A 53,861-nucleotide genomic window follows, 5' to 3' on the forward strand; every position below is an offset into this window, starting at 1 on the left:
CCGCCGGAATCCGATCTCCCGCCGCCCTCGAACAAGTACCAAAACTTACGATCGGCTCAGTAGCGGCAACGCAACCAGGCTGCCGTCAAGTGATAGACGACGAGCGAGCTTCCCGTGCCAGATGCGTGCCAGAACAGGCGGGGAACCACGGTCACTCAGGGGGACTCACGGGGACTCGACCCGCCCTGACCTGCACCCCTGTTTTCCCAGCTCAGCACAGCAAGATCAGTAGCCGGTTCCCAAGCTGACAGCGCGGATTCAATTCGGATCAGGCTTCAGAAGCGCCGGAAGATTTCGCCTTCCGTTTTCAGTATGGCCGGATCATGCTGTGAGGCAGGCCATACCTGAAGATAGTGATCATCCGTCCAGCATCGTTCCTCTTCCATTCCTCTGAGGTGGTACCGCAAGCGGTAAGTACCGGGGCCAGGAAGAAGCGGAGAAAGGTTGTGTACCTTTTCGTCGTCCCAGTCCATGAGCCATCCCACCAGGAAGACCTCGCCCGACGGGGATTCGAAACTGATCTCCACGACGTCCTCATAGCCGTCAAGGTCAGCGCCTGGATCCCGGTCGGAGACAGTCACTGTGAAGGGAATCGTCCCCCACTGTGGGCCTATTCTCAGGCTGGCGGTTCCTCTCCCCTCAATTTCAATGAGTCCGACGGAGTGGGCTGGTGATTCCTCCTTCCTGTCGGCGGCCCCGTAGTCCCCCCGATCCAGGAGATATACCCGACCGCAGTCCTCCACTTCCACGTCCATTCGCATGGTGTGCATGACAGGAGTCTCATCTGTGCTCATGGGAGGGAAGCATAGACTCCGCCAGCGACAAGATCTGCTTCCATGCGCTCCCTGGTGTTTGAGATCGGATTCCTTTTCGGGTTGCTCCGGCTTCTGCTTCGCGGACCACGGAGGGACAACTGCATCTTCGCACGCCGATGGCGGATGAAACCGCGGGCACGGCCTGATCACCGGACCATTAGAGGCCATCTATAGGAGTCAGTCTCGGTCACTCCCAGGGAGCCCTCCCCCCAGTTCACGGCCCGTACGGCCCGAGATCGGACCGATTCGCAAGCAGGTGATCCGCTGGATTTCTGGGAGCCATGTTGGGAGCCACCCGAACGGACGATCATGAACTGGGCCGTACGGATCTGAACGGCAGGAGCCCCGGCGGGCAGCAGGACGAACGGCTCTGAACGATCCTGGACGTCGTTCGGGGACCTACGGATCAGAAGGCTGGGCCGTGCCACTCGCGTGCCAGTACGGACGGGCGACCAAGGGGAATAACGGGGACCGGCGGGGAGAGCGCTGTCCACTCTGACCTGGAGCGCAGCACGTCAGCAGAGCGCGCACCGCAGTCTTCCAAACTGATGATCACATAGACGCCGCATCGCCGAAGATCAACGCTCCGGTGGAGTCCCGCCGACCGCGTGGAGGGCATCGAGGTACCCGCCACCGACGTCGAACCGGGTGATGTCCGCCGTCTTGTTCGTGGAATAGGTACGTGCCCAGTCCGCCGCCGGCCCGATCTCCTGGAGACGCAACCGCTTCCTCCGGGTGATCCCGCGAGCACGACCGATGTAACAGACATGGGGATCGATCTTCTCGATGTAGACGGCCAGGAGAGGAAACGCTTCGGTCAGCGTCTCGATCAGACCCGCGGTGGAATCAAGGTCGACCCCGGCCGGAGCCTGGACGCACTCCCCGCGCAGGGCGAGGGCACGATGGGTCATGGACGCCCCCTTCCAGCCCGCACGTGTCGCACACGTGATGTCGCGGAGCCGTACGGCCGAGTGGCCGTCGAGATGAAGTTCGTCGGAGATGGTGTGCAGCAGTACCCACTTGCGGCCGATGCCGACCACGTAGGCATCGAGTCGATCCGCACCGTCGATCTCGCGGCTGACTCTCACGGGTTTGCCGGAACGTCGTGCTCTCTTCAGGTCCTGGAGGATCGTCCCTTTAGTCATGATCCGGATCGTCCCGCTTCGTGGAGCCGGCACTCATCCGGTTTTCGGGTCGTCGTGGACCGTCGCGGGGTCATGGAACAAAGTCATTTCCTCGACCGTCCGACCACTCCTCCCAGCTATGAGCCGGTTCCATCGCTTTCAGCAATGTGAACGCAGATCGAGCACACGTTCTCCAGCGTGGACAGGAACGGCGGTGACCACGAGCCGACCAGCACCGGCCGCACCATGGCCCCGCACAGGCCCTCCCGTCGTCCGGACGGCCACGCATGACGCACGACCCCGCGACCGGCACCGGACAGGCCGACACCGTACGGATTGTGATCCTCGCGTGGATGTTCGACAGCATCAACAAGCAGGTCATCCAGGTACACATGCCAGCGCCGTGCCCCGCCCAGGAACCGGGAGGGCTCGTCGTCGAGTTCGATCAGCGCGAAGGCTCCACCTCGCAGCAGACGCACGATGGTGCCGTGCCGGCCGAGCAGCCAGGAGGCATACGCCCGGGTACGGGCGTGACTGTGCAGGAGTTGGACGATCACCGCCCGGTCCCCCGCCCGTGGTGGTCGCCATCGCGCCCGATGCACCGCATCCGGCGAGGGCCGCGTCTTCAATTGCTCAGCGCGCGCCATCACCGACCACCACCGCAGGGTCAGCGAGCACTGGCCGCGAAGAGTCCGCACGCAGCGCCGCGTACCGGAACGCGATCCTCCGAGCAGCCCGGACCGGATCGACCGCCGGATGCCACGCGTAGGTGAAGCGCTGCCGCCGGTCGTCCCAGCCGGTACGCCACCAGAACCGTTCCCCGTCGCACCAGACGATCAGGCCCACCCAGACCGAGACCAGCGCCAGTCCGTAACCGTCGTGGACGTCGGCGACGATCCCGTGGGCTTCCAGCGCGCGACGGAGTTCGTGTCCCGCCCCCTCCGGAGTGGGAACAGGAGCGATCTTGGTTGAATCCGGCCAGCTCATGGGCTCAGTGGACCGCCCGCGATCGGATCGGCGTAAGCGCGTGATCGGCCATGGGCGTGGGAGCCGTTTCACACCCCGTGTGAAAGCGATCCAGTCGTGACCACGGCCGCCGTCAGATGATCTGTCCGAGCCCGACGAGCCTGCTTACACTCCGAACAGGAGCGACACCCCACGGAAGGCGGGTCGATGGGCGAGCCGAACATGCTGCTTGACTCCCTGCTCGCCGAAGCGGGCATCTCCCATGCCGGACTCGCCGCGCGCATCAACAAGGCCACTTCCACGGCCCGGCGTCCGACCCGCTACGACCACACCGCCGTCGCCCGATGGATCAGGGACCGGGCGATCCCCCGAGGTGACGTTCCGGAGATCATCTGCGAGATCGTCGGGAGCAAGGTCGGGCGGACTCTCTCGCTCGCGGACATCGGCATGATGCGCAACGAGGCGGCACAGGACGAGCCGGAGCTGTCCCGAGCCCTTGATCAAGCCGTCGCGCTGTGGCGGGGGGATCTCAACGACAAGGTCTTCCTGGCGGGTGCCTCGATGATCGACGGACCGGCGGCGGTCGCGCCCGTCTTCGAGTGGGAGAACCCTCCCCACGAAATGGACGTCTCCCATCGAGGCATCCGCCCGGTGACCGCGCATGACGTGCAGATGCTCAAAGACGCGCGCAACCGCTACGAGCAGATGTACCGCCGGGTCGGCGGCATACCGGTACGGCCGCGCATCGTGGCCTTCCTCAACACCAGCGTGACGCCTCTGCTGAAAGGCAGCCGCGACGACCGCACGGGGCGGGAACTGTTCCGGGCCGCGGGCGGCCTGGTCGCGTTGGCCGGCGTGTGCGCCTACGACTCCGACCGCCAGGCCCTCTCCCAGCGCTACCTGTTCCACGCCCTGCGCATGGCCAAGGCGTCCGGCAACCTGGCGTTCGGCGGCTACGTGGTCGCTCTACTGGCGAACCAGGCCATGGCGAGGGCCAGACACCGCTACGTCATCCAGTACGCCGAGACCGCGTTGCGCGGTGCCCGGGGCCACCTGAGCCCCGCCCTGGTCACCGACCTGCACACCCTCCAGGCGAAGGCGTACGCGCGGATGGGAGACCGGGCGAGCTGCCACGCGCATCTGCGCCGGTCGGAGAGCGCCGCCGCGCAGATCCACCACGATGACGAGCCGCCCGAGACCGGATACGTGCAGCCGGGATTGCTGGAGTGCCAGCACGCCGAAGCACTGAGGCGGCTCGGTGATCTCATGGCCGCCCAGGTCTACGCCGAGGAGGCGCTCCGCGCCGCCGACACCTGCCACCTACGCGGCCAGACCCACCGGCTTGCGACCTTGGCCCTCGTCCTGGCCGAACGCGGTGAGCCGGAGCAGGCCGTCACCACCGCCGAGACGATGCTGAACCGCGCACAGGGCATGGAGTCCGGGCGCATCGCCGAACGGGTCGCCACCGTGGCCGATGCTCTGCGTCCCTTCGACGCCCGCGTGGTCAAGGAGTTCCTGACGCGTGCTCATCAGCAGGCGCGCGTGCCCTTGTAGCGTGGGGCCGAGATCAGGTCACCACACCGGGAGCACGCCGCATGCGCTGGCAGGTCAACTCCGAAGAACCCCTCTACACCGATCCGTGGCTCGATGTCCGGGTGGCGGATGTGGAGCTTCCCGACGGCAGGCACCTCGACCACCGTCTCATCCGGACCGCCCCGGGAGCCGGAGCCGTCGTCACCGACTCTCAGCGCCGGGTCCTGCTGATCTGGCGGCACCGCTTCATCACCGACTCGTGGGGATGGGAGATCCCCATCGGGAAGATCGACGACGGTGAGGAGCCGATGGCGGCGGCGGCACGCGAGGTCGAGGAGGAGACCGGCTGGCGGCCCGGGTCACTGCGCCCGCTGCTGCGCGTCCAGCCGACCAACGGCATCTCCGACTCCGTCCACCACATCTTCCGCGCTGACAGCGCCATCCACATCGGCCCGCCGACCGAGGCGTGGGAAGCCGAGCGCATCGAATGGGTCCCGCTCGCCGACATCCGCGATCTGGTCGGCAAAGGCGACATCGTCAGCGGCACCAGCATGGCCGCCCTGCTATACGTGCTCACCGAGCCGTAGAACGCGAACCTCCTCGATCACCGGTAGGAGACTGATCCTGGTTCCGCCTCTCGCGGGCGATCCGGCGCGCGGTGGCGACGCGCTGGCGGGCGAGTTCGGCCCAGAAGGCTTCGCCGTGCCGGTGGCCGCTCCCGGCGTACCGCCATTCCCCGATCGTGACCGTCTCGGGTCCCTCCGCAGGGTCGGGCAGCCCGAGCGCCTGCCGTGCCTCTTCGGCCCGGTGGTCGGCCCGTACCCGGCGGAGATCGCCGAGGGTGACCGAGTAGCGGCGTGACTTGGTCGAGAAGTGCCCGCCGTAGCCGAGCGTGTGAGCCCACTTCCGCAGCGGGACGTCCCGGTACTCCGGAAGGTCACCGAGGCTGAAACAGGCGTAGATCATGCGCCGTACGTGCTCGGTCACGTCGAGGCGGGCGACCTCCCATGCCTGCCGGATCGGCCGGTCCACGCCTCCGCCCGACTCCGCTCCCTTGGTCGCGTACTTGGCGATGTAGCCCGCCACCCGCTTGTCGGACACGCCGTCGAGGTCGGCCGAGACGTAGACCGGTTCCACGTCGAGCTGTCTGCCCCAGCGCAGCACGAGCGGGGCAGCCCCTTCCGCGTTCTCCTCCGCCTCCCCACCGGCCGAAGCCGGGGAGGGGACGGGAACGGCGACCTCTCCCGCAGCCTGCCGGATCGCCTGATCCAGCATCGGGACCGTGGCCCAGTCCGGCGGAGGCGACTCCGGACCGTCCGGACCGTCGAGGCGGATCACGGCGTGGAAGTGGACTAAGCCCCGCGCCTGGTACTCGGCGACCTTGGCATACGACAGCCGCAGCCGCCGCCGCAGTTCGGTACGGCTGACGCCGAGCAGCCGGGCGAAGACCGCCGGAAGCCCGAGGGTGAAGCGCCGCCAGAGTTCGCCCGCGTGGGCGTTCCACAGCACCGCGCCCGCGTAGTCGTAGCAGTCCGCGCAGAGCGGTTGCCCGACCTGGGGGTCATCGCGGTCGTGACGCGCGCCGCAGCCTGCCTGGAGCCCGTGCGGGCAGACGGGATCATCCCGCCGGGGACGGCAGGGCAGGACCTTGCCGCCCTTCTCCCGGTGCGCGTGGACCGCGCCGAAGGACGGGGCCGTGAAGGTGGCGAACACGCGGGGATGCGCGCTCACCTCCTCCGGGACGCCCTTGCCGCCCCGCAGGCCGGACAGGATCAAATGGAACGTGTCGTCACGGTAGGTCTGTGAGCAGGCCGGGCAGACCGAGGCCCGCCGGTTGCCGCACGCGGTGAGCAGGAACCCGGTGGGTTCGTCGGCCGTTCGGTAGACGTCCAGGACCTCACCCGTTCCGGCGTCCACGGTCAGCCGTTCACCGCGGAGCCGGATCGGATGAGCGCAGCCGCCGGTTGCTCGCACCATCTGTTGCCACCGGGCGAAGTCGGGCATGGCCGCCCGCTGCATGGCGGCCATCAGATCAGGGGACAGGGAAGGGACGTTGCTCACGCGGCATCCCTCCCGTCCTCGCGGGACGGGGATTCGGCACGAGTCGGCCCGTCGGCCAGCTCTATGCCGTGAATGGCAGCGATGCGCCGCCATTTCTCAGGCGACCACCGAGGCGACTCGGCAATCTTGCGCTTGGACCACTCCCGTACAAGCGCGGCATGGGGTACCAGTTCCGGAGGTACCAACAGGCTCCTTTCCTCGCAGGGAGCCGCCGCCTGATTCGGAAAAGGGTGCGCGCCGTCACCAGACATGCCGACGTTGCATGCCTGCGGTTGTGTTGGCGCTGATCAGCGAGGGGTATGGAGTGTCTTCATGCGACGGTGAACCAGTGAGCGCTGCCAGTCGTGCGGCCTACCGCTGGCCGGGTCCCCCAGCGGAACGGCTTTCTCTCTTTTTCATGCCCGGCGGCTTTGTGCGCTCGAATCTGTCGCTGCTGGTTTCTCGCTGTCTTCCCGAATGACGAAGGCTTTTCGGTACCTACGTTTCTACCACCGACCAACGGAATTACGCAGGTGCGAGTTCCGCAGGATGCCGTTCCCCGCGAGTCCCCGTGAGCGTCCGTGGATGTCCACAGGCGTCCGGGAGAGTCCCATGTCGTCCCGTCCAGTACGGCCTTCACGGGCAACAAGTAAGGGAGCTGTCACCTGAAGGTCAGGCACTCAGCTCCCTTGGTAGATCGAGGACGTCTTGAGACGCCCTCGACGAGTCTTCCTAATCGGCCGTGGCCGAGGCACCCTTGCGTTCGTGGCCGACCAAAGGGTCTCCGACCGGCTCTCTGGTGATCAGGTCCCACACCCGCACCGTGTGGTCTTCACCGCCGGAGACGATGACCGACCGACCGTTCACCTGAGTGACCGCGACCGAATAGACGGCCCGGTCGTGGCCGGTCAGGGAATCTCCGGCCTGTTTCATGGTGGTCAGGTCCCACACCCGCACCGTGTGGTCCACCCCGCCGGAGACGACGACCGGCCGGCCACTCACCTGGCCGAACGTGACCGGCCCGCCGGCCATTTCATGGCCGACCAGGGGATTCCCGATCTGCTTCATGGTGGTCAGGTCCCACACCCGCACCGTGCCCTCCCAGCCGCCCGAGACGGCCACCGGACGGCCGTCCACCTCGCCGACCGCGACCGAGACGACGTTGCGCTCATGACCGGTAAGCGGCTCTCCCACCTGCTTCCTCGTGGCCAGATCCCACACCCGCACCGTCCCCTCCCAGCCGCCCGAGACGATCACCGGACGGCCGCCCACCTCACCGACCGTGACCACAATGCCGTTGGCCACATGACCGGTCAGCGGCTCCCCGACCTGCTCTTTGCTGATCAAGTCCCACACCCGGATCGTGCCGTCCTTGCTGGCAGAGACGGCGACCGGACGACCGTCCACCTCGCCGACCGCGACCGAGCCGACGTTGCTCTCATGACCGGTAAGCGGCTCCCCGACCTGCTTCCTCGTAGCCAGGTCCCATACCCGCACCGTGGCGTCTCCGCCGCCCGAGACGACGACCGGCCGACCGCCCACCTCACCGACCGCGACCGCGATGATGCGTTCATGGCCGGTCAACGGTTCCCCGGCCTTCTCTTCTATGGTCAAGTCCCCGACTTGCTGCTTCGTGGTCAGGTCCCATATCTGCACCGTGGCGTCTCTGCCTGCAGAGACGGCGACCGGACGACCGTTCACCTGGCCGACCGCGATGGATGTGACAGCGTCGGTGTGGCTGGTCGGTTCTGGAGCATCGTTGACGAACCAGAACACCACGGCAAGGGCGACGAGCAACGCACCGACCACCAGCACACCGCGACGGCGTGAGCGCATCGCTGAACGTGCCGTCGGTGGCGAAGTCGAAGCAGCTGATGCCGCAGGAACCCAAAGTTTCTGCTCCGATGTAACTAGGGACGGCCGGGCAGCATCAGTCACCGTTCGTTTCCCTTCGCCTCACGCCATACCCGCCACCTTGAGGGGACGATCGGCGTTGGAGGCGGCGGAGGCTTTAATGATCAGCCTGTCATATCCAGCCGTTGCATGCCATCAGGGAGCTTTCGGCTTTTCCGCAGCTCATCATCAAAGGACGACGGCCAGCTCATTCCACCCACACCGGTTCGAGGAGGTCAGGGTTGAAGGCGGCCCGCCCTCTTCCCGCCGGGTGGACGATCACCGCGTGCAGCATCTCCCGGACGTGCGCCCGCTTCCGGGAGAGCGGCAACCCGCCCTCCTCCTCCGTCAGGTACCAGCGCCGCCGGACCTCCTTGATGTCGGTGGCCCGGCTCACCCGCTGGCGCTCAGCCCTACCCGTGATCCTGTTCTTCTCCGCCCGCAGCCGGGCGATGTCGCCTTCCAGCGCCGCAGCGTTGCCGAAGTAGAGGCTGTTGGAGATCTTGCGTGCCCGCCACTGCCGGGTCAGCTCCTCCAACTGCTCCTCCGTGTCGGTGAGCTCCTGTTCCTTCGTCCACTCGGGAGCGTCATCCGCGTCCATGTACTGGGCGAGTTCCATCTGATCGAGCATCAGTTCCGAGATGGCGAAGTCCACCAGGTCCCCGCGCCGGCCGACGCCGCCGCAGCCGCCCACGTCCCTGCCGGGGCAGAAGTAGATGTGCCGCTTGCCGTCCTTGGTCTTCTTGGTCCTCAGCAGCGCGTTGCAGACGCCTCCGCCCTCCACGGGACGGCCGCAGCGCAGCACGCCCGTCAGGAGATAGCGGTGCTCCCGGTAGTCCTGGGGAAGTGGAGCCCCCACGGCACCGCCCCGCTTCACCGTGTGCCCCTTCCGGCCGTCCACGACCTCGCACACGGCCAGCCATTCGGCCGGGGTCAGGACCGGTTGCCACTCCCCGATGACCGGGTCTCCGTCCGCGGCGCGCACCAGTTCCCCCCGCAACTCCCGGTACCCGCACATGCGCGGCTTGACCAGCGCCGCCCGGAGCGTGCGCGCCTGCCAGTCGTTGCCCCGAGGGGTCTTGATCCCCCGCCGCTTCCAGTCCATGACGATGCCGTAGAGCGACGTGCCCGCCGCGAAGTCCCGCGCCGCCTGCCGCAGGAGAGCCGCCTCCTCCTGGTCCAGGGTGATCCGGTCCTCCTTCCAGCCGAACGGCCGGGGCCCGCCCACCGCCTTTCCCTGGAGTGCCCGCGCCTGGTGGGAGCTGCGCATGCGGCGCTGCATCTTGCGGACTTCCATCCTGGAGATGACCGCACCGAACAGGCCCATGCTCTCCACGTCCTCGCTGTAGAGGTCGGAGCGCTGCTTGGCGTCGGCGAACACGCAGCCGTCGTTGTAGGTGAACGCCTCCACGAAGCGCTCGTAGTCACCGGGCCGCCGGGCGAGCCGGTCGTTGGCGACGACGACCACACCGCGCACCGGCCGCACCGTCCGGGAGCTTTCCGGCCTTGAGGGCTTTGAGCACGTTCTCGAACTCGTCGCGGTAGACGTCGGCCTTGGCCGCCGACTTGTCGTTGTCGGTGAACTCGTGGACCACGGTCCAGCCGTGCCGCGCGGCCGTCTCGCGGTTCACCCGGTGCTGATCCTGCACACCGTGTTCGTCACCCCGGATGTCGGCCGAGATGCGAGCGTAGGAGACGACGGGGACCGGCTCCGTTCCCTCGGTCACCGTGGCGAGCTTGAGCACGGGCACCTCCCGGGCTAATAGGGCCTCTGTGCATGTTCTAGCGCTACATCGTCCCGGAGATCGGTCCGGGCACCGCCTTCGGGCTCTCCGCCGCCAAGCCCGTCTCGGAGGTACGGCAGACGCGCGCCCTGGGTCTGGAGACGCGGCCCGTGGTGATCGGCCCGGTGACGTTCCTGCTGCTGGCGGAGGCGGCTCCCGGCGCTCCCGCCGGGTTCGCCCCGCTGGACCGGCTGACCGACGTGCTCGGCGTGTACGAGCGGCTGCTCGCGACGCTCGCCGCCGAGGGCGTCGGCTGGGTGCAGCTGGACGAACCCGCGCTCGTGACCGACCTCGGCGCGGTGGAGCTCGCCGCCGTCCGGGCCGCCTACGAGCGGCTCGGATGCCTGACCGACCGGCCTTCCCTGCTGGTCGCCTCGTACTTCGGAGGGCTCGGCGAGGCGCTGCCGGTCCTCGCGGGCACCCCGGTCGAGGCGGTCGGCGTGGACCTGGCGCACGGGGACCCCGCCGGCCTCGGCGCCCTCGCCGGGAAGACCGTCGTCGCGGGGGTGGTGTCCGGGCGCGACGTGTGGCGCACCGACCGGGAGCGGGCGCTGGGCGCGCTGCTGGCCGTACGGGAGCACGCCGGGCGGGTGGTGGTGAGCACCTCGTGCTCGCTGCTGCACGTCCCGTACGACCTGGACGCGGAGACGGGGCTCGACCCCGCGCTGCGGCGGCGCCTGGCCTTCGCGGACCAGAAGGTGGCCGAGGTCGTGGAACTGGCGGACCTGCTGGCCTCGGCCTCCGCTCCGGGTTCCCCGGCGGTTCCGGTCTCCGCCCCTGCCCCGGTCACCGTTCCCGCTCCGGCCTCGGCCTCGGATCCGGTCGCCGTTCCCGCTTCGGCTTCGGCTTCGGCTCCGGTCGCCGTTCCTGCTCCGGCCCCGGCTCCGATGGGAGAGCGGACGGGCCGGAGCCCGTACCCGGTGCGGGCGGCGGCGCAGGCCGCGCATCTGCGGCTGCCTCCCCTCCCGGTCACCACGATCGGTTCGTTCCCGCAGACCGGGGAGCTGCGGGCGGCCCGCGCGGCGCTGGCCGCGGGGGAACTGGACGAGGCGGCGTACGAGGAGCGGGTCCGGGCCGAGATCAGAGAGGTCGTCGCCCTGCAGGAGCGGCTCGGGCTGGACGTGCTCGTGCACGGTGAACCGGAGCGCAACGACATGGTGCAGTACTTCGCCGAACACCTCGACGGCTTCGCGGTGACCCGCCACGGCTGGGTTCAGTCGTACGGCTCGCGCTGCACCCGCCCGCCGATCCTGCACGGCGACGTCCGCCGGCCGGAGCCGATCACGGTGCGGTGGGCCTCCTACGCGCAGTCGCTGACCGCGAGGCCGGTCAAGGGCATGCTCACCGGGCCGGTCACCATCGTCGCGTGGTCGTTCGTCCGCGACGACCTGCCCCTGCGCGACGTCGTGTTCCAGGTCGCCGACGCCGTCCGGGCCGAGGTGCGCGACCTGGAGGCCACCGGGCTGTCCGTCGTGCAGGTGGACGAGCCCGCGCTGCGCGAGCTGCTGCCGCTGCGCCGAGCCGGGCAGGACGCCTATCTGGAATGGGCCGTGGCCGCCTACCGGTGGGCCACCTCCGGAGCGGGCGACCGTACCCAGATCCGCACCCACCTGTGCTACTCGGACGCCGATCAGATCCTCGCCGCGGTCGACGCGCTCGACGCCGACGTGACGAGCGTGGAATCGGCCCGGTCGGGAGCGCGGCTCCTCGGCGAACCTGCGGTGAAGGGGTTCGGGCGAGGGCTCGGTCCCGGCGTCTACGACATCCACTCCCCACGCGTGCCCACAGCGGACGAGGTCGGGGAACTGCTGGAGGCGGCGCTGCGGGTGCTGCCCGCCGACCGGGTGTGGGTCAACCCCGACTGCGGGCTGAAGACCCGGACCTACGGGCAGGTCGAGGCGGCGCTCACCAACCTGGTCGAGGCGGCGCGACGCCTGCGGGGCGCCGTCGAGTCCCGGCCCTGACCTGCTCTGGCCAGGCCACCAGATCGGGTCGGGTCAGGTCAGGTCGGATCAGACCCTCCGCGGCCTACCCGGTCCGTCCCGCCACTTCCGCATCGGTCGTGTCGGCCATGCCTGCCGTATCAGCCGCGTCGGTCGTGTCGGTCGTGTCGGCGGCCAGCATGCGCTTGAGGAGGTCTCTCAGCTGGGTGCGCTCCGGAGCGGTCAGCGCGCCCAGCGGAGCGGCCGCGAACCCGAGGGAGCCGCGGAGCTCCTCCACGATCCAGCGGCCCTCCTCGGTCAGCGCGATGTGCCTCACCCTCCGGTCGGTGGGGACCGGATCGCGGCGGACGAGACCGCGCTTCTCCAGGCGGTCCACGATGCCGGTGATGTTGGACGGGTCGCAGTTGAACAGGCCCGCGATCCGCCGCATGGGCAGCGGCTCGGCGGCGACCAGCATGAGCGCCTTGGCCTGGAGGGCCGTCAACCGGTGCCGGACCGCGGCCTCCTCGTATCTCCGGTTGTAGCGGAGCGCGATCTCGCCCATCAGGGACACCACTTCGCTGGTCACGTTCACGGGTGCAAGTATAGTTGATGAACATCAACCTTTTAGGGGGTTCATCTTGTCTCGTCAGATCAATCTCGCCTCGCGCCCGTCGGGCTGGCCCACCCCGGACGACTTCGACCTGGTGGAGGTGGATCTGCCCGCCCTCCAGGAGGGACAGGTCCTGGTCCGCAACAGGTTCATGTCCGTCGACCCGTACATGCGGGGCAGGATGAACGACGTCGAGTCCTATGTACCGCCGTTCCGTCTCGGCGAACCCCTGGAGGGCGGGGCGGTCGGCGAGGTCGTCGAGTCCCGCGCGCCCGGCCTGGAGGCCGGCGACCTCGTTCTGCACGGCTTCGGCTGGCGCGAGCAGGTCGTCACCGAGGCCGCCCGGGTCCGCAGGGTCGACCCGATCGAGGGCGTCTCCCCCTCCGCCTACCTCGGCGTGCTGGGCATGCCCGGCCTCACGGCCTACGTGGGCCTGCTCGACATCGCCTCCTTCAAGGATGGCGACGCCGTCTTCGTCTCGGGCGCCGCCGGCGCGGTGGGCGCGCTCGTCGGCCAGATCGCCAGGCTCAAGGGGGCGTCCCGGGTCGTCGGCAGCGCGGGTTCCGACGCGAAGGTCGCCCGCCTGCGCGAGCTCGGCTTCGACGCCGCCTTCAACTACCGCAACGGCCCGGTCGCCGAGCGGCTCCGCGAGGCGGCCCCGGAGGGCATCGACGTCTACTTCGACAACGTCGGTGCCGACCACCTCGAAGCCGCGATCGAGCGGCTCAACAACGGTGGCCGGATCGCCATGTGCGGGTCGATCGCGGCCTACAACGCCACCGAGCCCCCGTGCGCCCCGCGCAACCTCTTCCTGGCCGTCGGCAAGCGGCTCACCATGCGCGGCTTCATCGTCGGCGACCACTCCTCCCGGATGCGCGACATGATCGCGGAGGTCGGCGGCTGGCTGCGAGAGGGCCGGATCACGGCCGACGAGACCGTGGTCGACGGGCTGGAGAACGCCCCGGCCGCGTTCATCGGCCTGCTCCGGGGGGAGAACACGGGAAAGATGATCGTCCGCCTCTGACGCGCCCGCGGCACGGGACGGCCCCCGCCTCCCCGCCCGCCGGAAACCGCGGGAACCGCAGAAACCACAGGAACCGCGCAGGTCAGCCGATGCGGAGCACTTCCAGCAGCCGGCCCAGCGCGGCCCTGGTGGAGGCCAGGTCGCCGGGACCCGACGAAGCGGACGCCAGCCAGAGCGCCGCCTCGTTCATCGCCCCCGACAGCAGGTGGACCAGCGGCGCGACCGGTTGCGGGGCGATGATTCCCGCATCGACGAGGGCGGCCAGCGCGTCGGCGAGGTGACGGGTCGAGTTGGCCTCGTCCATCGCCCGCCACTGGCTCCACCCCAGTACGGCGGGGCCCTCCACGAGCATGATCCGCTGGATCTCCGGATCGGCCGTCGCGGTGAGGAACTCCTGGCAACCTGCGGTCAGCCGGGTCCAGGGATCATCGTGGGCGTCGGCGGCCGCGGCCACGCGCCGACCCACCTCCTGCTGCGACTCCTCCAGAACGGCGCGGAACAGCTCGGCCTTGCCGGTGAAGTGGTGGTAGAGCGCACCCTTGGTCACCCCGGCCGCCTGGACGATCTCAGCCAGACCCACCTCACCGTAACCGCGCTCCGCGAACAGCCGCCTGCCCTCCCGCAGCAGCGCCTGCCGGGTCCGCTCCCGCCGCTGCGCGCGGACGCCGTCCTCCCGCATCACATCTCCTCCCATTGACATACCGATGGTACGCGAATACATTCTCACATACCGATGGTATGTGAAAGGGAGTCCAGGCATGAGGCTGACCGGCTTCTACCCGGTGATCTGCACGACGAGGCTGCAGGAGTCCCGTGACTTCTACACCCGGTTGCTGGGGTTCGAGACGACGTTCGAGGCGGAGTGGTACGTCAGCCTGCGGCGATCGGAGGCCCCCGGATACGAGCTCGCCCTCCTCGACCCCGCCCACCCGACGGTTCCGGAGGGCTACGGCGTCTCTGCCCGGGGACTGCTGCTCAACTTCGAGGTGGAGGACGTGGACGCGGAGTGGGACCGGCTCGTCGCCGGTGAGGGGCTGCGCCCGGTCCTCGGACTGCGCAGCGAGGACTTCGGGCAGCGGCACTTCATCGTGGCCGATCCCGGCGGCGTCCTGATCGACGTCATCACCCCCATCACCCCCACCGCGGAGTACGCCGGGCAGTACGTCGATCAACCGGCCTGACCGCCGAGCCCGGAAGAACCCGTCCGGCACCGGCCCGCCGGCCGAGCCCGGCGCCGGGCCAGGCTTCTTCAGCCGGATCGGCACCGTGCACGAGATGCGGCACGCCCAGGTCCTGCACACCGCGTGACCTCGCACTCCCCGGGAGCATGATGCCGCCGGCGGGGCCATGCCGCTCCGGCGGCGCACCCTAGTCGCGGGGGATGGCCTCGATGGTCTCCATGTGCTTCTCACCCCAGTCACCCAGGGGGATGAGCGCCGCGTTGAGCGACTGGCCGAACTCGGTCAGGGAGTATTCCACCTTCGGCGGGACCTGGTGGTAGACCTCCCGGTGCACCAGGCCGTAGGCCTCCATCTCCCGGAGCTGCTGGATGAGCATCTTCTCGCTGATGCCCGAGATCGACCGCTTCAGCTCGCCGAACCGGAGGGCCTCCCGGTGCAGCGCCCACAGGATCAGCGCCTTCCACTTGCCGCCCACGACGTCGACGGCGGCGTCGAGCCCGCAGTTGTAGGTCCGCTTCTTCATCGCCGCGCCCTCCATGCTTACGAAAAGGTGAGTACCTGAAAAAATAGTAGGTACTTGAGGAAATCTCACCGGGGAACCAGCATCGGAGGCGATCGGATCGGGGCCGCTCACGCGTCCCGGCCCGGTCGCTCATCCGTTGACGCTGACGAACCGGAGAACGAGATGACCGACGACAAGCAGACCCCGGTGACGGTCATCGGTCTGGGTGACATGGGAAGTGCCCTGGCCGGGGCGTTCCTGGACGCCGGCCACCCCACGACCGTGTGGAACCGTACGGCCTCCCGGGCCGAGGCCCTCGCCGCGCGCGGCGCGACCGCCGCCACGACCGCCGCCGAGGCCGTCGCCGCGAGCCCGCTCATCGTGGTCTGCCTGCTGGACCAGGGCACCGTGCGGGAGGTCCTCGGCCCCGTGGCCGGCGCGCTGCGGGGCAGGACCCTGGTGAACCTCACCAACGGCACTCCCCGCCAGGCCCGGGAGGACGCCGAATGGGCGGCGGAGCACGGCGCGGACTACGTGGACGGCGGCATCATGGCGGTGCCGCCGATGATCGGACGGCCCGAGGCGGTCGTCCTCTACAGCGGGTCGCCCGCCGCCTTCGCCGCGCACGAGCGGACCCTCGGCGTGCTGGGCGGCGCCACGCACCTGGGCGCGGACCCCGGCCTGGCCGCGCTGTACGACCTGGCGCTGCTCAGCGCTATGTACGGCATGTTCGGCGGGTTCCTCCACGCCCTCGCCCTGACCGGTTCCGAGAAGATCCCGGCGGCGGAGTTCACCCCGCTGGCGGTCTCGTGGCTCAACGCCATGATGACGAGCCTGCCCGCGATGGCCCAGGCGGTCGACTCGGGCGACCACTCGGCCATCGGATCGAACCTGGGGATGCAGGCGACGGCCTACGTCAACCTGCTGGACGCCGGCAGGGAGCAGGGCGTCGCCACCGGACTGATGGAGCCCATGCAGAACCTCCTCCACCGGGCCGTCGCCGCGGGACACGGCGGCGACGACCTCTCCCGCCTGGTCGAACTGCTGCGCACGAACCCGTGACGGGACCCGTCCCGCGCGCCGACACCGCGGAGCCGGCCCGGCCGGCTCCGGAAGGAGAACGAAGATGACCGACGACCGCCCACCGGTGACCGTCCTGGGCCTGGGCCCGATGGGAAGGGCCCTCGCAGCGGCGTTCCTGGACCGCGGCCACCCCACGACCGTGTGGAACCGTACGGCCTCCCGGGCCGAGGCGCTCGCCGCCCGGGGCGCGACCGCCGCCGCGACCGCCGCCGAGGCCGTCGCCGCGAGCCCGCTCACCGTGGTCTGCGTGCTCGACTACGACGCCGTGGAGGCGATCACCGGTCCCGCGGCCGGTGAGTTGAAGGGCCGGACCCTGGTGAACCTCACCGCCGACACGCCGGAACGCGCCCGCCGTACGGCCTCCTGGGCCGCCGCGCACGGCATCGACTACCTCGACGGCGCGATCATGACCCCGACGGCGACCATCGGCGGGCCCGAGGCGGTCGTCCTGTACAGCGGCCCGGAGGAGGTCTACCGGGCCCACCTGCCGACGCTGTCGGGCCTGGGCGGCACGGCCGCGTATCTGGGCGCGGATCCCGGCCGGGCGGCGGCGCACGACGTGGCGCTGCTCGACCTCTTCTGGACGTCCATGAGCGGACTCGTCCACGCCTTCGCCCTGGCCTCGGCCGAGGGGGTCCGGGCCGCGGACCTGGCTCCGTTCGCCAAGGGGATAGGCTCCCTGCTGCCCGGGATCGTGGACGAGTTCGCGGGTCACGTCGACAGCGGCCGCCACCCGGGTGACGAGTCCACCATCCTGTCCGCGGCGGCGAGCATGGAGCACATCGTCCACACCGCCCGGGCGCGCGGCCTGGACACCGGCGTGCTGGACGCCGCGCTGGCCGTCGCACGGCGGGCCGTCGACGCGGGGCACGGCTCCGCCTCCTTCTCCCGGCTGGCCGAGGTGCTCGGGACGCGGGCTCCGGCCCGGTGACGGCTCCGGCGGAGCGTCCGGCCGACCCGGACCCCCGCCGCCCGCCGCCCAGGTGGGGCCTCCGAGACGATCGGAGCGTCCCGGATGACCGGAACGCCTCCCGGGCGGCCGGCGCGTGCCGGATGACCGGGCGCCTCCCCGCCGGGTAGCTTTCAGCCGCTCGCCCCGCCGAGTCCGGTGAGCCGGGTGAGCCGGGTGAGCTCACCGGCTCGGGCCCGCTCCATGGCCGCGGCGAACGCCCTGGTCTCCCGGTCGGCTCCCGATCCCTGCTCTCCCCGTGCCACCTGGACGGACTGCCGGAGGTACTCGCCGACGTGCTCGGTGAAGAGCCGGTCGAACGCGGCGCCCTCCGCCCGGTTCACCGCCGCGAGCTCGGCGGGGGTGACCATGCCGGGCATGTCGTGCCCCTCGTGCACGTTGACCGGGGGCGTCCCGGACCTCTTCAGCAGGCCGCGCAGCGTCCGCAGCTGGGCACGGTGACCGGCGTCCAGCTCCGCGGCGAGCCGGGCGACCTCCGGGTCCGCCGCCCGCTCCGGGGCCGAGACCAGCAGGTCCAGCGTCTGCTCCGTCATCGGGATCATCAGTTGCAGCCAGGCGACGTCGGTGGCGTTGAAGGCGCCCGGCACCGTACCGGCCGAGACGGACCCCGGAGCCGGAGCGGACCCGGACCCGGACCCCGGAGCCGGAGCGGACCCGGACCCCGGCCCGGACGCCGGAGCCGGGACGGGGTCCACCGCCGACCCCGGGTCCACCACGGCCGGATGCGCCGCCGATCCCGAGCCCGCCGCGACCGGGTACCCCGCCGAATGCGCGGCCGGATGCGGCGGGTCCGCGGTGGCACACCTCGCTACCAGCAGCAAGGCGACCACCGCGAGCACCGGCGCGCCGACGGTGCTCGTCCTCATCTCCATCCCTCTCCTCCGGGCCGTTCCAGGTGGCGGCGGGGTCCGGTGCGCACCGAACCCCGCCTCGGCTCCGAGTGCGGTACGGCGGCCGCCCCGTGGCGGCCGCCGACCGCCTCGGGGACGCCTCAGGGAGTCCCGTCGGCGCCGCACTTGACGATCGGGCGGATGCAGTCGCGCACGCGCCGCTCCATCTCCTCCTCCGGCCAGGCGTTGAAGAAGTCGCCGTGCATCGTGAAACCGGGGCCGGACGCCAGGCGGAACCTCGCCGGGTCGCCGTTGACCGGGTAGCGCAGGACCTGGCGGAGCTTCGGCACGATCACCGGGTGCGACGCGGGGCAGGCCCCCGCCACCGGGTAGGACATGTGGCTCTTGTGGTCGGGCGAGTCGAGGTCCTTGCCGTTCCAGCAGTGCGGGAAGTCCAGGTACGACTCCAGCATCGTGCCCGCGGGGCAGTTCACGAAGTTCTTCGACGACCCGACGTGCCCGGCGTGCAGGCACGACCAGCGCGCGTTGCTGGTCTCGTCGGGCTGCGTCGCCCTGGCGTTGCCCGCCACGATCCTCAGCCCCAGGGGGAGCGGACGCGTCTGGTCCATCAGTTCGTCCCGCACCCCCTCACCCAGGTAGTAGAACGTGGTCCCGGTGGGCTCCACGGGGGTGCCGCCGTCGTACAGGGTCGGCACCCAGTAGGACGACAGATCGGTCTTCGGGCTGCAGGTGGTCCCGCCCTTCCGCAGGCTGCCGAGGTCGGAGTGGGCGTCGGTGGAGGTGTTGCCGAAGAAGCTGTGCATGTGCGACCCGCCCGGGAGGCCGGGGAACACGATCGGGTCGTCGGGCCGCCGGTGCGTGAACGGGCACTCGGCGACGAACTCCGCCACCCGCACGGCGCCGGGCGGGACCGGCCCCTTGGGCAGCCTGGCCGGGGTCGTGCCGGAGGACGGCCTCGGCGCGGCGCTCGAAGACGGCCTCGAGGTGGAGCCCGCCGTCGGCCTCGGCGTGGGCGCGGCCGAGGTCGCACCCGGGACCGGGGCCGCGGACCCGTCTCCGTAGACCTGGAACTCCCAGAGCGAGACCCCGTACCGGGAGGAGCGCTTGGTGGTGTCGAGGCGGACGTAGCGGGCGGTGCCCGTCACGTTCACGGTCTGCCTGCCGCCGGTGCCCGCGGTCGTGGTGTGGACCGTCGTCCACCGGCCGCCGCCGTTGGAGACCCTGATCGTGAAGGCGGTGGCGTACGCGTGCTCCCAGTCCAGCACGACCTTGCCGATCCGCCTGGGCGCGCCCAGGTCCACCTGGAGCCACTGCCGGTCGCTGAAGGCGCTGGCCCAGCGGGTGCCGCCCTTGCCGTCGACGGCGGCCGCGGCCGACAGATCACCCCGCTCCGTCGAGGAGGCGCTGGCCGGGCGGCCCTGGGACAGCGGGATCTCGGCCGCTCCGGCCGGGCCGGCGGTGCTCACCAGGCAGGCGCCCAGGACGGCCGTGAGGGCGCTCGCGAGCGCGAGGCGACGGGTTCGCCGGGTCGTACGGCCCGCGGCGGTGTCGCGCGGCATGGTCTCACTCATGCAGACGGTGTCCTTTCGTCGCGTCCGGTGCCGGACGCATTCGCTTCTGTACCGGAGACCGGCGGGCGGATACCGGACAACAGAAATCTGGAAAAATCCACCGCGGATTTCTCGTTTTTCTCGTTGCCCACCGGACCCCGACGGCGTCTCCCCTTCGAAGGGACGGAGAGCCGGACGGACGGGGAAGCCGGACGGACGGAGAGCCGGACGGACGGAGAGCCGGACGGACGGAGAACGGAGTGCGATGCGCGCAACCGGTAGGAGCGGACCGGACACGGCGCTGGTCTCCGCCGCGTGCGACGGAGACCGGCGGGCGCTGGACGCGCTGGTGGCCGATTCCCTCCCGCTCGTCTACAACATCGTCGGGCGGGCCCTGAACGGGCATCCCGACGTCGACGACGTGGTCCAGGAGACGCTGTTCCGGGTGGTCCGGGGCCTGTCCGGCCTGCGCGATCCAGAGGCGTACCGGTCCTGGCTGGTGGCCATCGCCGTCCGTCAGGTCCGCGACCACGAGCAGGACCGCCGGGCGGCGCAGCACCGCAGGACCGACCTCGACACCGCCGAGGAGGTGCCGGATCCCGCCTCCGACTTCGCCGCCGTGACCATCCTCCGGCTCGGCCTCACCGACCAGCGCCGCGAGGTCGCCGAGGCCACCCGCTGGCTGGACCGGGACGACCGGGCGCTGCTGGCCCTGTGGTGGCTGGAGGAGACGGGCGAGCTGGGCCGCGCCGAGCTCGCCGCCGCCCTCGGCCTGTCCGCCCGCCACGCCTCCGTGCGCGTGCAGCGCATGAAGGAGCAGGTCCAGACCGCACACACCATCGTGCGGGCGCTGCGGGCGGAACCCGGCTGCGCCGAGTTGCGCGCCCTCACCTGGAACTGGGACGGCGTGCCCGGCCCGCTCTGGCGCAAGCGTTTCGCCCGGCACATCCGCGGCTGCGACGCCTGTGAGCGGCGTGCCGCCGGTGCCCTGCCCCTCGACCGCCTGCTCGGCGGCCTGCCGCTGCTGCCTCTCCCCTTGGGCTTCACCCTGGACCGCTTCTCCGCCCCGCCTCTCGCCGAGGCCGGGCACACCACCGCCCGCCTCTCCGTGGACCCCTCTCCGGATCTCCCCCCGACGCCGTCGCGCGGCCTTCTCTCCTCTCTGCCGAACGGCGCGGGCGCCGTCGCCGCGGCCGTCGCCACCGCGGTGGCCGTCCTGGCCGGTGTCCTGGTGACCGGACGGCCCGCCGCCCTGCCCCCTATCCCGTCCTCCGCGCCGGCGGCCGCTCTCGGCACGGCGGCCCGTACGGTCTCCGCGACGTCCCCGCCGGAGTCGCCCGCGTCCGAGCGGTCCCCGGCCCCGACCCGCCGCAGTGCCTCCCGCACGCCCGAACCGACCCGAAGCCCCCGGATTCCCCCGACCGCCTCCGCGAAGAAGGGCGTGGGCGTGTGGCGGGCGCCGGGCGTCAGCACGGCGCTGGCCAGGTCCGGCGCGAGCTGGTACTACACCTGGGCCACCCACCACGACGGCATCACCGCCCCCGCCTCGGCCCGCTTCGTCCCGATGGTGCGCGCGGCCTCCGACGTCAACGCCACGGCCCTCGCCCAGGCTGAGGCCGCCGGGCCGTACCTGCTCGGATTCAACGAGCCGGACCTGGCCGAGCAGGCGAACATGAGCGTGGAGGAAGCCTTGGCGCTGTGGCCGAGGCTCATGGACGCCGGCCGGATCCTCGGCAGCCCCGCCGTCGCCTACGGCGGCGACACCCCCGGAGGCTGGCTGGACCGCTTCATGACCGGCGCGGCCGAGCGCGGCTACCGCGTCGACTTCATCGCGTTGCACTGGTACGGCGGCGATTTCCGCACCGAGGCCGCGGTCGCCCGGCTCAAGTCCTACCTGCAGGCCGTTCACAGGCGCTACCGCAAGCCGATCTGGCTCACCGAGTACGCCTTGATCGACTTCTCCCGGGGCACGCGCTTCCCCAGCGACGAGCAGCAGGCGGCGTTCGTCACCGCCGCCAACCGGATGCTCGCCTCCCTGCCCTACGTGCGGCGCCACGCCTGGTTCGGGCTGCCCGCCACCGAGAACGGTCCCGGCAGCGGGCTGTTCCGCGCCGACGGCACCCCCACCCCGGCCGGCCGCGCCTTCCAGAAGGCCCGCTGACCGGCCGCACATTCCAGGCGGTCCACCGACCGTCCGGACGGTCCGCACCGTGTTCCGGGCTCGCGCGGCCGATTCATCCGGTCACGGACGCCCCCCCCGCGCCCTCACCGTGGAGCGCGCCGGCGGTGCTCTCCACGGGATCGCCGCGCCGCACGTTCTCCGGTCCCGCCGGACGGGCGCTCCACCGCCTGCCGAGGCGCTGGGCCGGGGCCTCGACCAGGCGGTGGGTCAGGTACGCGAGCGGCACCAGGACGAGGAAGTACAGCGGGAGGTTCGGACTCATCCGCAGCAGGAGCGGATGGAGCAGGTAGAGGGAGAAGCTGATCACGCCGAGGTGGGTGAGCCAGCGGGGGAACCACCGGTTCCGCAGCGCGAACGCGCCCCCGAAGAACGCGGCGGCCAGCACGATCGCCGGCGCCCAGCCGGGGTCGTCCTTGGCGAAGGCCCCGCAGGCCAGGACCGCCGCCACCGCGGCGACGGCGGTCCGCCACCGGATCACGCCCCGCTCCGCGCGGTGCACGGCCGTACCCGCGAACATCGCGGCCAGGACGGTCAGCCCCTGCCACGCGCCGATCCGGCTGCCCAGGACCACCAGCGCCAGGCCGAGGAGGCCGCCCGTCACCGCGGCGGCCGTACGCACCCGGCCGCCTGCCCGCGCCGACACGGCGACCGCCGCGAGCACCGCGACGCCGAGGAGCGCGGCGGCCAGGTCGGCGCGGCCCCTGACCACCGGCCCCGGCAGCAGGAGCCCGAGGGGCACGGCCGACGCCGCCAGGCCGATCGCGACCGCGGCCGACCGGTGCGCCTGCCGTACGGTGAACAGCCCGGCGGCGATCAGGTAGAACGCCATCTCGTAGGAGAGCGTCCACATCACGCCGATGACGGCGGGAACGCCGAGCAGTTCCTGCAGCATCGTCACGTTGCCGAGGACGACGAGGGGCAGGGGCCGGTGCCCCAGGCCCGGATGGAGGGCGAACGCCCCGCCGTACGCGAGCAGGAGCGCCAGGCCGAGCGCGACCAGCAGCAGGGGAAGGAGGCGGAAGGCCCGGCCGGCCCAGAAGGCCCGCAGGTCGCCGCGCCGTTCCAGGGAGGCGGGGATGATGTAGCCGCTGACCATGAAGAACACGAAGACGCCCCAGGTGCCGACGTCGATCCTGCGGTCCACCTCGGCCCAGGCCTCCGGGATGAAGGTCCAGGCGGCGTGGTGCAGCGCGACGGCCAGTGCGGCGGGGCCCCGGAGGGCGTCCAGCCAGGCCAGCCGGGGAGGAGTGGGGGCCATTCGCCCGACTTTAGTAACGAATGTCAGCGATCGTGCCGACATACGGCCGACCGCACCCCGACGATCACGTCACCCGAGCGGACGAGCCGAACGGTCACGTCACCCCGGTCTGGAGCAGGGGCAGCAGGACCTCGTCCACCGTGCGGGCGACGAAATCCTCGTCGAGGGGCTCGCCGGTCAGCAGCAGCCGGTGCCAGAGCAGGGCCTTGGTGACCTCGACGAGCGTCGTCACGCGCGCCCCGGGCCCGACCTCCCCCCGCGCCCGGGCGCGGTCCAGCAACTCGGCCGCCTCGTCCGCGCCGGACCGCAGCATGTGCCCGTGGAGCAGCCGCCCGAGCTCCGGGTCGTCGCGGATCGCCGGGAGCAGGCCGAGCACGATGGCGTGCTTGCGCTCGTAGATCCGGCAGAACACCGGCAGTCCGGCGGCCAGGTCTCCGCGCAGGGTCCCGGTGTCGGGCAGCGGCCGGTGCTCCACCGTCAGCCCGTGCATGGCCGCGGCGACCATCTCGGCCTTCCCCGACCAGCGGCGGTAGATGGTCGCCTTGCTGGCCCTGGCCCGGCGGGCCACCTGGTCGATGGACATGCGGTCGTAGCCGACCTCCGACAGCAGCTCCAGGACGGCGTCCAGGATCGCCCGCTCCCGCTCGGGGTTGAGATTGCGCACGGCGCCCCGGCTGTCCGGCGCCCGGTCCGGTTCCCGTGCCGTCATCCCTGGGTCCCCCTCGCTTGATCCGCCCGTCCACGGCCCACCCGCGTCCGATCCGCCCCGGCCTACCGGGACGCGGATCCCGTACGAACCGGTGTGCTGATCCCGTACGGCCCCGCGGACGGAGCCACGGGCGGCCCCGCGGACGGAGCCGTGGGCGGGGTCACGGACGGACCCCGCCCCGGTCGAACGCCGAGAAGCGTACTCCGGTCAGCTCCTCGGACGCCTCCCAGAGCCGGCGGGCCGCGTCCCGGTCGAGCGCCCGGACTGCCGGACGCACCTTGGTGGGATGCCCGCGCCGCTCGGCGAACCCGTCCGGGCCGAAGAAGTCCCCGCCGCCGACGCCGGGGGCGGCCGCGGCGTACAACTGCGGCAGCGCACCGGCGGCGGCCGGCTGCGCCGGCAGCTTGGCGAGGGTGACCAGCAGTCCCCGCAGGGGGTCACCGGTACGGGCCAGGTTGGTGCGGGCGACCCCGGGGTGGGCGATGGCGCTGACCAGGTCCGTGCCCGCGGCCGTGGCGCGCCGGTGGAGCTCCAGGGCGAAGAGCACGTTCGCCAGCTTCGACTGCGTGTACGCGCTGAACTTCCCGTAGCGGCGCTCGCCCATCAGGTCGTCGAAGTCCATCCGCCCCGAGCGGTGCAGCCCGCTGGTCACGGTCACCACCCGCGCCCCGGGCCGGGCGAGCAGTTCCGGCAGCAGCAGCCCGGTGAGCGCGAAGTGCCCCAGGTGGTTGACGCCGAACTGCCGCTCGAACCCGTCGGCGGTCGTCTGCCGGGGCAGCGCCATCACCCCGGCGTTGTTGACGAGCAGGTCGAGCCCCTCGGGCCCGCCGCGCGCGGCGGTTAGACCCGCCGCGAACCGGTCGATCGAGGCGAGGTCGCCCAGGTCGAGCGCGAGCCACTCGGCGGCGCCCCCACCGGTCTCGGCGCGGATCCGCGCCGCCGCGGCCTCGCCCCTGCCGCGGTCCCGGCTCGCGAGCACCACGCGGGCGCCGTGCCGGGCCAGTTCGAGCGCGGTGTGGAACCCCACCCCCTCACTGGCCCCGGTGACCACCGCGTTCCGGCCGGTCAGATCAGGAATGTCCGCAGCGGTCCATCGTGCCATGCCCCACCTCCACATCAGGTGTACGAAACCGTTTCGTACACCTGATGACGATAACGACGTACGGCCACCCCGGCAAGCCCGCCACTCGTCGAGAATGTAAATAAAACTAGACATGAAGTCAGGCATGACATACATTGGCCGATGTCAATGATTCTTTACATCGCCTCCCCGGTCCCGGTTCGCCCCCCGGCCGCGCCGCTAAGATCGCGCCTACCGCGAAAGGATTCCGACATGGACCGCCACCCCGCACCCGAGGCCGGAGACGACCGCGTCCCGATGACCTTCGAGGAGCGCAACACGTGGTTGTACGCGATCCTCGTGCCCGTCACGTCGCTCGCGTACTTCGGTGTGGTCGTCCCGCGCCTGTTCGAGCGGCCCGCCTCGGAGGTCTCGTGGGCGGTGCCGATGCTGTGGGCGGTCGGCGCGACCGTCGTCGGCACCGTCGTCGGCTCGATCGTGCTGGCCGTCGCCGCCCGGGACGCCGAGGCCGCGTCGGACGTCCGCGACAAGGAGATCGAACGCCACGGTGACCGCATCGCCCAGGCGATCACCGCCTTCGGCGCCGCGGCGGTGCTCGCGCTCGCGATGCTCGAGGTGGACCACTTCTGGATCGGCAACGCGCTGTTCCTCATCGGCGCCGTCGGAGCGACCTGGGGATCGGTCGCGAAGATCCGCGCCTACCGCGGGACCTTCCATGGGTAAGCCCACCCGCGTCACCAACCGGATCCGCGCCCTGCGGTTCGCGCACGGCGAGATGACCCAGGCGGAGCTGGCCAGGCGCATCGGCGTCACCCGCCAGACCGTCATCGCCATCGAGCAGGGCCGCTACTCCCCGTCCCTGGAGATGGCGTTCCAGATCGCGCGGGCGTTCGAGGTCCCGCTCGACGACGTCTTCCAGTACCCCGAAGACCAGGACTAGCCGACCGCATCACCACCCGGTCCGTGTGCCGACGGCACGCGGCCTCCGTCCGGCATGCCCGGAGACCGGCCGTCACAAGGAGAGAACATGACCAGCCCCAAGACGCTCGCGCGGATCGCGGGCCTGCTGTACCTGGTGCTCGCCGTACTCGGCGGGTGGGCCGAACTGTACGTGCGCGGCACCGTGCACGTCCGGGGCGACGCCGCCGCCACGGCCGCGAACGTCTCCGGCCACGAGACGCTCTTCCGCCTGGGCCTCGCCGCGGACATCCTCATGGCGACGGTCTTCGTCTTCCTCGGGCTCGTCCTGCACCGCCTGCTGCACCACGTCCACGCGCGGGCCGCGGTGACGCTCATGGTGTTCGTGGCGGTCGGCGCGGGCTCCATCCTGCTGAACCTCGTCTTCCACGCCGGCGCGCTGCTCGCCGCCACCGACCCCTCCTACACCGCGTCCCCCGGCACCGGCGGCGCGCTCACGCTGCTGATGCTCGACCTGCACGACCTCGGCTACATCCTCGGCGGCGTCTTCTTCGGACTGTGGCTGCTGCCCATGGGCTACCTCGCCTACCGCTCCAGCATGTTCCCCACGGTTCTCGGCGTGCTGCTCGTCATCGGCGGCTTCGCGTGGATCGCCGACCCGCTGATCCTCTTCACGCTGCCCGACGCCCCCGGCGCCGTCCGGGACGTCGTCGCCGTCCCCACCTCGGTCGCGGAGTTCGGGCTGATCCTGTACCTGCTCGTCGTCGGCGTACGCCTCCGCGGAGCACCGGCGGCCGAGCCGGTCGCGGAGAACACCGGGGACACCGGGGACACCGGGAACACCGGGAACGCGCAGAGCGCGGGAAAGGTCACCGGGCGCGCGTAGTCGCGTTCGCGAACGACCGCTCCGGAAGGCCGTCGGCACGGAGTGGCCGGATAGGTTGGGTCCGCGATGAGCCTTGAACCGACACCGCGCCGCACGGTCTCCGAGAGCATGGTCGAGATCCCCGCCGGGAAGATCCTCCTGCGGGACGAGGGCACGAACACCGGCTGGAAGGCCGAGGTCGCGGCCTTCCGGCTGGCGCCGTACCCCGTGACGCGCGAGCTGTACCGTGCCGTCCTGGGCGAGGCGCCCGCGAGCCCGGCCGGACCGCGGACTCCGGTGACCGACGTCTCCTGGCTGGAGGCCGTACGGTTCTGCAACCTGCTCTCGCGGGAGACGGGACTCGACCCCTGCTACTCGGCGAGCGACGACCCCGACGGGCAGGACGTGGTCTGCGACCCGGAGGCCGGCGGCTACCGCCTCCCCTCCGAGGCGGAGTGGGAGTACGCCTGCAGGGCCGGTAATTCCGCCGTCCGCTACGGGGAACTGGACGAGATCGCCTGGTATCGCGGGAACTCCGGCGGCGGGGTGCGCGACGTCGGGACCAGGGCCCCGAACGCGTGGGGCCTGCACGACATGATCGGCAACGTCTGGGAGTGGTGCTGGGACGTCTACGACCCCGAGGTCTACGGTCCGTACCGCGTGTTCCGCGGCGGGAGCTGGTCCGACCGGCCGCACGGGTGCCGGGCGTCGTGCCGCCGCAAGAGCCACCCGGCCTTCCGCGTCGACGACCTCGGCTTCCGGCTCGCCCGATCCCTGTGACCCCGGGTCGGGCAGAGGACGGGAACCGACCGGCCGAGCCGGGACGGGCGGGTCGACGGAGGGCGACCGGCCGGACCGGGAACGGATGGACCAGGAACGGCCGGGCGGGGAATCCGCCGCGGGCACCGATAGGGCCCTTTGCCGATTATCCGGAACGGAACCGGTTGCTACGGTGGGGACATGACCGCCATGGCACCCGCCCGCACCGAGCCGGACCTGTCGTTCCTGCTGGACCATGCCGGCCACGTCCTGAGGACCCGGATGGCCGCCGCGCTGGCCGAGATCGGGCTGACCGCGCGCATGCACTGCGTGCTGGTCCACGCGCTGCAGGAGGAGCGCACCCAGATCCAGCTCGCCGAGCTCGGCGACATGGACAAGACCACGATGGTGGTCACCGTCGACGCCCTGGAGAAGGCGGGGCTCGCCGAGCGCCGCCCGTCCAGCACGGACCGGCGGGCCCGGATCATCGTGGTGACCGAGAAGGGCGCGGAGGCCGCCAGGCGGAGTCAGGAGATCGTCGACGGCGTGCACCGGGACGCCCTGGCCGCCCTGCCCGAGGACGAGGCCGAGATACTCGTACGGGCCATGAACCGCCTGGTGACAGGGCATCTGGCCGTTCCCGCCGAAGTGCCGCAGGCGGTCCGGCGGGCCCGGCAGAACACGAAGTGATCCCACAAAAAGATCCATAGAGGATCGTCTACAACAAAACATTCTGTTACGGTCTCTCCTGTTCCCCTCGGACAGGAGAGACCGCCATGCCGCACACCGCACCTTCCCCTCGGCCGGACCGCACCGCCGCACCCCGATCACGCCGGGCGGCGCTCGCGGTGCTGTCCACCGCGATGCTGATGACGATCCTGGACGGCAGCATCGTGACCGTGGCGATGCCCGCCATCCAGCGCGACCTGGGCTTCTCTCCCACCGGACTCAGCTGGACCGTCAACGCGTACCTGATCGCCTTCGGCGGGCTGCTGCTCCTGGCCGGCCGGCTGGGCGACCTCATCGGCCGCAAGACCATGTTCCTGGCGGGCACCGCGGTCTTCACCGCCGCGTCGCTGCTGGCCGGGGCCGCCACCGGGCCCGCCATGCTGATCGCCGCCCGGTTCGGCCAGGGCGTCGGCAGCGCCATGTCCTCCGCGGTCGTGCTGGGCATCCTGGTGACGCTGTTCACCGAACCCGCGGAGCGTGCCAAGGCCTTCGGCGTCTTCAGCTTCGCCAGCGCCGCCGGAGCCTCGATCGGCCAGGTCCTGGGCGGGGTCCTCACCGACGCGTTCAGCTGGAACTGGATCTTCCTGATCAACCTGCCGATCGGTCTGGCCACGATCGCGCTGGCGGTCCGGGCACTGCCGGGCGAGCGCGGGGCCGGGCTCGCCGCCGGCGCCGACGTCCTCGGCGCCGTGCTGGTCACCGCCGGGCTGATGCTGGGCGTCTACACCGTGGTCGGGATCGAGCGGTACGGCTGGCTCTCCGCGCACACCCTCGGCCTCGGCGCGGTCTCGCTCGCCCTGCTGGCCGCCTTCACCGTCCGCCAGGCGACCGCCGCGACCCCGCTGATGCCGCTGCGGATCCTCCGCTCCCGCAACGTCGCCGGCGCCAACCTGGTCCAGATGCTGACGCTGTCGGCCATGTTCGCCTTCCAGATCATCGTCGCGCTCTACATGCAGCAGGTCCTCGGGTACGGCGCGCTCGCCACCGGCCTGGCGATGCTCCCCGCCGCGGTGTCCATCGGCGGCGTGTCCCTGTTCGTCTCCGCCCGGCTCAGCACCCGCTTCGGGGAGCGGTCCGTCCTGCTGGCGGGCCTGCTGCTCCTGCTCGGCGCGATGGGCTGGCTGACCCGCGTACCGGTGGACGCCGACTACGTCACCGACCTGCTCCCGGTGATGCTGCTCATCGCCGGTGGCGGGCTGGTCCTCCCGGCGCTGACCGCGCTCGGCATGTCCGGCGCCCGCGCCGACGACGCGGGCCTGGCCTCCGGGCTGTTCAACACCACCCAGCAGATCGGCATGGCGGTCGGCGTCGCGGTGCTGTCCACGCTGGCCGCCTCACGCACCGAAGGGCTGCGGTCCGCGGGCGCCGACGAGGCCGCCGCGCTCACCGGCGGCTACCATCTGGCCTTCGGCACCGCCGCCGCCCTGCTCGTGGCCGCCTTCGCCGTCGCGCTGGCCGTACTGCGGCAGCCCGCACCGGACCCGGCCCCCGGGCTGCGCGCGCCGGACAAGAACGGAATGCGGTTCTAGCCGTTCGTGCACTGACAGGAACATGAGCAGGGCTCTATCGTCCGTCCATGCGAGCAGCATCGTTCCGCATGACGCGGCGGGCCGCCCCCGCTCTGGCCGCCACCCTGGCACTCGCCCCGATGACCGGGCGCACCCCTGACCCGGCGGCCGTGGCCACGGTCACGGCCGCCGTGGCCACGGTCACGGCCGCCGCCACGCCCCCGAGCCCGCTGGTCGTCGCGGCCAAGCGGCAGAGCCGGGTCTTCCGCGACGGTGACGGCCGGGAGGTGACGCTGCGCGGGTTCAACGTGTCCGGCAGCACCAAGCTGTACGAGAACTCGCTGCTGCCGTTCCGCAGCACCGCCGACGCCGCGCGCTCGGCCCAGGCCATGCGCGACCTCACCGGCGCGAACGTGGTCCGCTTCCTCATCAGCTGGGAGGGCGTGCAGCCGTCCCCCTCCACCATCGACCACGCCTACCTCGACAGGGCGGTCGAACAGATCCGCGCGTTCACCGGCAGAGGGATCCGAGTCCTGGTCGACTACCACCAGGACCTGTACTCCTCCCACCTGTTCGACCAGGGCAGCTGGTACACCGGCGACGGCGCGCCGGAATGGGTGGTGAAGGCCGGCGGCTATCCCAAGGAGTCCTGCGGCATCTGCTTCCTGTGGGGGCAGAACATGCAGACCAACGAGGCCGTCCGCCGGGCCGCCCGGGACTTCTGGCGGGACCGGCGGATCAGCACGCCCGAGGGCGAGGTCGGCGTCCAGGAGGCCTTCCTGCGGCAGGCGGCGGCCGCGATGACCCACATCAGGCAGCGGCTGCCGGAGCAGGACTTCGCCGCCGTCATCGGGTTCGACCCCTTCAACGAACCCTACGACGGCGGCCTCGAGGGCGAGAGCGGCCTGGAGTGGGAGAAGACCTACCTCATGCCCTTCTACCAGCGGTTCCGCGCCGCCATGGACGCCGCCGGGTGGGCGGGCAAACCCGCCTTCGTCGAACCCCTGGTCTTCTGGAACACCGGTTTCTTCGAGGAGGGCGGGTTCACCACGGTCGGCGCCCTCGGCAACCGGTACGTCTTCAACAGCCACTTCTACGACGGCGCCCGCATGACGATAGACCCGTCGCCGGCCTCCGACGGGGTGTACGGCGCGGCGATGAACGAGATCCGTGACCGGGCCCGCACCCTGGCCACCGCCCCCTTCGTCTCCGAGTTCGGCCACAAGCTGTCGGGCAACGGCAGCGACCGCACGCCGTGGATGGTCCGGGCCATGTACCAGGCCATGGACTCCGGGGTCCCCGGGAGGAACTGGTGGCGGACGCCCGCCGCCGGAGGGGACGTGCTCTCCTCGACCCAGTGGCACTGGGACCTCTACAGCGGCCGGCACCGCGAGGTGATGAACCGCAACCCCGCCAAGGTGCGGACCGAGGGCGACGCCTGGAACGACGAGGACTTCTCCGTGGTCGCCGCGGACGCGTCGGGCGCCCTGGCGACCCGGCTGGACCGGGCGGTGCTGGACCGCCTCTACCCCTCGGCGGTCGCCGGCGACGTGCTGGCCTTCGCCTACGAGGACCTCGCCCGGTCCGGGTACGGCGGCGCCGGGCAGCAGCGGGCCTGGCTGGCCGTACCGTCCTCCATGCCGAACATCGCCGCACTGGTCAGGGACCGGCGGTTCGGCGTCCTGGTTTGGCGCGAGCCCGCCGCGGCTCCCGGCGCCCCGACCGAGCTGCACCTGCCCGCCTCCTTCACCGCCGCGACCACCGCCGTGGTCGGCGACGTGGCCACCCGCGCGGGCCTGCCCGCCTCCGGACCGGCGGCGATCGCGACCGAGACCGGCTCGTCCACCGCCCACCGCCTGCTGCTGAGCCCGTCCGGCGCGGCACCGGGCACCGTGCACGCCGCCCTGGTGGTCGGCGCGGCCACCGGCCCCGCCGTCACCCCCGCCCAGCTGGCGGCCGCGGCCGCCGAACTGGCCGCGTGGAAGGAGCAGCGCTTCCCCACCTGATCGCGGACGGCGCGCCCGCTCCGGATGACCCGGCTCGTCCCTCATCGGGGACGCCCCCACGCCGGATGAGCCGGAACGACCTGGTGCCGCGTCAGGCGGGGTCCGCCCCGCCGCCCGGGTTGCCGTCCCCGCGCCCGGAACACGCTGTTGACATCGCGAGCCGTGGGCGGCCAGGCTCAGGCCGCATGGACGAGCTGTCGACGACCGGTGTCCCCGCGCTCGGCGCGGTCGCGCAGAACCTGCTGGCCGGGCACCGCTTCGCCGACGGTGAGGGGTTCCCGGCGTCCTACCGCGAGTACGTCTCCCGGGCCGGGTTCTCACGCCTGTTCGGCCTCTGGCTCGTCTACCCGCCGGCGTCGGACGGTTTCGCGGACGGCTGGCAGCGTCGGGCCGCCCGGCTGACCGAGTCGTTCCGGCAGACCTACGCCGAGGCGCGCGCCGAGGAGTTCGACTGGAAGATCGAGCCGGACGGCGACTGGTCGATGATCGACGGCCTCGTCGTGTTCGCGTTCAGTGAGAACGGTGACGCCCTGCTTTGGGACACCCTGTGCCGGACCGCCGGCGAGTTCGACGTCTACTGCAGCCTCCGGCTCGACTCGCTCCACCGGCTCGGCGCCTCCCTCGGTGAGGCCCTTCCCCGGTTGCGCGAGCTGAGCCGGCCGTTCGCCGACCGCGCGGCAGCGGACATCGAGTGCCTGACTCCTGCCCGGTTGTGACGACGTGCCGTCCGGAGTGCCGTCTCGGGCAGTGCGTCATGCTCACGCCGACGATGAGGGCGCCGGCCGGGGTCCTGAGCCGGTCCTGGACCGGTCCCGGGAGGAGCCCGCAGGAGCGGGCGAAGCCGGCCCCGGCGTGATCCCACCCTGCTCCGCCGGGCGGGGGTCGGACGCTCGCGGTGGTCGTGCTCGACCGTCAGAGTGGCGGGTGCGGGCGCGCGGTCTCGTCATCTCGCCCCTGCCGGCTCTCCGCCGGGAACCTGGACTGCGCCATCCGCGGGCACGGGCTTGGTGAGGGAGGTCGTCGCACCGTCGGACGACTCCGTGCGGTAACCCTGGGCGTGATAGAGGCGGATGTTTCCCTGGCTCCGGGCGCCGGTGGACAGCACGATGCGGCGGCAGCCGCCGTCGACCGCGGCTTCGGCCTGGCCCAGCAGCCAGCGTCCCACGCCCCGGCCGCGCAGGTCGGGGACGACGCCGAGGCGGCCCACGTGCCAGTCGTCGTCCACGCGAAGCGTGCGCACCATGCCCAGGAGCCGGCCGTCCCGCCACAGGCCCGTGGTCTGCCAGGTGGCCAGCCATGCACGTACCTGTTCCAGCGACTCCTCCAGCGCGGGGATGGCCAGGGTGTCATTGGCCAGCGCCTCCTCCACCCAGCAGCAACGCTGGAGCACCAGAACCTCCGCAGCGTCGTCCGGGGTCAGCGGTCTGACGTACGACCCCGGCACCGGCACCTCCCCGGAACCGGAGCGGGCCCGCTCGCGCATCGGCCGCAGGGCGTGGGCGAGGCGGACGAGCTCGTCCAGGACCCCGACGGCGGCCCGGTCGCGGCCGGCGTCCGGGCGGAGCCGCCCGTGATCGACCGTGTCGGCGATGCGCAGGGCGACCGTGGCGCCCAGCGGTACCAGCCGCAGCGTGGTCACCACCTGCTTGGCGTGCTGGACCGACCGGGTGCCCGCCGAGGTGTTGCCGTAGCTGACGAAACCCATCGGCTTCCACGCCCATTCCCGGCCCAGGTAGTCGAGGGCGTTCTTGAAGGCCGCGGGCATGCCGTAGTTGTACTCGGGGGTGACCGCGATGAAGCCGTCCGCCGCGTCCACCATCGCGCTCCACCGCTTGGTGTGCTCGTGCCGGTAGACGCCGGAGGCCGGCTCTTCCTCCTCGTCGAGGAAGGGCAGGGCGAGGTCGCAGAGGGTCACCGGCAGGAGTTCCACTCCCAGTTCCGTGGCCCGCGGAGCGATCGTGTCGATCAGCCACCGGCCCACCGCAGGGCCGAGGGCACCGGGACGGGTGCTGCACACGAGGACGAGGACGCGAACGGATTTCGTTGACATGGAAATGAACGTAGCTGGTAACTTGTTTACATGTCAAAGAGATGGTCTCCCGAGACGGTGCGCTGGCTCGACGCGGATGAGGAGCGCGCCTGGCGCGCCCTGCGCCGCATGATGATCGCGATCCAGTCGCGCACGGCGCACGACCTGGCCGCGGCCGGCCTGTCCGAACCCGACTACGAGGTGCTCAGCACGCTTTCCGAGCGTCCGGGCCACGCCAGCACGCTGGGCGAGCAGGCCGCCAAGATGGGCTGGTCGCGCAGCCGCCTGTCGCGGCACGCCACCCGCATGGAGGCCCGCGGTCTCGTGCGCCGCGAGCCCGACCCCGACGACGGGCGCGGCTGCTATCTCGTCCTCACCGAGCACGGCCTGCGAACGCTTGAGGACGCCGCCCCCGCCCACCTCGAATCGGTCCGCCGCCACGTCATAGACCGGCTCTCGTCCGCAGACCTGTCCGCCCTGGAAAGGATCGCCCGCAAACTGGAGGAACCCACATGAACTGAACCGCCCCGACTCCATAGGACTCGGGGCAGACCAGGGCCTCCACGAAAGCCGGCGCGGTTCACACAGGCCCCTGGCGTGACCATGGCGACCAAAAACCTTCGGGTATCGCTCCTGCACGGCCCCGCTACGGTTGGTAGACAATTTGATCACGGTCCATGGAGGAGAGGCCGGCCTTCGCTTAATTTGCAACAATGCGGCACTTATGCGGAATAACTTTGGCAGCCATCGGGATCATGAGTGTTACAGGTTGCTCGCCCCCCGTAGCCGGGTCGACCGGGGTCAGTGTCGACGCAGAGGGGCATCCGATCATCGTCTTGGCATGGTGCGGAGGAGCAACTCCTGAGGGAGTAGACGTCTCTCACCATGAGGACACCTCGGGCCCATGGAGTACCATGCCTCATCCTTCATCGGCTGCAACGGTCGTGGCCGACGTGGATTTCATCGCACCGTCTCTGGACGGACAGAGCGCATCCGTCCGGCTGGATGCTCCCGATGGCGGTTGGACGGTAGAGCCGAAACCATTCGTGTTGCGCCCGGGCGTGCTCTATCACGCGTTCGGCTATCAGGGCGGGGGCTCCAGTCAAGTCAATACCGACCATGTCAGCTTCTCCGTCGACAGCGTGAAAAAGCTCAAGCCAGGATTGGTGCTGGTCCAGCGATACGACGAGAGACGGTCACCGCCCGATTCGGTCGATGTCGTGATCACGCAGGAAGAATTCGACCGCCAAGCCCAGGATCCGATCAACTGCCAGTGATCAACCCTCATTAAGCTGATTCCATCCTATTTTCCCAGATGGATAAGGTTGGTCCGGCAAGGAGAGCGATGATCTAAACCTGTGGATCGCCGGGAAGGGGTGCGCCTTCCCGAATCACCCGATGAAGGTTGCGAGATAAGGCCGACGTTGCAGCGTCGATCGGGAAGGCACACCCGCGCCGCTCACCGTAATCCCTGATCTCCCCTCCGATGACAGCCACCCGGCCTCCGGCTCGGCCGCACTGATCGACCAGTTCGTCGATCAGCGCGACAGAGACGGCGCCTTCGGTCGTGCGGCGGTCGCCGTCGGCGGGGCCGGGGACCACGGTGAGCATGGGTGCACCTTCCCAGCCGATGTTGGCGCGTCGGCCATGCGCGTGAGACCTCAAACGATCACCGGGAAGTTGCACCCCTTCCCGGCCGATCCGCGGGCCTCAAGCACTGCTCGGTGCTAGCAACGGGCCGGGGTGATCTATAAAGCAAGAAGGCCCTGAGCGGCGTAATGCCTGCTCAAGGATCTTCTTCGTGTGGCGCGGCCGAGAGGACTCGAACCCCTAACCTTCTGATCCGTGGGGAAGGGCGGGCACCTCGTCAACGGTTTCCCCTCCTGGTGGAGCGGTGGATACGGGTCGGTACGGTGTGATCATGTGAGGCGGTGTTGCTGTATGGCGCTGCTGTACAGCACCTCGCTGAGCGCCCTTCATGCCACACGGAGATTCGTGTCGTACGACGCCGTATGCGACCGGCCGTGATGCCAAGTCAGGAGGATTTCCGGTGACGAGCGTATGGGTGCGCCCTCATGTCGCCCAGGTCCTGAAGCGAACCCACGCCATACTGCTCCCCTTCGATGGCACACTGTGCGACCTCTTCGCCGGCGTGGACATCGCGGCGATCGCCGAGAGGATCCACGGCAGGCTCTTCTCCGCAGGGCACGCGATGTCGCTCCTGACCTTCATCGTGATCGATCCGCTGTGGATGATGGCGTATGCCTACGACGTCGGCCACACCCACGGGATCGAGGCTGAGAAGGTCGTACGGGACGCTGAGACGGCGGCGGCCACGACGGCCACGCCTGTAGTGGGCGAAGCCGCGGACGTAGGCGCCCGCCGCCGAGAAGACGATGGAGTACTCCTCTCCCGAGCCGTTGCACATCGAGGCCATCTCCTCCCCGGGGCTCCAGGCCGCGTCGAGGGAGTGGTAGCGGCTCTCCCAGTCCGGGCTGAGGATGGCCTCCAGCACCGCCATGGATCGGCACAGGTCGCGGAGCACCGGGACATCGGGCAGCAATCGGGCCACGTCGTGAGCGGTCATGAGCCTCATCCAACCGGATGCCGGTGACATCCTTCCGGCCGTCCTCTTCCTGGGAGTAGGGGACTGCCGGGACTTCAGCAAGGGCGGCGGCTGAGACCCGGGCCGGTGTCGCGGGGTGGCGCCTGACCTGCGGTCCGGCGTCTCACCGGTTCTCAGTGTTTCCGGCCGTCTCGCACCCTCGTGTGCCCTTGTTGTGCCCTACCCGCAGAGGTCCAGGTGATCTCGGTTCGGCCTTCGTCGGGGTGATGGCTGATCTCGGCCGAGTGTCGGTACGGCCTGCCACCATGGCCCGCATGACGGCAACCGACCTCTTAGCTCCGTTCCAGTGGCTCAACCTGCCCGAGAGCGCAGGCGGCCCTCTGGACGTGATCTTCAGCGTGGCCTTCCTCCGCGGGCTCGACCCGGCGGAGGTGGTGCGCCGCTTCAGCCGCGGCGAGGACTCCGGTCACGAGTCGGACTTCGCTGAACTCGACGAGGAGGCCTATGAGTTCGTCATGGAGACGGGCGGTGGGGACGGCGGCGGCTACGTGGGTGTCTTCCAGGCCGGCGAGTGGTGCGTGGCCATCGAGCCCTTCGGGTGGATGGCCGGGCTCCACGAAGTGCTGACCGAGGTGTCGCGGGGCTGCGAGGTGGTGGCGGTCACCCGGCACGGCTACGCCGAGCACAGCTTCGCGTACGCGATCGACGGCACGGTCGTCACCGGCTACCCGCTGCGATGCCCGTACGACCGTTACGGCTCCGACCCCGACCGGCTCAACGGCTTCATGCGGGAGCTGGGCATGGGGCTGGACGAGCCGGAAGACGATGCCGCGTGGGACGCCGCCGGGGAGGACAACTACCCCACCGCCGTGCCGAGGGGCTTCGCCCTGGCGGCGAAGGTCACCGGGGTGGCGTTCACATCGGACATGCTCGACCGCCCGATGCTCGTAGGGCCCATCGCGGGAAGATGATCTTCTGCGGCCGTCCGGAACCGAAGGGTGCGGTACGGCGATGACCGATGGCAACCCGCCCCGGAGTGACCAGAAGCGGCACGGCAGCCGGACCCTCCGCTTTCAGGCGGAGCGATCGCGCTCATCAGTCTCGGCCCGCTTGGGCCAGGTCCACAGGGCCTCGGGATGGACATCGAGCTGATCAGCGATGCGCCGGATCGCGCCGTTCCGTGCCACGGGGTTCTTGCAGGCCTCGACGGCCAACCGGGTCGCGCGCTCGCGCAACTCGTCGGGGTACTTACGGGGAGCAGCCATGATCGGCATCCCTCCGAGTCTTCAATCTCTCCATCAAACCCGGGGCGGTTCAACCTTCCCGCCCGGTTTGAGAGCCATCGTTCAGCGCATAGTGGCTGATCACCTGGATCGGGATAGGAGGATCGATGGTGCTCACCTTTGATGAGGCGATCGAGCGCCTTACCGACCGCGCAGCACCCCGCCGGTTGTCGGGGGCCAGACGTCTGCGGAGACTAGCTGACCCGGCGGCAGGACCGGTGCTGCTGGATGCGCTACGCCGTGAAGTGGACGGCCCTCGGACGTGGGAGACCCTGTACAACCTGGTGATGGCCCTCGGGTCCTGCGACCATCGGGCGACGGTCCCCTACCTCTACGAACTCGCCCGTCATCCCTTCACCGCCACTGCGGTTCACACCGCGGTCGGGGACGCCCTCGTCCGCTTGGACCGCGAGCACCATGACGATCCCGGCCCGATCCACCGGTGTCTCGACACCGGCAACGAGTCCCTCCTCGACGGCGCTTTCCGCGCGATGGCGATGCTACGCATGGTTCCCGATGACGCGGCCATCGGGCGGATCCTCGATTTCCTGGCCCCTCGACCGTCTGAGGACGGCCTCCGTTTCTGGCCTGCCGTGGCGGCGGCGGGCTGGCAAGGGGAAGCTGTGCGCGCCTTCCTCACCGGGTGTGCCGCAGGACCCCGGGAAGACGTCGTAGAGGCTGCCGCGTACTCGCTCACCGGCCGGTACAAGACCTATAGGCATCTGTGAACCGGATGCGCTGCCCCGGCCGACTCACCTGCTTCGGCGGGGGAGAGAAGGTCAATCCCCAGCGGGAGCCACTCGGGAGCCATCGTGTTAGCAAGGGTGTTAGCAACGAGCCGGGGTGATCTATAAAGCAAGAAGGCCCTGAGCGGCGTAATGCCTGCTCAAGGGCCTTCTTTGTGTGGCGCGGCCGAGAGGACTCGAACCCCTAACCTTCTGATCCGTAGTCAGATGCTCTATCCATTGAGCTACGGCCGCTTGCCCGTCCCGTCCACCCGAGGTGGTCGGCGACAGAGAGAACTCTACCAGACCCCATGGAGGTGCTTGAGCCAATAATTGATCACCCTCTGCGCGTGCACGGCACCCGGATCGCCGTCCCGTTCGGACCCTCGCCCCGTGGCTCCTCAGTCCGGCTTGCGCAGGGATTCGGCGATCTCCTGCCGGAGGGCGCGGTAGCCCTCCAGCATCCGTTGCTTCACCTCGTCAGGGAGGTCGGGGTCGCCCTCGAGTTCTTCGACCACGGGATCGGGGCGGCGCGGCGTGAGGGCGAGCTCCAGGGGAGAGACGTATCCGCCCTCGACGAGCATGTCCCCGAGGGTCCGGCCGGTACGGCGGCCGGCCTCGCTGAGGGCGCCGAGCTGCGAACGGAGCATCCCGGCGTCGATGCCGGCCCCGGACGCTCCGGATGCTTCCGCTCCCGACGCCGCGTTGCGGGGAGCGGAGGGCGAGCCGGCCGCCGGGCCGGCCGGGGGCGCCGGGGGCGCCGGGGGCACGGCCGCGCGCGCAGCCGTCTCCTCCTCCAGGGCGACGGGCGCCCCGCCTTCGAGGATCCGGTCCACGCTGCCCCGTGCCCACCGGAGCGCCGCCTCGATGCCGCGTTTGGTGGGAGGGCGCATCGTGCCGGCACCGCCTCTGACCGACCTCAGCCCCTCCTTGGTGAGCCCCGCCCGCTCCGCGACGTCGTTCCAGTAGAGGCCGAGCTCGTCCCGCCGCTCGGTCATCAGGCGCGCCAGACGCCGCCGAGGCGTCTCGCGCTCATCCATGGATGGCACCTCTTCTTTATACAAGACAGGTAATGGCAGGTCAAAGGAAACAATACAGAGGAAACCCGTAACAGAAGGCAACTAGCGGCAGATAATCCATTGTAACTGTCCCGACCTGCCCCAAGGAGTCCCGATGCGCGCCGACCACCTCGGTTCCATAATGATCGGAGTTCGTGAGGTCTACGACGAGCTCAAGTCCCTCGGCGGGAAGGTCCACCGCCAGACCGCGAAGATCGACCACGTCGACGCGAAGATGGCGTCGGTGGCCGAGGACGTCAACGACCACGAGCTCCGCATCCGGGCGCTGGAGCGGGCCCGCTGGCCGCTTCCCTCGCTCGCCGCGCTGATCTCCCTGGCCGGGCTGGTGTTCGCGATCCTGGCGTACGCACGGGGGAACTGAGCGGTGGGCGCCCGCACCCGAACCCCCGGCAGGACCGGGAGGCCGCGCACGCGATGGAAACGGGGAGAGCTCCGGGACGCCGGACCCGCGACGGACTCCGCACCCGGACCGGATCTCGCACCGGATCTCGGACCCGCACCGGACCTCGCACCCGCGACGCACCCCGGACCCGCACCGGACCCCGTGCCCGCGACGCACGCGGCGGGCACGGGGTCCGGCGTCCTGGAGGTCACACCTGGGAGCCGTCCGGCACCTTCTTCGGGAACAGCGTGTAGCTCAGCGGCCAGAGCAGGGCGATCAGCGGCACCTTCGACGCCCCGATCATGAACTCGTTCAGGGCGGCCGTCCGGGAGGGGTCGCCGACCATCAGGATGAGTCCGTACAGCACGGCGCAGCCGAGGCCGTAGGCGACGGCGATCCTGATCCACATGACCCACTCGTAGCGCGTCCGGGCCGTTCCGCCCGCCGGAGGCCGCTCCGGCTCCGGGCCTCCCGCGAAGCGGTGGGCGAACCTCGCGTCGGCCCACTTCAGCGTCCGGTGGCCGAAGACGACGGAGTAGGCGAGATAGGCCGCGGCCAGGCCGTGATGCCAGCTCCCCTGCGCCCCGCCGCGCATGTCGATCACGGCGGTGACCAGCAGGACCACATCGAGCAGCGGCACGCACAGGAGCAGGACCGCGCTCAGCCGCCGCATGCCCCACAGGTAGCGGAAGGCCAGCCCCAGGGCGAGAAGGACCCAGAAGCCGACCTCACACGCGATGATCACTGCCAGAACCATGTTTCCAGCATCACCCGGCCGGTCGGCCGGGTCATCGTCACCGCCGACGAATCCACCTACATCCTTGTGTGTACGGCCGGTCGTACCGGAGCCGGACGGAACAGCCGCTCCGGGGTGATGGGATGGGGCACATGAGACGGGACGACGTGCTGAGCGCCGTGCTGTGCCTCGCGGTCGGCCTCGTCCTGCTCGCCGCGGGATCCTACATGCGCCACGGGACCCCGGTGCAGTGGTTCGTCGGACCGCTCCTGCTCGCCTGCCTCGGCGTCGCCGTACGGCGGACCCGGCCGCTGCTCGCGCTCGGGCTCGGAGTCGTGGCGTTCGTCGCGGACGTCGCCATGGGACCGTCCCTGGGCACCGTGCTGATCGTCACGGACAACCTCTACGCCGCGGTCCGGTACGGCCCGCGGCCGCTGGGCCGGTGGATGCTCGGCATCACCTCGGTCATCGCCGTCGTCGGCGGCGCGGCGGCCGGTTTCATCGCCCGGGACCTGGCGCTCTTCGCCGTCGCGCTGGTCCAGGCCGGCCTCGTCGGAGTCACCCCCGTCATCACCGCGCTGGTCATCAGGCAGCACGAGGACCAGGCGGTGTCCGAGCGGATCCGAGCCGAGCAGGTGGCGCGCCTGGCCGAGCTGGACCGGAAGACGGCGGTACAGGCCGAGCGGGCCCGGATGGCTCGGGAGCTGCACGACATGATCGCCAACCACTTCAGCGCGATCGCCATCCAGTCCACGGCCGTGCTCTCGCGCAGGGATCTGGACCCGGCGGTCGTACGGCAGGTGCTGGAGTCCGTACGGGAGAACAGCGTCCAGGGGATGGCCGAGATGCGTTCCATGATCGGGTTGCTCCGGCAGGAGGGCGAGGAGGCCGAGGCCGTCCGGCTCCGGGTGGCCGAGGCCGACCGGCTGGCGGAGCGGGCACGCGAGGCGGGGCTGGACGTGCGGTTGCGCGTGGACGGCGAGGCCCGTGAACTGCCCGCCGCGGTGGACCTCGCCGGTTACCGGATCGTCCAGGAGTCGCTGACCAACGCGCTCAAGCACGGCGGCAGGACGGCCGAGGCGGTGATCGGCTACCGGCCGGAGGAGGTCGTGCTGACCGTGGACAACCCGGTCGACGGGACGGGGCCCGGCCTGCCCGGCGCGGGGGCGGGCCTCATCGGCATGCGGGAGCGCGCCGCGCTCGTCGGCGGCCGGGTGGACGCCGGTCCGCACGGCGGCGGCTGGCGGGTGCGGGCCGTGCTCCCCACCCTGACCGCGCCTCCCGGCCCTCCCGGCCCTGCCGTTCCACCGTCCGTGGACGCGACCGCCTCCCCTTCCCGCGAGGAGAACCCGTGACCATCCGCGTCCTGGTCGCCGACGATCACGCGGCGGTGCGCACCGGGATCGTCCTCATCCTCGGCGGCCACGGCGACATCGAGGTCGTCGGCGAGGCCGCGGACGGTGAGCAGGCCGTGGCCATGGCCACGGCGCTCAGGCCGGACGTCGTGCTGATGGACGTCCGGATGCCGAAGCTGGACGGGATCTCGGCCACGCGCGAGCTGAGCGGGATCGCCGACGTGCTGATCCTGACCACCTTCGACGTCGACGAGTACGTCTTCGGGGCGCTGCGCGCGGGGGCCGCCGGTTTCCTGCTCAAGAACACCGACGCCGACGCCCTGGTGGAGGCCGTCCGGGTGGTGGCCCGGGGCGACGGACTCATCTCGCCCTCGGTCACCCGGCGGCTGATCTCGGAGTTCCGGTCGTCCGCCCCCCGGCGGGGCCCCCGGGAGGTCGAGAGCCTGACCCCGCGCGAGCGCGAGGTGCTGGCGTGCATCGGGCGGGGCCTGTCGAACGCGGAGATCGCCCGAGAGCTGGACATGGCGGAGGCGACCACGAAGACCCACGTCAGCCGGCTGCTGAACAAGCTGGGCCTCCGCAGCCGCGTCCAGGCCGCGATCCTCGCCCAGGAACTGGCGGAGGAGTCCTGAATCGCCGGATGCACGCCGGAGCACCCGCCTCTCAGGCGTCCCCGGGCTCCTCCTCGGCGGGCACGTACAGGGAGAGCGTCTCGGCGACGCAGGCGGGCCTGGGCCGGTCCTCGACCTCGACCGTCATCTTGATCTTCGACAGGTAGCCCGAAGGCGTGCCCTTGAGGTCGACGAGCTCCGCGCCGCACCGCACCCGCGCGCCCACCGGGACCGGCGAGGGGAAGCGGACCTTGTCGAGGCCGTAGTTGATGCCCATGGCCAGGCCGTCCACCCGGAACAGCTCCATCATGAACGACGGCAGCAGCGACAGGCTCAGGTAGCCGTGGGCGATGGTCCCGCCGAACGGGCCCTTGGCCGCGGCCTCGACGTCGACGTGGATCCACTGGTGGTCGCCGGTGGCGTCGGCGAACAGGTTCACCTGCTCCTGGGTCACCGTCCGCCACTCCGTGTGGCCGAGGTGCTCGCCGACGGCGGCCTTGAGTTCCTGGATGTTCGAGAAGATCCTCATGTCCGGAACTTTATTCGGTCTTCGGGACCGCGAGAAGGTTCAGGACCGTGAGCATCTTGCCGCCGCCCTTCTGGGTCGTCGAGCAGGACACCCCGGCCTCCGGATGCGCCGACGCCCCCGCCGGACCCTCGGGCCGATCCGTACGGCACGTCCGCGCGCTCTCGCCGCCCTCGTCCCAGTAGACGATCGACGGCGGCGAGGAGGAGGTCCCGGTCCCGAAACCTCCGGTCCCGTCCTCGCCCATGGCCGAGATCCCGGCGAAGGTCCCGGTGACCGGATCGTAGACGGCCGCCACGGGGACGTACCCCTCGCCTCCCGGCCCCGCCGGGGCTCGGAAGAGCCCGAACCGGTCGCCGATGAGCGGCCATCCGCCGTGGTCGACGTTCTCCCGCAGGACCTCGTGGTCCGAACCGTCCGCCCGCTGCACGAAACTCCCCTCACCCACCTGCCCGAAACACCAGACCGGTCCGCAGCGCAGGCCCTGTGCCCCCTCTGGAGGGGACAACCCGATCACCTCGCCGGTCTCCAGGTTGACCCTGCGGGTCTGGTTCTCGTCCCCGCCACCGGCCTCCGGGCCGGTCTCCATGTCCACCGCCCACGGCCACGACAGCAGGTGGAGCCCGTCCGTCCCCGCGATCCGCTCCGGGGCCCCGCCGGTCAGCGGCAGGCGGTGGACCCCGCCGCCCTTGACCGACCAGACGACGGCGTCGGCGGTGACGCCGATCCGCTCCACCTCCGCCAGGTCACCGGTGACCTCCCCGACCCGCCGTGCCGTACCGCCGGAGCGGGGTGCGACCCAGAAGTCGGCCCACCTGTCCCCGTTGTTGGGCGTCTCGCCCCACCAGGCGACGTACTCGGCTCCGGGCTCGACCGCCTGCACGTAATAACCCTTCACCCCGGCGGGCCCGGGCATCTCCGTCAGGACGGTGCTCCGGCCCGCCGCGGTGTCGTAGACCTCCAGCCGGCCCGCCTTCTCGAACGACGACTCGGCCGTCAGCAGCAGCTCCGTGGCGCTCAGCGCCGTGACCGGGCGGTACCTCCAGCCGTCCGCCGTCTTCGCCGGGATCACCGACACCGCCGCCGGCCAGACCTCCGCGGCCGGCCGGATCTCCTCCCCGGGGACCTCTCGGGAGGAGGGCTCGGGGTCACGGGGGGCCGCGGTGTCCCCCGGAGAGGCCGTCACCGGCGCATCGACGAGGATCGGGCCCTCTCCGCCCCTGTTGGAGAGGACCCCCCTCGCCAGCGCCGTGCCGCCCACGGCGACCGCGATCACCGCGGCGACCGCCAGGGCCGACTGGACGCGCCTGCGCGTGCGCCGCGCACGCCGCCGCTGGACCGCCTCCAGCAGGTCCCCCGCCGGCCGCGGCGCGTTCTCCGCCGCCGTGGCCAGAGCACGGGCGAGGTCGACCTCGCTCCTGTCGTTCATCGAATCCACCCCGTCCCGACGCTGCCCGCCGACCCCGCCTCACCCGGGCCTCGGGCCACGTTCCCGCCCGGGCCTCCGGTCGCGTCCCCGCCCGTGTCCCCGCCCGCTGTGCCGCCCGTGCCGCCTGGTGTGTCCCCGGCACGCACCCGCTCCCCCTCGGGAACCGTCACCCGCACCCTGAGCTTCTCCAGCGCGCGGGCGGCCTGGCTGCGCACCGTGCCCCGGGAGATGCCGAGCAGGGCGGCGATCTCCTGGTCCGGAAGGTCCTCGTAGTACCGCAGGACCAGGACCGCCCGCTGCTTGGGCGGCAGGCCCTTCAGTTCGTTCCACAGACCCGTGTCGTCGCCCGCGCCGTCGGTGTACGCCGTCTCGGGTACCTGCGGGACCAGGCGTTCCCGGCGCAGCCGCCGCCAGGCGCTGATGTGCAGGCGCGCCATGGTCGTGCGGACGTACCCCTCCGGATCATCACGTCTTCGCACCCTCGACCAGGCGTCTCCCAGACGCATCAGCGCCTCCTGCGTCAGGTCGGCCGCGTCCTCGGCGTTGCCGGTGAGCACGTAGCCGTACCGGTACAGCGCGCTTCCCCGTGCGGTGACGAAATCTGCGAACTCCACAGAACCAGGGACGTGCCGGAGCCGCGTTCTGTTGCACGACATTCGGGTACGGCTTGCGAACGGACATCCGGCGTTGTCCGGCGCTTCATCCCCGGCTCCTAGCGTTCCCGCCATGAAACGACGTTTTGCCACCGCGCTCGGCGCAGCCGCGCTCTCCCTCGCCCTCGCCGCCCCGGCGTCGGCCGACCCCGGTGCCGACGCGACGGCGCACGGGCACGGCGGGCACGGCAGCTCCGGCGGGCACGGCGGGTTCGGCGGGTTCGGCCGCGCCACCCTGACCGGTTTCGCCGTGCTGCCCGCGCTGACGTTCGTGCCGGGCAGCGAAGCGTCCGGCGCCCAGCTCGGCACCGCACCGGTCAACGGCGTCACCCCGCCGTTCGCCGGACAGCCGGTGCAGGGTTTCAGCGGCATCGTGCGGCGGCACGACGGCACCTTCGACGTGCTGTCCGACAACGGCTACGGCTCCCAGGCCAACAGCGCCGACTTCCTGCTGCGCGTGCACCGCATCAAGCCGGACTTCCGGCGGGGCACGGTCCGGGTGCTGGGCGGGTTCGACCTGAGCGACCCGGACGGCCACGTGACCTGGCCGCTGACCCGGGCGGACCGGAAGCTGACCGGCGCCGACTTCGACGTGGAGTCGATCGTGCGGACCTCCGACGGCACCTACTGGATCGGCGACGAGTTCGGCCCGTTCCTACTGCACGTCTCGTCCTCCGGCCGGCTGATGGAGGCGCCGGTCCCGCTGCCCGGCGTCAAGGCGCCGGAGAACCCGTCCCTGGAGGGCGCGGAGCCCGACCTGGGCCGGAGCAAGGGCTTCGAGGGCATGGCCCGCTCGGTCGACGGCCGCACGCTCTACCCCCTGCTGGAGGGTACGGTGGCCGGCGACCCGGCCGGGACCCTGCGGATCAACGAGTTCGACCTGCGCAGACGGGCCTACACCGGTAAGCGCTGGACCTACACCCTGGACGGCGCCGACCACGCCATCGGCGACATGATCGCGGTGGACCGGCACCGGTTCCTGGTCATCGAGCGGGACAACCTCCAGGGTGACGCGGCGAAGACCAAGAAGATCTATCTGATCGACCTGCGGAAGCACGGCCTGGGCAAGACCCTCGTCGCGGACCTGCTCGACCTGGCGAACCCGCGCCGCCTGGGCGGCTTCGGGGAGACCTTCCGGTTCCCGTTCCAGACGATCGAGGACGTGGTGATCCTCGACGACCGCACCCTGGGCATCCTGGACGACAACAACTTCCCGTTCTCCTCGGGCCGCACCCCGGGCAGGCCCGACGACAACGAGTTCATCACCGTACGGCTGTCGCGCTCCCTCGACGCCGACCCGCGCGTCCACCGCTGAGGCGCCCCACCGGCGGGCGACGGTCCTCCCCGTGCCGGGACGCCGCCCGCCGGTCCGTCCTCGCGCCGCCGCCGCCCTCCCACCGGAACGGCGGGAACGGCATGGACGACGGGAACGGCAGGAGCGGGCGCGGGGCCTTCCGTCCCGGTGACCGGGTGGCGGAGTCCACCAGGCGAGACCCGTTGTTCCCCTATCGGGACCATCCTGAAGCCGGAGGCGCTTATCCTTCGGAGAAGCACCGGAAACCGACAAAGGGAACGCTGACGTTCATGTGGCCTCCATCATCTCCCCAGGATCCGCACGGCCAGCAGCCCCCTGCCGGGTCTGGGCAGTCTCCTGCGGACCCCTGGCAGCAGCCCTCATACGGCGGACCCCAGGGACAGCAACCACCGTACGCGCCCCACGACCAGCAGCCCCCCTACGGCCAGGGACAGCAACCACCGTACGCGCCCCAGGGACAGCAGCCCCCCTACGCTCCCCACGACCAGCAGCCCTCCTACGGCCAGGGACAGCAACCGCAGTACGCGCCCCAGGGGCAACAGCCCTTCTACGGCCAGCAGGCTCCTGCCTACGGGCAGCAGGCGGTTCCCGGCGGCTGGCCTCCGCCGCCGGCCGGGCCGCCCAGGCGCAAGGCGCTCTGGCCCTGGACCGTGGGCGGGGCCGTCGTGGTCCTCGTCGTCCTGGCGGTGGTGTTCGCCCTGCTCCCCGACGACCCGGCCGCCACCCGGACCGCCTCGGGCGCGACGTCCAGCACCCCTTCGTCCGCGCCGTCCGCCCCGGCCACACCGCAGGCGGACCCGACCGGGGAGCCCTCGCAGACCTCGTCCCCGGACGAACCGACCGTTCCGGCCTCCGGCGGACGGCTCGTCAAGGCCACCGACGGCAAGAGCGAGATCACCGTCCCGAACGACTGGAAGAAGCTGGCGCTCCTGGACAGCGCCGGGATCCAGCAGGGCAACACGGTCAAAGAGCAGTACCTGATGGTGATCAGCGAAGGCCAGTCCGCCTTCGACTTCGATCTCGGCGGTTACGCCGAGGCCGTCACCGCCAAGATGCAGGAGAGCCTGACCGACCCCGTCCTGGGCGAGTCCCGGTCGCTCTTCGTCAACGGCGCCCCGGCCCGTCAGTACGAGCTGCGCGGCAAGACCCAGGGCCTCGACATCGTCTACTGGGTGACGTTCGTGGAGGGCGAGCAGAACTTCCACCAGGTCGTCGCCTGGACCCTGGCGAGCCGGAGCGACGTCCACGGTCCGCTGCTCCGCCAGGTCTCGGCGACCTTCAAGGAAACCGGCGGGGTGTAACCCGGACGGGCTTGACGATCTTTAAACACTTAACTAAATTCATGCGGGACATGGAGAACGGCTACTCGCTGCTGGACAGCACGATGTACGCGCTGATCGTGCGGCTCGGCTCCCACAAGCGCCAGATCGCCGCAGGCCTGGAGAGACTGGGCCTGCGGCTGGGCCAGGAGGTCTACCTCGCCCAGCTCTGGCGCCGGGACGGGCTGTGCCAGGGCGAGCTGGCCGAGCGCACGAAGGTGACGGCGGCCAACATCACGCAGGTGCTGCGCGGCCTGGAGAAGCAGGGCCTGGTGGTGCGGCGCCGCGATGACGGGGACGCCCGGATCCAGCGAGTCTGGCTGACCGACGCCGGGCGCGCGCTGGAGCGGCCGGTGACGGAGGTCTGGCACGACGCGGAGACCGCCTGGCTCGCGAGCCTGACCCCGACCCAGCGCAAGGCCATCGCGCGCCTGCTCTGACCCTTCTCCCTCCTCCATGGCAGGTCATGCTCATTTAGTTAAGTGGTTAAGGAGTTTCGATGGATCTGGGACTGAAGGACCGTACCGTCGTCGTGACCGGCGCCTCCGGCGGCATCGGGCGGGAGATCGCCCGCGGCTACGCGGCCGAGGGAGCCCGCGTGGTCCTCACCTACCGGAGCACCCCCGACGAGGCGGAGGCGCTCGCCCGGGAGATCGACGGGATCGCGCTGCCGTACGACCTCGGCGACCCCGGCTCGGCGGAGACGCTGGTCGCCGGGGTGCTGGAGCGGACGGGCGGGATCGACGTACTGGTCAACAACGCCGTCCGCTGGGGCGCCCGCCCGCCGGGACCGGACGGTTCCTTCGAGGACGTGCCCGACGCCGAGTGGGTGGAGGTGCTCAGGGACAACGTCGAGGGAGCCCTGCGGCTCAGCCGTCTGGTCGCCCCCGGTATGCGGGAACGCGGCTTCGGCCGGTTCGTCCACGTCTCCTCGGGCGTCGTCAACGAAGGCATGATCGGTGGCGAGTACTACGCGGCGGCCAAGGGCGCACTGCACGGCTTCAGCCGTTCGGCCGCCTTCAGTCTCGGTCGCGACGGTGACATCCTGTCCAACGTCGTCATGCCGGGCTTCACCCGGACCGCCCGCAACGAGGCGATGGCCGCAGCCGTCGGCCACCACTACGGCGCCCGCGCCCCGATCGGCCGCCTGCTGGACGCCGCCGAGGTCGCCAACGCCGTCGTCTACCTGGGCTCGGCCGCCAACACCGGGATCACCGGCCAGGTCATCGCGGTGACCGGAGGCGTATGACCCGAACAACGCCGTACGGCGTGTGGCCCGCACAACGCCGTACGGCGTGTCACCGCACACCACCGGACGGCGTGTGGCCCGCACAACGCAGGATGCCCGCCGAGCCGCGAAAACGCTTTGCCCGGCCCGTGGAACGCTGCGAGGATGCGCGCGTGATCCGCTACACCGACGCCGTCGGCACCGTCCGCGCCGAGCAGCTGCGGGGCTTCTTCGTCGGCTGGCCCAGGGCCGCCTCCCCCGAGCAGCATCTGGCGGTCCTCCGCGGCAGCCACCGCGCCGTCGTCGCGGTCGACGACGGCACGGACCGCGTCGTCGGCTTCGTCAACATGATCAGCGACGGGGTCCTGACCGCCTACATCCCCTGGCTGGAGGTGCTGCCCGACTACCAGGGCCGGGGGATCGGCACGGAGCTGATGCGGCGGATCCTCGAGGCGGCCGACCACCTCTACTCGGTCGACCTGCTCTGCGAGGCCCCGCTCCAGCCGTACTACGAGCGGTTCGGCATGCTCCCCGTCCCCGGGATGAGCCGCCTGCGCCGCTCCGCCCTGGACGGCCTGCCCGCCTCCGATGGCGGCTCCGCCCCCGGCTGACCGACCTCTGCCGCTCGGCCTGCGCTCGCTCGGCCTCTGCCCGGCCGGCTTCTGCTGCGCGCTTCCGACGGCTGATCCCCGCTCCGGAAGGCCCTCTGCGGCCTCTCATCCGAGGAACTCCAGCAGCAGCCGGTTCAGCTCCTCCGGCCGGCAGGCCGGAACGGCGTGGTGCGAGACCCCCGGCAGCGTCACCGTGCGGGCGTGCGGCATCAGCCGCCGCACCCCCGCGGCCAGTTTGCGGCTGTCGTGCGCCCGGCTGCGCTCCGCCGGCAGGACGAGCGTCGGAATCTCCGAGGCCCGCATCCGGGCGGCGTCCGGGCGCCGCCCCACGACGGTCTTGGAAGCGGGGAAGTCCACCGCGCCCGACACGTAGAGCCGCAACCACCCGGGATCGACGGGTGCTCCGGCCGTCTCCCAGTCGATGAAGGCGCGCACCCGCCCGGCGGTCGGCCGCAGCAGCACCGGCAGGGCGTGCAGCAGGTAGCGGGGACTGAACCCGGTGAAGCACCGGGTGGGGTCGATGAGCGCGAGCCTGCGCACCCGCTGCGGCGAGCGCAGCGCGAACCCGAGGGCCAGCTCTCCCCCGGACGAGTGGCCGCACAGGTCCGCGCGGTCGAGGCCGAGGCCCGCGAACGTCGACTCCAGCCAGTCCATCAGATCACCCCCGTCACGGATCGGCCGGCCGTCGTGGACGCTGCCGCCGGGCTCCCCGATCTGGTCGACCGCGTACACGCGGTGCGCGGCGCCGAGAGCGGCGACGTTGGCGAACCAGACCGCCGAGGTGGCCCCGCCGCCGTGCAGCAGGACCAGCGGATCCCCGTCCCGCGGTCCGCAGACCTGCACCCGGGTGGTGCCGTAGGCGGAGCGGACGTCGACCGGCTCGGCGGTGATCGGCCACTGCTCCAGGACGGCCTGGTAGGCGGCGCGGAAGCGCCTCTCGGCCTCCGGAGTCCGGAAGGCGGGGGCGGTGGGCACGGCTCCGGTCATGGGCACTCCGGTCTGTTCGCAGGACTCCGGTCACCGGTTCTGATCGGCGGGCGGGCGGGCGCGGGTGCGAACTGCTCCCCGCCGACGACCCGGAGCAGGTCGAGCCGGGCGACGTCCGCACTCCCGGGCGGCGGGGTGAACACCACCAGGCGCTGGTCCTCCTCCGGGGCGAGCAGGACCTCGCAGTCCAGTTCGACCGGCCCGACCAGCGGGTGGAGGAGCCGCATGCGGCTGCGGCGGCGGACGGCGACCTCGTGCAGCTCCCACAGCGCGCGGAACTCCTCGCTGGCCTCGCCGAGCCGCCGGACCAGGCGGGCCGCGGCGGGGTCGCCCGGCCGGCGGGCGACGGCCGCGCGCAGGTCCGCGACGTGCACCCGGCCGTAGTGATCGTGCTCGTCGGCCGGGTACGGCGTGCGCGCCCCGGGGTCGGTGAACCAGCGCCAGACCAGGTTGCGGCCGTGCTCCGAGACCGTGCACACCCCGCCGAGCAGGGCCCGGGCCATCGCGTTCTGGGCGAGCACGTCACCCAGGTCCCCGATCACCTGCGCCGGGGTGTCGGTGAGCCGGTCGAGCAGACGGAGGAGGCCCGGCCGGACGTGCTCACCCGCATGCCGGCCGGCCGGCGGGCGATGCCCCGCCAGCAGGTAGAGGTGGTCCCTCCCGTCGGCGTCCAGCCGGAGCGCGCGGGTGAGCGCGGCCAGCGTCTGCACCGACGGCTGCGGGCTGCGGCTCTGCTCCATGCGGACGTAGTAGTCGACCGACATCCCGGCCAGCTGCGCCACCTCCTCGCGCCGCAGGCCGGGCGTGCGTCGTCCGGTGCCGCCGGGAAGACCGGCCTCCTCCGGTCGCAGCCTCTCGCGGGAGCGGCGCAGGAACCCGGCGAGCTCCCGGCGGTTCATGGACATACCGCGATCATCCCAAACCGATCGGATCCCAGCCAGGGATCGCCGATCCCCCGGAAAGGGGGTCCTCTTCTCAGCCCGTCACGCCGGCGGCAGTGTCTACGGCGTCCCCGGTGCTCCGGATGCTCCGGGTGCGGAGCCGCCCCTCTGCCGCCTCCGCACCGCGAGCACGGAATCGAGCGCCGAACCGAGCACGAAGGAGTCGATCACCATGCCCGTCGTCACCGTCGGAAACGCCCAGGTCCACTACACCCGTACCGGCACCGGCCCGGCCCTCGTCCTGGTGCACGGCACCGGATCCGCGGGCGCCGAGCTGACGTGGGGCGGGATCGCCCACCGGTTCGCCGACCGGCACACGGTGATCATGCCCGACCTGTCCGGAACCGACCGGACCTCCGACGACGGGGCGCCGCTCACCGTCGAGGGCCTGGCCGAGCAGGTCGCGGCCGTCATCGAAGACGCCGTCGACACCACGGACGGCGCAGGCGCCGCGGGCACCATGGGCAGCGCAGGCGCCGCAGTCACCGCAGGCGCCGCGGGCCCGGCGGTCGACGTCCTCGGTTTCTCGATGGGCGCACCGGTGGCCGCCGCGCTCGCGGCCTCCCGTCCCGGCCTGGTGCGGCGGCTGGTCATGGTCGCCGGCTGGGTGCGTACGGACGCCGACGAGTACGTCCGGAATCTGTTCACCCTGTGGCGGCGGCTGGGGACCGTGGACGCCGAGGCGTTCGGCCGGAGCGTCACGATGACCGGTTTCAGCCGGGGCTTCCTCAACACGATCGGCAGGGACGAGGTCGAGAAGCTGGTGCCCAACCTGCCGCCGACTCCCGGAACCCTGCGCCACGTCGACCTGGACTCGCGCGTCGACATCCGCTGGCTGCTGCCCCTCGTCCGGGCGGAGACCCTGGTCGTCGGCTGCTCCCAGGACGCCACCGTCCCGGTGGGCAACAGCCGCGACCTGCACGCGGCGATACCGGGCAGCGCCTACGCCGAGATCGACGCGGGGCACGTCGTCTTCTTCGAGAAGCCGGACGAGTTCGTCGGACTCGTCCGGGACTTCCTCGTCCGGGACTTCGTCCCGGCCCCGTGACCTCCCCGTGGCCTAAGTCCCGGCCGCGCCGTCTTCCCCGTGACCTCCGTCCCGGCCGTGCGGCCTTTCCCCGGTCCCGTGACCTGTCCGCAGGCCGCCGCCCCGTCCACCGGATGTCCCTAGACTCCCGGCCATGGACTTGCGGCAGCTCACGGACGAGGTCGAGGCGGTCTCCGATGCCTACGCGCTCAGGCACGGCATCACCCGGGACGCCACCTGGTTCCTGTTGAAGCTCCAGGAGGAGGTCGGCGAGCTGACGCAGGCGTTCCTCATGCGTGCCGGTCAGGCGCGGAACAAGGGACACTCCCGGGAGGAACTGGAGGCCGGCTTCCGCTCCGAGCTCGCCGACGTCCTCTCCCACGTCCTGCTGATGGCCCGGCACCACGGCGTCGACCTGGAGGCGGAGGTCGCCCGGAAGTGGTTGTCACGGCACCCGGACCGGCTCTCCCCGCAGGGCGGAGGCGAGGAGTGACGGCGGCCGGGCGGCCCGGCGGCCGCCGCGGAACTTGACGACCTCCGCGGAACGTGAAGACTGGATCGCCATGGAACTCGTCGGGAAGATCACCGCAGACCGCCCGTTGCTCGTGGTCGCGGTCAAGGAAGAGGCGCAGTTCCTCGACACGGACCTGCCGGTGCTGCTCACCGGCATAGGCAAGGTCGAAGCCGCCGTCGCGCTGGCCACCGTACTCGCCGGTGGTCCCCGCCCCTCCCACGTCGTCAACCTGGGTACGGCGGGGGCCCTGCGCCCGGGGTGGACCGGCACCCACGTCGTCGGCACCGTGATCCAGCACGACCTGGACACCGAGCTGCTGCGCGCCCTCACCGGCGAGACCTATGGGGCCGCCCTGACGTTGAGCGTGGACGGCGGCCCGATCCTGGCGACCGGTGACGCCTTCATCGCGGACGAGGCCGCCCGCGAGCGCCTCGCGGCGCGGGCCCATCTGGTCGACATGGAGGGCTACGCCCTGGCCTCGGCGGCGGCCCGCGCCGGTGTGCCGATCCGCATCGTCAAGCACGTCAGCGACGACGCGGGCGACGGCGCCGCGAAGAGCTGGCGCGAGTCGGTGGCCGACTGCGCCCGCTCCCTGGCCGGCTGGACCGCCCGGCACCTGGACCGGTGACCCTCCCGGTACCTGGACCGATGACCCTCCCGGTTCACCCCCTCCCGGTAC

General features: G+C 71.2%; 59 protein-coding genes and 1 tRNA gene. 31 read left to right on the forward strand and 29 right to left on the reverse strand.

Annotated elements, in window-relative coordinates; translation table 11 throughout:
• Nucleotides 1-275: 275 nt before the first annotated feature.
• The 4 genes from IEZ07_RS30015 to IEZ07_RS30030 form a co-directional block, all read right to left on the reverse strand.
• Nucleotides 276-794 carry a hypothetical protein gene (locus tag IEZ07_RS30015; RefSeq protein WP_191897872.1) on the reverse strand — a complete coding sequence of 173 codons (519 nt, stop codon included), beginning with the start codon at nt 792-794 and terminating at the stop codon, nt 276-278.
• 599 nt (nt 795-1,393) lie between these two features.
• The gene (locus IEZ07_RS30020) at nt 1,394-1,960 is read right to left on the reverse strand and encodes a hypothetical protein (protein ID WP_191897873.1); all 567 of its coding nucleotides are present in this window, start codon (nt 1,958-1,960) and stop codon (nt 1,394-1,396) included.
• A gap of 116 nt (nt 1,961-2,076) precedes the next feature.
• Complete coding sequence (locus tag IEZ07_RS30025) at nt 2,077-2,496, reverse strand: hypothetical protein (protein WP_191897874.1); 420 nt, start codon at nt 2,494-2,496, stop codon at nt 2,077-2,079.
• Nucleotides 2,497-2,572: 76 nt separating this feature from the next.
• Nucleotides 2,573-2,926 (reverse strand): hypothetical protein, encoded by a 354-nt coding sequence (locus IEZ07_RS30030; RefSeq protein ID WP_191897875.1) that lies wholly within the window; start codon nt 2,924-2,926, stop codon nt 2,573-2,575.
• A gap of 186 nt (nt 2,927-3,112) precedes the next feature.
• Here IEZ07_RS30030 and IEZ07_RS30035 point away from each other — a divergent pair, with 186 nt between their 5' ends.
• Together IEZ07_RS30035 and IEZ07_RS30040 are read left to right on the forward strand one after the other, a co-directional pair.
• Complete coding sequence (locus tag IEZ07_RS30035) at nt 3,113-4,459, forward strand: NsdA family TPR-like regulatory protein (RefSeq protein WP_191897876.1); 1,347 nt, start codon at nt 3,113-3,115, stop codon at nt 4,457-4,459.
• A 41-nt stretch (nt 4,460-4,500) separates the two neighbouring features.
• Nucleotides 4,501-5,025, forward strand: coding sequence for an NUDIX domain-containing protein (locus tag IEZ07_RS30040; protein WP_191897877.1), 525 nt, complete (start codon nt 4,501-4,503; stop codon nt 5,023-5,025).
• On the opposite strand, the gene IEZ07_RS30045 is transcribed toward IEZ07_RS30040, so the two are convergent.
• The 4 genes from IEZ07_RS30045 to IEZ07_RS30060 all read right to left on the reverse strand — a co-directional run bounded on the left by IEZ07_RS30045 (nt 5,012) and on the right by IEZ07_RS30060 (nt 10,116).
• On the reverse strand, nt 5,012-6,499 hold the full coding sequence (locus IEZ07_RS30045; protein ID WP_191897878.1) for a replication initiator: 1,488 nt from the start codon (nt 6,497-6,499) through the stop codon (nt 5,012-5,014). The two genes, IEZ07_RS30040 and IEZ07_RS30045, sit on opposite strands and share 14 nt — an antisense overlap.
• 711 nt (nt 6,500-7,210) lie before the next feature.
• Nucleotides 7,211-8,293, reverse strand: coding sequence for a WD40 repeat domain-containing protein (locus IEZ07_RS30050; protein ID WP_191897879.1), 1,083 nt, complete (start codon nt 8,291-8,293; stop codon nt 7,211-7,213).
• Nucleotides 8,294-8,579: 286 nt separating this feature from the next.
• Entirely contained in the window at nt 8,580-9,848 is a 1,269-nt protein-coding gene (locus IEZ07_RS30055; protein ID WP_191897880.1) for a recombinase family protein, read from the reverse strand.
• A complete protein-coding gene (locus IEZ07_RS30060) occupies nt 9,796-10,116 on the reverse strand; it encodes a recombinase family protein (protein WP_191897881.1) in 321 nt (106 codons plus the stop codon). Before IEZ07_RS30060 ends, IEZ07_RS30055 begins: the two co-directional genes overlap by 53 nt.
• A gap of 59 nt (nt 10,117-10,175) precedes the next feature.
• On the opposite strand from IEZ07_RS30060, the gene metE reads away from it, so the two are divergent.
• Nucleotides 10,176-12,119 (forward strand): 5-methyltetrahydropteroyltriglutamate--homocysteine S-methyltransferase, encoded by a 1,944-nt coding sequence (gene metE, locus IEZ07_RS30065; protein WP_239321010.1) that lies wholly within the window; start codon nt 10,176-10,178, stop codon nt 12,117-12,119.
• Nucleotides 12,120-12,183: 64 nt separating this feature from the next.
• On the opposite strand, the gene IEZ07_RS30070 is transcribed toward metE, so the two are convergent.
• Nucleotides 12,184-12,672: a MarR family winged helix-turn-helix transcriptional regulator gene (locus IEZ07_RS30070; protein ID WP_204054709.1), complete on the reverse strand. Its 489-nt coding sequence runs from the start codon at nt 12,670-12,672 to the stop codon at nt 12,184-12,186.
• A gap of 43 nt (nt 12,673-12,715) precedes the next feature.
• Between IEZ07_RS30070 and IEZ07_RS30075 the strand changes: the two genes are divergently transcribed.
• Nucleotides 12,716-13,714: an NADP-dependent oxidoreductase gene (locus IEZ07_RS30075; protein WP_191897924.1), complete on the forward strand. Its 999-nt coding sequence runs from the start codon at nt 12,716-12,718 to the stop codon at nt 13,712-13,714.
• Between the two features lie 82 nt (nt 13,715-13,796).
• Here IEZ07_RS30075 and IEZ07_RS30080 read toward each other — a convergent pair whose 3' ends face one another.
• Complete coding sequence (locus IEZ07_RS30080) at nt 13,797-14,393, reverse strand: TetR/AcrR family transcriptional regulator (RefSeq protein WP_191897882.1); 597 nt, start codon at nt 14,391-14,393, stop codon at nt 13,797-13,799.
• Nucleotides 14,394-14,472: 79 nt separating this feature from the next.
• On the opposite strand from IEZ07_RS30080, the gene IEZ07_RS30085 reads away from it, so the two are divergent.
• Complete coding sequence (locus IEZ07_RS30085; RefSeq protein ID WP_191897883.1) at nt 14,473-14,895, forward strand: VOC family protein; 423 nt, start codon at nt 14,473-14,475, stop codon at nt 14,893-14,895.
• A gap of 187 nt (nt 14,896-15,082) precedes the next feature.
• Here the strand turns inward: IEZ07_RS30085 and IEZ07_RS30090 are convergent, their stop codons facing one another.
• Nucleotides 15,083-15,418, reverse strand: coding sequence for a winged helix-turn-helix transcriptional regulator (locus IEZ07_RS30090; protein ID WP_191897884.1), 336 nt, complete (start codon nt 15,416-15,418; stop codon nt 15,083-15,085).
• Nucleotides 15,419-15,580: 162 nt separating this feature from the next.
• On the opposite strand from IEZ07_RS30090, the gene IEZ07_RS30095 reads away from it, so the two are divergent.
• Nucleotides 15,581-16,459 carry an NAD(P)-dependent oxidoreductase gene (locus tag IEZ07_RS30095; protein ID WP_191897885.1) on the forward strand — a complete coding sequence of 293 codons (879 nt, stop codon included), beginning with the start codon at nt 15,581-15,583 and terminating at the stop codon, nt 16,457-16,459.
• A gap of 64 nt (nt 16,460-16,523) precedes the next feature.
• A complete protein-coding gene (locus tag IEZ07_RS30100; RefSeq protein WP_191897886.1) occupies nt 16,524-17,411 on the forward strand; it encodes an NAD(P)-dependent oxidoreductase in 888 nt (295 codons plus the stop codon).
• A 152-nt stretch (nt 17,412-17,563) separates the two neighbouring features.
• On the opposite strand, the gene IEZ07_RS36040 is transcribed toward IEZ07_RS30100, so the two are convergent.
• Entirely contained in the window at nt 17,564-18,316 is a 753-nt protein-coding gene (locus tag IEZ07_RS36040; RefSeq protein ID WP_239320985.1) for a DUF305 domain-containing protein, read from the reverse strand.
• Nucleotides 18,317-18,441: 125 nt separating this feature from the next.
• Nucleotides 18,442-19,872, reverse strand: coding sequence for a DUF1996 domain-containing protein (locus IEZ07_RS36045; protein ID WP_239320988.1), 1,431 nt, complete (start codon nt 19,870-19,872; stop codon nt 18,442-18,444).
• Nucleotides 19,873-20,116: 244 nt separating this feature from the next.
• Between IEZ07_RS36045 and IEZ07_RS30120 the strand changes: the two genes are divergently transcribed.
• Nucleotides 20,117-22,012, forward strand: coding sequence for a sigma-70 family RNA polymerase sigma factor (locus IEZ07_RS30120; protein ID WP_191897887.1), 1,896 nt, complete (start codon nt 20,117-20,119; stop codon nt 22,010-22,012).
• A 73-nt stretch (nt 22,013-22,085) separates the two neighbouring features.
• On the opposite strand, the gene IEZ07_RS30125 is transcribed toward IEZ07_RS30120, so the two are convergent.
• The 3 genes from IEZ07_RS30125 to IEZ07_RS30135 all read right to left on the reverse strand — a co-directional run bounded on the left by IEZ07_RS30125 (nt 22,086) and on the right by IEZ07_RS30135 (nt 25,102).
• Nucleotides 22,086-23,291 carry an acyltransferase family protein gene (locus tag IEZ07_RS30125; RefSeq protein WP_191897888.1) on the reverse strand — a complete coding sequence of 402 codons (1,206 nt, stop codon included), beginning with the start codon at nt 23,289-23,291 and terminating at the stop codon, nt 22,086-22,088.
• A 94-nt stretch (nt 23,292-23,385) separates the two neighbouring features.
• Nucleotides 23,386-24,000: a TetR/AcrR family transcriptional regulator gene (locus IEZ07_RS30130; RefSeq protein WP_191897889.1), complete on the reverse strand. Its 615-nt coding sequence runs from the start codon at nt 23,998-24,000 to the stop codon at nt 23,386-23,388.
• Between the two features lie 160 nt (nt 24,001-24,160).
• Nucleotides 24,161-25,102: an oxidoreductase gene (locus IEZ07_RS30135; protein WP_191897890.1), complete on the reverse strand. Its 942-nt coding sequence runs from the start codon at nt 25,100-25,102 to the stop codon at nt 24,161-24,163.
• Nucleotides 25,103-25,333: 231 nt separating this feature from the next.
• On the opposite strand from IEZ07_RS30135, the gene IEZ07_RS30140 reads away from it, so the two are divergent.
• From IEZ07_RS30140 to IEZ07_RS30175, 8 genes are all read left to right on the forward strand, one after another.
• Nucleotides 25,334-25,804, forward strand: a complete 471-nt coding sequence (locus IEZ07_RS30140; RefSeq protein ID WP_191897891.1) for a hypothetical protein — start codon at nt 25,334-25,336, stop codon at nt 25,802-25,804.
• Nucleotides 25,797-26,021 (forward strand): helix-turn-helix transcriptional regulator, encoded by a 225-nt coding sequence (locus IEZ07_RS30145; RefSeq protein WP_068897897.1) that lies wholly within the window; start codon nt 25,797-25,799, stop codon nt 26,019-26,021. Before IEZ07_RS30140 ends, IEZ07_RS30145 begins: the two co-directional genes overlap by 8 nt.
• A gap of 87 nt (nt 26,022-26,108) precedes the next feature.
• Nucleotides 26,109-26,885, forward strand: coding sequence for a DUF4386 domain-containing protein (locus IEZ07_RS30150; RefSeq protein ID WP_191897892.1), 777 nt, complete (start codon nt 26,109-26,111; stop codon nt 26,883-26,885).
• Between the two features lie 66 nt (nt 26,886-26,951).
• Nucleotides 26,952-27,644 carry a formylglycine-generating enzyme family protein gene (locus IEZ07_RS30155; RefSeq protein WP_239320991.1) on the forward strand — a complete coding sequence of 231 codons (693 nt, stop codon included), beginning with the start codon at nt 26,952-26,954 and terminating at the stop codon, nt 27,642-27,644.
• 180 nt (nt 27,645-27,824) lie between these two features.
• The gene (locus IEZ07_RS30160; protein ID WP_191897893.1) at nt 27,825-28,313 is read left to right on the forward strand and encodes a MarR family winged helix-turn-helix transcriptional regulator; all 489 of its coding nucleotides are present in this window, start codon (nt 27,825-27,827) and stop codon (nt 28,311-28,313) included.
• A gap of 86 nt (nt 28,314-28,399) precedes the next feature.
• Complete coding sequence (locus tag IEZ07_RS30165) at nt 28,400-29,881, forward strand: MFS transporter (RefSeq protein WP_191897894.1); 1,482 nt, start codon at nt 28,400-28,402, stop codon at nt 29,879-29,881.
• 47 nt (nt 29,882-29,928) lie between these two features.
• On the forward strand, nt 29,929-31,866 hold the full coding sequence (locus tag IEZ07_RS30170; RefSeq protein WP_239320994.1) for a cellulase family glycosylhydrolase: 1,938 nt from the start codon (nt 29,929-29,931) through the stop codon (nt 31,864-31,866).
• A gap of 185 nt (nt 31,867-32,051) precedes the next feature.
• Nucleotides 32,052-32,582, forward strand: coding sequence for an SMI1/KNR4 family protein (locus tag IEZ07_RS30175; protein WP_191897895.1), 531 nt, complete (start codon nt 32,052-32,054; stop codon nt 32,580-32,582).
• 227 nt (nt 32,583-32,809) lie between these two features.
• Here IEZ07_RS30175 and IEZ07_RS30180 read toward each other — a convergent pair whose 3' ends face one another.
• A complete protein-coding gene (locus IEZ07_RS30180) occupies nt 32,810-33,916 on the reverse strand; it encodes a bifunctional NAD(P)H-dependent oxidoreductase/GNAT family N-acetyltransferase (RefSeq protein WP_204054710.1) in 1,107 nt (368 codons plus the stop codon).
• Nucleotides 33,917-33,946: 30 nt separating this feature from the next.
• Between IEZ07_RS30180 and IEZ07_RS30185 the strand changes: the two genes are divergently transcribed.
• Entirely contained in the window at nt 33,947-34,411 is a 465-nt protein-coding gene (locus tag IEZ07_RS30185) for a MarR family winged helix-turn-helix transcriptional regulator (protein WP_191897896.1), read from the forward strand.
• 398 nt (nt 34,412-34,809) lie between these two features.
• Nucleotides 34,810-35,172, forward strand: a complete 363-nt coding sequence (locus IEZ07_RS30190; protein WP_191897897.1) for a hypothetical protein — start codon at nt 34,810-34,812, stop codon at nt 35,170-35,172.
• Nucleotides 35,173-35,245: 73 nt separating this feature from the next.
• On the opposite strand, the gene IEZ07_RS30195 is transcribed toward IEZ07_RS30190, so the two are convergent.
• Nucleotides 35,246-35,506, reverse strand: coding sequence for a hypothetical protein (locus tag IEZ07_RS30195; protein ID WP_191897898.1), 261 nt, complete (start codon nt 35,504-35,506; stop codon nt 35,246-35,248).
• 424 nt (nt 35,507-35,930) lie between these two features.
• Nucleotides 35,931-36,482 carry a hypothetical protein gene (locus IEZ07_RS36050; protein ID WP_239320997.1) on the reverse strand — a complete coding sequence of 184 codons (552 nt, stop codon included), beginning with the start codon at nt 36,480-36,482 and terminating at the stop codon, nt 35,931-35,933.
• A gap of 293 nt (nt 36,483-36,775) precedes the next feature.
• Here IEZ07_RS36050 and IEZ07_RS30205 point away from each other — a divergent pair, with 293 nt between their 5' ends.
• The gene (locus tag IEZ07_RS30205) at nt 36,776-37,432 is read left to right on the forward strand and encodes a DUF6461 domain-containing protein (protein ID WP_191897899.1); all 657 of its coding nucleotides are present in this window, start codon (nt 36,776-36,778) and stop codon (nt 37,430-37,432) included.
• A 102-nt stretch (nt 37,433-37,534) separates the two neighbouring features.
• Here the strand turns inward: IEZ07_RS30205 and IEZ07_RS30210 are convergent, their stop codons facing one another.
• On the reverse strand, nt 37,535-37,726 hold the full coding sequence (locus IEZ07_RS30210) for a transposase (protein ID WP_191897900.1): 192 nt from the start codon (nt 37,724-37,726) through the stop codon (nt 37,535-37,537).
• Nucleotides 37,727-37,851: 125 nt separating this feature from the next.
• Here IEZ07_RS30210 and IEZ07_RS30215 point away from each other — a divergent pair, with 125 nt between their 5' ends.
• Nucleotides 37,852-38,472 carry a HEAT repeat domain-containing protein gene (locus tag IEZ07_RS30215; RefSeq protein WP_191897901.1) on the forward strand — a complete coding sequence of 207 codons (621 nt, stop codon included), beginning with the start codon at nt 37,852-37,854 and terminating at the stop codon, nt 38,470-38,472.
• Nucleotides 38,473-38,648: 176 nt separating this feature from the next.
• Here the strand turns inward: IEZ07_RS30215 and IEZ07_RS30220 are convergent.
• Both IEZ07_RS30220 and IEZ07_RS30225 read right to left on the reverse strand, forming a co-directional pair.
• Nucleotides 38,649-38,724, reverse strand: a tRNA-Arg gene (locus IEZ07_RS30220).
• Nucleotides 38,725-38,870: 146 nt separating this feature from the next.
• The gene (locus tag IEZ07_RS30225; protein ID WP_191897902.1) at nt 38,871-39,509 is read right to left on the reverse strand and encodes a hypothetical protein; all 639 of its coding nucleotides are present in this window, start codon (nt 39,507-39,509) and stop codon (nt 38,871-38,873) included.
• A gap of 133 nt (nt 39,510-39,642) precedes the next feature.
• On the opposite strand from IEZ07_RS30225, the gene IEZ07_RS30230 reads away from it, so the two are divergent.
• A complete protein-coding gene (locus IEZ07_RS30230) occupies nt 39,643-39,909 on the forward strand; it encodes a hypothetical protein (RefSeq protein ID WP_068897875.1) in 267 nt (88 codons plus the stop codon).
• A gap of 229 nt (nt 39,910-40,138) precedes the next feature.
• On the opposite strand, the gene IEZ07_RS30235 is transcribed toward IEZ07_RS30230, so the two are convergent.
• Nucleotides 40,139-40,687: a hypothetical protein gene (locus IEZ07_RS30235; protein WP_191897903.1), complete on the reverse strand. Its 549-nt coding sequence runs from the start codon at nt 40,685-40,687 to the stop codon at nt 40,139-40,141.
• Nucleotides 40,688-40,818: 131 nt separating this feature from the next.
• On the opposite strand from IEZ07_RS30235, the gene IEZ07_RS30240 reads away from it, so the two are divergent.
• A complete protein-coding gene (locus IEZ07_RS30240; RefSeq protein WP_239320999.1) occupies nt 40,819-42,021 on the forward strand; it encodes a sensor histidine kinase in 1,203 nt (400 codons plus the stop codon).
• Nucleotides 42,018-42,653 carry a response regulator gene (locus IEZ07_RS30245; protein WP_068897873.1) on the forward strand — a complete coding sequence of 212 codons (636 nt, stop codon included), beginning with the start codon at nt 42,018-42,020 and terminating at the stop codon, nt 42,651-42,653. Before IEZ07_RS30240 ends, IEZ07_RS30245 begins: the two co-directional genes overlap by 4 nt.
• A 31-nt stretch (nt 42,654-42,684) precedes the next feature.
• Here IEZ07_RS30245 and IEZ07_RS30250 read toward each other — a convergent pair whose 3' ends face one another.
• From IEZ07_RS30250 to IEZ07_RS30260, 3 genes are read right to left on the reverse strand one after another with little or no spacing between them, the layout of a single operon-like run.
• Nucleotides 42,685-43,161, reverse strand: coding sequence for a MaoC family dehydratase (locus IEZ07_RS30250; RefSeq protein WP_191897905.1), 477 nt, complete (start codon nt 43,159-43,161; stop codon nt 42,685-42,687).
• A gap of 10 nt (nt 43,162-43,171) precedes the next feature.
• Entirely contained in the window at nt 43,172-44,587 is a 1,416-nt protein-coding gene (locus IEZ07_RS30255) for a serine/threonine-protein kinase (protein WP_191897906.1), read from the reverse strand.
• Nucleotides 44,584-45,201, reverse strand: coding sequence for a SigE family RNA polymerase sigma factor (locus IEZ07_RS30260; RefSeq protein WP_239321001.1), 618 nt, complete (start codon nt 45,199-45,201; stop codon nt 44,584-44,586). Before IEZ07_RS30260 ends, IEZ07_RS30255 begins: the two co-directional genes overlap by 4 nt.
• A 112-nt stretch (nt 45,202-45,313) precedes the next feature.
• Between IEZ07_RS30260 and IEZ07_RS30265 the strand changes: the two genes are divergently transcribed.
• Entirely contained in the window at nt 45,314-46,555 is a 1,242-nt protein-coding gene (locus IEZ07_RS30265) for an esterase-like activity of phytase family protein (RefSeq protein ID WP_191897907.1), read from the forward strand.
• 359 nt (nt 46,556-46,914) lie between these two features.
• Here IEZ07_RS30265 and IEZ07_RS30270 read toward each other — a convergent pair whose 3' ends face one another.
• A complete protein-coding gene (locus tag IEZ07_RS30270) occupies nt 46,915-47,094 on the reverse strand; it encodes a hypothetical protein (RefSeq protein ID WP_191897908.1) in 180 nt (59 codons plus the stop codon).
• A gap of 111 nt (nt 47,095-47,205) precedes the next feature.
• Between IEZ07_RS30270 and IEZ07_RS30275 the strand changes: the two genes are divergently transcribed.
• The 4 genes from IEZ07_RS30275 (at nt 47,206) to IEZ07_RS30290 (ending at nt 49,713) form a co-directional block, all read left to right on the forward strand.
• Complete coding sequence (locus IEZ07_RS30275; protein WP_191897909.1) at nt 47,206-47,856, forward strand: hypothetical protein; 651 nt, start codon at nt 47,206-47,208, stop codon at nt 47,854-47,856.
• Between the two features lie 41 nt (nt 47,857-47,897).
• A complete protein-coding gene (locus tag IEZ07_RS30280) occupies nt 47,898-48,314 on the forward strand; it encodes a MarR family winged helix-turn-helix transcriptional regulator (RefSeq protein WP_189240646.1) in 417 nt (138 codons plus the stop codon).
• 59 nt (nt 48,315-48,373) lie between these two features.
• Nucleotides 48,374-49,123, forward strand: a complete 750-nt coding sequence (locus IEZ07_RS30285; protein WP_191897910.1) for an SDR family NAD(P)-dependent oxidoreductase — start codon at nt 48,374-48,376, stop codon at nt 49,121-49,123.
• Between the two features lie 152 nt (nt 49,124-49,275).
• Nucleotides 49,276-49,713, forward strand: coding sequence for a GNAT family N-acetyltransferase (locus IEZ07_RS30290; protein ID WP_239321004.1), 438 nt, complete (start codon nt 49,276-49,278; stop codon nt 49,711-49,713).
• 105 nt (nt 49,714-49,818) lie between these two features.
• Here the strand turns inward: IEZ07_RS30290 and IEZ07_RS30295 are convergent, their stop codons facing one another.
• Both IEZ07_RS30295 and IEZ07_RS30300 read right to left on the reverse strand, forming a co-directional pair.
• The gene (locus IEZ07_RS30295) at nt 49,819-50,700 is read right to left on the reverse strand and encodes an alpha/beta fold hydrolase (RefSeq protein ID WP_191897911.1); all 882 of its coding nucleotides are present in this window, start codon (nt 50,698-50,700) and stop codon (nt 49,819-49,821) included.
• Nucleotides 50,697-51,605: a helix-turn-helix domain-containing protein gene (locus tag IEZ07_RS30300; RefSeq protein ID WP_239321007.1), complete on the reverse strand. Its 909-nt coding sequence runs from the start codon at nt 51,603-51,605 to the stop codon at nt 50,697-50,699. The genes IEZ07_RS30295 and IEZ07_RS30300 overlap by 4 nt, the downstream gene beginning before the upstream one ends.
• 208 nt (nt 51,606-51,813) lie before the next feature.
• Between IEZ07_RS30300 and IEZ07_RS30305 the strand changes: the two genes are divergently transcribed.
• The 3 genes from IEZ07_RS30305 to IEZ07_RS30315 all read left to right on the forward strand — a co-directional run bounded on the left by IEZ07_RS30305 (nt 51,814) and on the right by IEZ07_RS30315 (nt 53,810).
• Nucleotides 51,814-52,689 carry an alpha/beta fold hydrolase gene (locus IEZ07_RS30305; protein WP_191897912.1) on the forward strand — a complete coding sequence of 292 codons (876 nt, stop codon included), beginning with the start codon at nt 51,814-51,816 and terminating at the stop codon, nt 52,687-52,689.
• A 133-nt stretch (nt 52,690-52,822) separates the two neighbouring features.
• A complete protein-coding gene (locus tag IEZ07_RS30310; RefSeq protein ID WP_191897913.1) occupies nt 52,823-53,161 on the forward strand; it encodes a MazG nucleotide pyrophosphohydrolase domain-containing protein in 339 nt (112 codons plus the stop codon).
• Nucleotides 53,162-53,231: 70 nt separating this feature from the next.
• Nucleotides 53,232-53,810: a nucleosidase gene (locus IEZ07_RS30315; RefSeq protein ID WP_191897914.1), complete on the forward strand. Its 579-nt coding sequence runs from the start codon at nt 53,232-53,234 to the stop codon at nt 53,808-53,810.
• Nucleotides 53,811-53,861 lie beyond the last annotated feature (51 nt).

This window comes from Planomonospora parontospora, from assembly GCA_014647935.1.
GTDB classification, from domain to species: Bacteria; Actinomycetota; Actinomycetes; order Streptosporangiales; family Streptosporangiaceae; genus Planomonospora; species Planomonospora parontospora.

Excerpts from the sequence above, each read along its gene's own strand:
- IEZ07_RS30035 (WP_191897876.1), top strand. The coding sequence starts at position 3,113 with ATGGGCGAGCCGAACATGCTGCTTGACTCCCTGCTCGCCGAAGCGGGC.
- IEZ07_RS30135 (WP_191897890.1), bottom strand. The coding sequence starts at position 25,102 with ATGGCACGATGGACCGCTGCGGACATTCCTGATCTGACCGGCCGGAAC.
- IEZ07_RS30225 (WP_191897902.1), bottom strand. The coding sequence starts at position 39,509 with ATGGATGAGCGCGAGACGCCTCGGCGGCGTCTGGCGCGCCTGATGACC.
- IEZ07_RS30195 (WP_191897898.1), bottom strand. The coding sequence starts at position 35,506 with ATGCTCACCGTGGTCCCCGGCCCCGCCGACGGCGACCGCCGCACGACC.
- IEZ07_RS30160 (WP_191897893.1), top strand. The coding sequence starts at position 27,825 with ATGACCGCCATGGCACCCGCCCGCACCGAGCCGGACCTGTCGTTCCTG.
- IEZ07_RS30180 (WP_204054710.1), bottom strand. The coding sequence starts at position 33,916 with ATGTCAACGAAATCCGTTCGCGTCCTCGTCCTCGTGTGCAGCACCCGT.
- IEZ07_RS30215 (WP_191897901.1), top strand. The coding sequence starts at position 37,852 with ATGGTGCTCACCTTTGATGAGGCGATCGAGCGCCTTACCGACCGCGCA.
- IEZ07_RS30155 (WP_239320991.1), top strand. The coding sequence starts at position 26,952 with ATGAGCCTTGAACCGACACCGCGCCGCACGGTCTCCGAGAGCATGGTC.
- IEZ07_RS30240 (WP_239320999.1), top strand. The coding sequence starts at position 40,819 with ATGAGACGGGACGACGTGCTGAGCGCCGTGCTGTGCCTCGCGGTCGGC.
- IEZ07_RS30205 (WP_191897899.1), top strand. The coding sequence starts at position 36,776 with ATGACGGCAACCGACCTCTTAGCTCCGTTCCAGTGGCTCAACCTGCCC.
- IEZ07_RS30310 (WP_191897913.1), top strand. The coding sequence starts at position 52,823 with ATGGACTTGCGGCAGCTCACGGACGAGGTCGAGGCGGTCTCCGATGCC.
- IEZ07_RS30210 (WP_191897900.1), bottom strand. The coding sequence starts at position 37,726 with ATGGCTGCTCCCCGTAAGTACCCCGACGAGTTGCGCGAGCGCGCGACC.
- IEZ07_RS30090 (WP_191897884.1), bottom strand. The coding sequence starts at position 15,418 with ATGAAGAAGCGGACCTACAACTGCGGGCTCGACGCCGCCGTCGACGTC.
- IEZ07_RS30145 (WP_068897897.1), top strand. The coding sequence starts at position 25,797 with ATGGGTAAGCCCACCCGCGTCACCAACCGGATCCGCGCCCTGCGGTTC.
- IEZ07_RS30305 (WP_191897912.1), top strand. The coding sequence starts at position 51,814 with ATGCCCGTCGTCACCGTCGGAAACGCCCAGGTCCACTACACCCGTACC.
- IEZ07_RS30190 (WP_191897897.1), top strand. The coding sequence starts at position 34,810 with ATGCCTCATCCTTCATCGGCTGCAACGGTCGTGGCCGACGTGGATTTC.
- IEZ07_RS30125 (WP_191897888.1), bottom strand. The coding sequence starts at position 23,291 with ATGGCCCCCACTCCTCCCCGGCTGGCCTGGCTGGACGCCCTCCGGGGC.
- IEZ07_RS36040 (WP_239320985.1), bottom strand. The coding sequence starts at position 18,316 with ATGAGGACGAGCACCGTCGGCGCGCCGGTGCTCGCGGTGGTCGCCTTG.
- IEZ07_RS30285 (WP_191897910.1), top strand. The coding sequence starts at position 48,374 with ATGGATCTGGGACTGAAGGACCGTACCGTCGTCGTGACCGGCGCCTCC.
- IEZ07_RS30265 (WP_191897907.1), top strand. The coding sequence starts at position 45,314 with ATGAAACGACGTTTTGCCACCGCGCTCGGCGCAGCCGCGCTCTCCCTC.
- IEZ07_RS30175 (WP_191897895.1), top strand. The coding sequence starts at position 32,052 with ATGGACGAGCTGTCGACGACCGGTGTCCCCGCGCTCGGCGCGGTCGCG.
- IEZ07_RS30095 (WP_191897885.1), top strand. The coding sequence starts at position 15,581 with ATGACCGACGACAAGCAGACCCCGGTGACGGTCATCGGTCTGGGTGAC.
- IEZ07_RS30230 (WP_068897875.1), top strand. The coding sequence starts at position 39,643 with ATGCGCGCCGACCACCTCGGTTCCATAATGATCGGAGTTCGTGAGGTC.
- IEZ07_RS30165 (WP_191897894.1), top strand. The coding sequence starts at position 28,400 with ATGCCGCACACCGCACCTTCCCCTCGGCCGGACCGCACCGCCGCACCC.
- IEZ07_RS30015 (WP_191897872.1), bottom strand. The coding sequence starts at position 794 with ATGAGCACAGATGAGACTCCTGTCATGCACACCATGCGAATGGACGTG.
- IEZ07_RS30120 (WP_191897887.1), top strand. The coding sequence starts at position 20,117 with ATGCGCGCAACCGGTAGGAGCGGACCGGACACGGCGCTGGTCTCCGCC.
- IEZ07_RS30030 (WP_191897875.1), bottom strand. The coding sequence starts at position 2,926 with ATGAGCTGGCCGGATTCAACCAAGATCGCTCCTGTTCCCACTCCGGAG.
- IEZ07_RS30280 (WP_189240646.1), top strand. The coding sequence starts at position 47,898 with ATGCGGGACATGGAGAACGGCTACTCGCTGCTGGACAGCACGATGTAC.
- IEZ07_RS30080 (WP_191897882.1), bottom strand. The coding sequence starts at position 14,393 with ATGCGGGAGGACGGCGTCCGCGCGCAGCGGCGGGAGCGGACCCGGCAG.
- IEZ07_RS30185 (WP_191897896.1), top strand. The coding sequence starts at position 33,947 with ATGTCAAAGAGATGGTCTCCCGAGACGGTGCGCTGGCTCGACGCGGAT.
- IEZ07_RS30235 (WP_191897903.1), bottom strand. The coding sequence starts at position 40,687 with ATGGTTCTGGCAGTGATCATCGCGTGTGAGGTCGGCTTCTGGGTCCTT.
- IEZ07_RS30295 (WP_191897911.1), bottom strand. The coding sequence starts at position 50,700 with ATGACCGGAGCCGTGCCCACCGCCCCCGCCTTCCGGACTCCGGAGGCC.
- IEZ07_RS30170 (WP_239320994.1), top strand. The coding sequence starts at position 29,929 with ATGCGAGCAGCATCGTTCCGCATGACGCGGCGGGCCGCCCCCGCTCTG.
- IEZ07_RS30020 (WP_191897873.1), bottom strand. The coding sequence starts at position 1,960 with ATGACTAAAGGGACGATCCTCCAGGACCTGAAGAGAGCACGACGTTCC.
- IEZ07_RS36045 (WP_239320988.1), bottom strand. The coding sequence starts at position 19,872 with ATGAGTGAGACCATGCCGCGCGACACCGCCGCGGGCCGTACGACCCGG.
- IEZ07_RS30300 (WP_239321007.1), bottom strand. The coding sequence starts at position 51,605 with ATGTCCATGAACCGCCGGGAGCTCGCCGGGTTCCTGCGCCGCTCCCGC.
- IEZ07_RS30140 (WP_191897891.1), top strand. The coding sequence starts at position 25,334 with ATGGACCGCCACCCCGCACCCGAGGCCGGAGACGACCGCGTCCCGATG.
- IEZ07_RS36050 (WP_239320997.1), bottom strand. The coding sequence starts at position 36,482 with ATGACCGCTCACGACGTGGCCCGATTGCTGCCCGATGTCCCGGTGCTC.
- IEZ07_RS30315 (WP_191897914.1), top strand. The coding sequence starts at position 53,232 with ATGGAACTCGTCGGGAAGATCACCGCAGACCGCCCGTTGCTCGTGGTC.
- IEZ07_RS30150 (WP_191897892.1), top strand. The coding sequence starts at position 26,109 with ATGACCAGCCCCAAGACGCTCGCGCGGATCGCGGGCCTGCTGTACCTG.
- IEZ07_RS30255 (WP_191897906.1), bottom strand. The coding sequence starts at position 44,587 with ATGAACGACAGGAGCGAGGTCGACCTCGCCCGTGCTCTGGCCACGGCG.
- IEZ07_RS30085 (WP_191897883.1), top strand. The coding sequence starts at position 14,473 with ATGAGGCTGACCGGCTTCTACCCGGTGATCTGCACGACGAGGCTGCAG.
- IEZ07_RS30040 (WP_191897877.1), top strand. The coding sequence starts at position 4,501 with ATGCGCTGGCAGGTCAACTCCGAAGAACCCCTCTACACCGATCCGTGG.
- IEZ07_RS30130 (WP_191897889.1), bottom strand. The coding sequence starts at position 24,000 with ATGACGGCACGGGAACCGGACCGGGCGCCGGACAGCCGGGGCGCCGTG.
- IEZ07_RS30100 (WP_191897886.1), top strand. The coding sequence starts at position 16,524 with ATGACCGACGACCGCCCACCGGTGACCGTCCTGGGCCTGGGCCCGATG.
- IEZ07_RS30250 (WP_191897905.1), bottom strand. The coding sequence starts at position 43,161 with ATGAGGATCTTCTCGAACATCCAGGAACTCAAGGCCGCCGTCGGCGAG.